This is a genomic window from Agrobacterium tumefaciens (genome assembly GCA_025559845.1).
In the GTDB taxonomy this organism is placed as follows: Bacteria; Pseudomonadota; Alphaproteobacteria; order Rhizobiales; family Rhizobiaceae; genus Agrobacterium.
In genome coordinates this window covers 56,795-114,465 of sequence record CP048472.1, presented here as the reverse complement: position 1 = coordinate 114,465, position 57,671 = coordinate 56,795, and the positions used below count along the sequence as shown (strand labels likewise).

Here is a 57,671-nt window from a genome sequence, read left to right as displayed (position 1 = left end):
TGCTGTCAAGAAATCGATTGCGAAGTCCGTAACAATCATTGTCTAGGCGACTTTGTCAGCGATTGAACGCTTTGTCTCTGCCTCGATCGCGCGGATCATAAACCCGTCGTTCATCGGGCTCGTCGGTAGTATATTCAACCTTAGCGGTCGACGATTGAGCTTCCAAAGGTGACGCGCCAATTAAGCCGGCGGTCCGGTTCAACGCCGCAACGAGTGCCTGCTTTTTCTGCCGTACACCAAGTTGTTTGGCGTCCAGATCCTTCTTTACGTCGTACAGGGCCAAAAACCGCTGATACACTTGACACTCACGCTCGAGAGTTGGCCATTTTCCGGTCAATGCGGTCTCGCGGGCAAGCACAGCTTCCGTTTGCCCACGAGGCCCAAGGTGTAGCAATGGGGGCGCTTGTTCTTTGCTGGGTGGTGAAAGGACCGGATCACGACTCACTGTATAGTTGTAGCTAATTGTCGCAACTTGAATTGGCATGGTAACCCCATCGGGCGTTTCACTTTGGAGACCATGGGTGGCGAGCTGGTGCGCGTAGCCCAGCTGGTTCAACTGGTACCCATTTGAAGCTGTTGCACCTTCCGCGGACGCAACAGGGTCCGACAGGGTTGCCCTTTGATCTGCGCGATAGCTCGCATCATCTGGCCATCCGCGCCCGACCAGTCCAGTCCGTCCTCTTCCTGTCCCTACGTGTTGCCGATGAAGCTCCTTGTATTCGAGGTATGCCGGCATTGGCCTTTCGAGACGACGGCCTTCTTTGGTCGCCCGCAAAGTATCGTGGACGACCTTAAATCCGAAAATGTGCTCCGATTCGTATTTCCCGGTCTCTGTAGCCAGCCGAGCTCGTTCGTTTTTCCGGCTTGCATAGGTACCAATATTATCGGTTCGCGGCCGAGTAGTTTGTTCCGACGGAGAGGGCTCAGCCGCTTGTCCGCAATCTTCGGACAACAGTCCTTGCGCACCGAACTTGCCGCCGTGAATAGTCGCGTTTACTGCCCGGCGGCCTTTGGTGCCTAATCGCTTAATTTTACTGACGCCATCCAAACGATTACATTTGGCGATGCTTTCCGTTGGATTTGCATCCGGTCCAGGCGACCCGAAATTTAATGCACGCCTCGTTTCCAATTGTGAGCATGCCGGTGATTGCAGGTGACTCGCCTCTTGTGCTGCCAGATATGCGAAGGCGGGCCGGCCTGAATCTGATTGATTACCCAAAGCGCGGTTGGACTTGTTGGCGCCACTCGATTGCGAAGTGGGGCTAAGCGCCTCGGCTTCCGCAAACGGATCATGTTCATCGGGAATCCAGGCCAACGGATCAAGATCCGCAAGGCGCGCGTTCACCACAAGATTTTGCCATCGCGGTTGGGCAGGCTGCCTCCACCTTCCATACGCTTGACGTTCCGCATCCCCTAGCGACATTCCCTCGTATAGAAAGACTGGCGAGGATGTCTTTGCAAGTAACGAATTCGAAACCGAAGAGCTTGCTATGGAAGCCTGGCGCGCATCTAGGATGAGGGCTTCCCATGACGGTCGTTCCGGTTTGCTCCAGTTCTCGTATGCAGCATGCTCGGGTTCCCCGAGCTTCATTCCATCATAGATAAATGACGCGGAAGAACTCTTCCGCTGGTCGGTCGAGTCCTTCAGGCTGGCCTGTCTTGCATCGGGCCGAAACTCTAAGTTTTCTTCAAGGGAATTGTGCTCGTCTGTAATCCAAGAAGGATGGTCGAGTTCTGCCATGCGTGCATTAATGACGAGGTCCTCCCACGTGGGCTGAGCGTCCTCTTGCCATTCTTTGTAGGCTTGCCGTTCCCCCTCACCCAGTGGAATTCCCTCATACTCAAAAGTCGAGGAAGACCCTTCTGAAGCAAAGAGCCAGGCGGAGCTGTCAATTGCATCAAGGCGCGCCTTAAGTACCAGGTCTTTCCACGTGGGCGGCTCCGCGTTGCCCCAGTTATCATATGCCTCGCGCTCGGGTTCTCCGAGCCTCATCCCGTCATAGTAAAACGATGTAGGAGAATTCTCGTCCTGGTCGATCGGTTTTTTCCGCTTGCGTTTCGACGCTTCAGACCGAAACTCCTCGCCTTCTTTGAGGGGATTGTGCTCGTCTGCAACGTCAGCACAAGGATCAGGTACCGCCATTCGTGCGTTGACAACGAGGTCTTCCCATGTGGGCTGAGCCTCCTCTTGCCATTCTTTGTAGGCTTGCCGTTCCCCCTCACCCAGCGGAATCCCTTCATATCTGAAGATCAAAGGCGACTCCTCGCCCAAATCGGGGAGCCAAGCGGAACTGTCGATTGCATCAAGGCGCGCCCTGAGTACCAGATCTTTCCATGTAGGCCGGTTCGATGGACACCAGTTCTCGTATGCTTCACGCTCCGCGGCGCCAAGCTTCATGCCATCATAGTCAAATGATGCAGATGGATGCTCGCCGCGATCGGTTTGGCCCTCAAGCGAGTCGTCAGCCGGACGGTTCCTGGGCTCGATTAGATTAAGGACAGGGGTAGCTCCGGCGGGAACTTCGGCAAGCGATGCAGTCGAACCGCTAAGATCGACGTTCGGGTTTCCTGAAGGTCTCATGGCGATATCTGCTTAATCGGCAACCTCGGGGTCTAGCTCCGCATTCGATACAACCGGAATATCTGACGACGCCCCGCATCGAATGATTCCAATGTGAAAGGCAGCTTGAAGTCATTTCACCGAGTGCGAGGACGCGGGTCCATATCGTTGCTGAAGCGCAATGATCTGCTCCAGCAGCTGCTGTTGTGCAATCATAGCTGGAGCCATTTCAGCTGAAACACCGAAATCTGGCACCACGCCACCGGCGTCTTCTTTCACCTCATCGCTTTCAATAAGGCCCTGGGGGACGTCAATTCCAGTTGGGAGGCTGTCCTGCTCGTCATCCATTTCACTGTTTTGCGGTGTAGCGGCTTCCATATTATTAGGTATCGAATCGATGGCACCTAAGCCCTGCGCCTCCGTGACGGCGGCTTGTTGACTGAGGTCTTGCCCATCCCGATGGACACCTTCCGAAAGCATCAAAGATGCGGGCTCAGGGAGGGCGCCAATTTGGCATTCGAAAAGGCGCCTCAGCATACGATCGGAATAATATCGCACCTTTCGTAGTTTGAGAGGCGGATGCCCTTTAATAAGGACGATTTCATTGTTATCGTCAAGCAAGCGCACTTGTTCGGGGCGCAAAAGCGGCGCCCCCTGATCGGAAATCTGGATGTTATGATCGAACATTCGGGCTTGACTGTATGAGGTCGAACGCGCCTTGAACGTATAGTCGCCGATAGCTTTTGAGATATAGGTCGGTGTTTCGTCGTCGGCCGTGGCCATAAATACTTGCACGCCAGTGTTACTGAGAAAGTTTTGTTTGCCCGCGTCATCGTAGGTGCCCGTCAAGGCCGAGAGACTCTGAATAATAAACATGAAGCGGCCTTTGTAACCGGCGATGGTTGTAATCGCGGTCTCGATTGCCTCAAGCTTCCCCAGGTGTTTAAATTCGTCAAGGAGAAACAAAACTTCATGCCGCTCATCTTTACCTGGCAGTGATCGCTGCAGAATTGACACGACCTGCTGAAAAAGGAGGCGCATCAATGGCGCCACGACCTCGAGGTCGTTGGGGCTGACGCAAAGATAGACGCAGGTCCTCTTCCGACGCAGATCATAGACGGAAAAATCTGATCGACTTGTCGCTGCTTTAACCAATGGATCAGCCCACAGGTTAAGTCCGCCGTCGCCGAGCACTGATGTATAAGAAGTCAAAATTTTCGTGTCGTTACCCGCCATATTGTCGAAAATACGCTGAGCCTCTTTATTTCGGCTTTCTTCCGCGAGGTCCGCAAAAAGTTTGTACTTCTCTCCAGGTTGAGCAAATAAGTCGTAGACCGCACCAATTGTTGGCGTACCGCGCTCAATACAGGTAAGGATGCCCGCAACGAAAAGGTCCCGCGCGCCGTCGATAAAGCCTTCCGCTCCCTTGCCTTTGGCCGTGATGAGGTTTGCGGCGAGGCGGCGCGTCTCGGTAAACTGCCGCTCGGGCGGTAAAGCTGCAATATCGAGGACGGGATTGTAACAATGAGTCCGTCGCTCTGGATCCAGAGGTGAGAACTTGAAAACGGCGTCGCCGCCCGCTTTGCGTGCTCTGGAAGTCAGCTCAAAAAGCTCGCCTTTGACGTCGAGGGCTATCACCGAACCCTTGAAGGTTAGGAGCGTCGGAATAACGACGCCAACGCCTTTGCCGGCGCGCGTTGGCGCGACAACAAGACTGTGAGGCTGTTCGCCATTGGTCAGATAGCTGCCGAACCAACGAGGGCCACACGTCTTGCCAAAGATCGGCCCCTTGATACCATTATAGCGCTGCAGGTAACCGGCGTGCCGCATTTCGCCAAATCCCGCCCAACGAGCCGTGCCATGATGCTCGTGATTGCGAAACGATATGATAAGTTGGCTTAACAGCACAACAATAGACGTCGAGACGACAATGGCTAAACCGCAATAGAAGACGGGGGTCGCATGACCCATATAGAGCGGGGTCTCGTACCAAAAGGCGAAGACGCTAAACGTCATCATCGCTTCGCCATTGAAACCATGGCGAAATGTTACATAGAGACTTGCCGCGCAAAAACCGGCTGCCAGCGAACATACGATGCTGACAGCTAAACGCTGGGGCGTGGTCTTGCTCGAATTCATCACTTCACCGAGATTCTTCGATCGATCGCAAATAGGGCTTTTGATTTGGGTGTTGCTGCGAACAACACAGCCTTTACCGCCCGTAACCTTCACGTGAACGCGAATCCAATCCTCTATAAGGGTGTGTCCTGCGATCACGGTCATCCCGTTTCCAAATGTCGTCTATTGCCGAATGTTCTGCCGCATGACTAGCCAGTTGTCGGTCCGCGCTGGGTCTAGACATCACGTCGCGAACGGGCGTTAACGCGCGAGTTCTACCAAGATTGTCATGCCCCAAAGCAGGAGCAGGGTCACCAAGCCTGGCAGCGGTGTTTTCGACGTCATTTCGCGCCCTAGAACTGTCAACGGCCGGCTTCACGTAAGTGTTCTCTACCAATTTGTCACAAGTCTTTTGTGCCTCGTAGAACCACGATGTAATCGGCTGATTGGCATTGGGAACCAACGGGGTAACCGATCGAGGGCTAACCCGGGGTGCAGAAGAGTTGCCCAAATCAAACCGCGTATCGGCTTCGGTCGAGATTTTTTGCTTCCCCTTTTCAACAGCAGTTCTTGCGATCCGCTCCGACTCTTCGATATGGGCCAGATCGGCATCGGTTAGATCGGGGAAATCGTCAAGGCTTGCTTGCGATGTCTTCGGTGAACGTGAACGCTCGCCATTCAGTCTGGTAAGACTCACACTATCGATCGGCATCTTCTCCGCGCGTTCGACAACGCCTTCTTTCCGGAAAACGTTGTCTGCTCCCGCTCCGCGCAAATCTGGTACTATATTTCGCACTGATAAAGATCTGTTGGAGTGAGATTCGACTAGTGCGTCGATTTTTGCCAGTTCGGCCTCGGTGAAATCAGGGAAGTCATCGAGCTCCACTCCTGAGGACCTCAGCGCTTGCGGTGAATGCCCGCCACCGCGACCAAAAGGTACCTCCCAGTTAGTGGGCACCCCGTTCGCCCTGTCGGACACGCCTTCTTTCTGGAAAGCGCCGCCTGGTCCGCGCTCACGAAAGTCCGGTGCGGCGCTCTCCCCGGCCGGGGGCCCCTTGGAGAGAGATTCGAACACCGCATCGACTTTTGCCAGGTCGGCGTCGGTCAGTTCAGGGGAATCGCGGTTTGTTTGTGATAACTTCTGCGCACGCGGTGAAAGGTCATGATGGGATCCAAGGATTGCGGCGCCAAGGGCACCCCTCCCCTGTTCGCTCGAGCGGTCACTGCTGACATCGTCGAGAGTTTCAGTGTGTGCGCTATGAGAACTTGCCTCAGCATTCGAATTAGGCGTTGTTACGGTAACTGAAAGACTCTGAGCTTCGCGCCCAAGATACCGGCTGTCCGCGGAATCGCCGAACTCCTCCAGCCCTCGGAGCGGTGACGAAATGGTGTTGCCTGAATTCCTGGTCGTCTCGCTGCCAGTATCCCTCTCGAACCATTCTGCGAGTGGGCCTGAATAGAGAGCGGAAACAGGAGTGCCATCGGGAAACGTCGAACTTTCCTGCGCAGATTTCTGTGCTCTATCTGCCGATGGCTGAACATTGTACACGCCCGGTTCCGGCGCGCCTTGCCAGTTCGACGAATGCGCGGCCCGGTTCACGGGCGAAGATGCCGAGATAGTATTGATCTCTATGCCTAAGCCGTCTTGCCTCTTTATGGTTAATCCGCTTGCATTGCCGGGATACTCAATTTCGCGCGGTCGCTTTATGCCCCTTGCACTTAAATCTGGCAACGCACTGGCTTCCCTGTCTTGTTTATCAAGATTTTCCCGTTCAAGCTCACGCAGATACTGCATACCGGTGCGGAAAGAACCGCTTTTTTTCCGCAAAATTGCGGATAGGTCCGTGCGGGCTTCGGATATTCCTGGCGGGATTACGGGATCCCGCAGACGGGCCGCTCCCAGTCGTCCGCCACTCGCCGATGTTTCTTGGACGCCGTGCGGCATATCTTCAATTGGCGGTCGCGACAAAGCCGTTGGGACCGAAGTGTCCCGACCGTCTTCTCCAGCAACGATTGATTGTGCCTGGATGGGGATCCGCGCGGTCCCACGCCCTTCATCATTCGAAGCCACAGGAACGGGCCACGCATAGTGTCTGGTGAACTCTTCATTTGCCATCACTCGGTCCTTCTCTATCTCCTATTTCCCCCACGCCCGTCCTTGCTGCGCTCATCTCTCTCGCGTTTGCGTTCACTCGGTTCTCCATCATCATCTTCACGCGGACGCTTTGAAGGGACACCTCTCCGTTGCTGGAGGTGGGCTGTAGCAGACAATGAATCGGTTGCGGTGCTGGCCCGCGTCGTGGCCGTCGGTGGAGATGGCCGAGACGTTCCAGCTTGCCGTACTAAGGGGCCACTACTGCCATCCTGTTCGCCGGCGTTCGCCTGGGGCCCAACCGCGATGCCTTCCAATGTCACACGTTTTGCTCCACTCGGCCCTCCGTCGTCATCATGAGGACGCTTTGCACGCCGCTGCCGGTCGTGTGTCGTGTGCGTGGCAGCTTCAGTTGCTGCGCGAGGAATATCGGGAGTGCGGTTTGCGCTCTCCACACGGCCCTCGGCAACACGCGAAGAGCCGCTCCCTATGTCGTCCGCGAGAATGGTTTCGGAAACGAATGGTTGAGCAAGGCGCTCCGTCTCCAATGCAACCCGCACAAGGACACCGGCTTCGTTGCTGACACCAGCTGGCTCCTGGAGATGAACTTGCGACTCATTCTGCCGATTGTTGGGCCGAGGCATGTCCTCCGGTCCGCCCGCGGATGCTTCAAATGGGGATGTATCGAAAGGTTGGCTGAATTCTGGATGATCTCCTTGCGGCGACGACTGTTCCAAATCCGCGTCTTCGAAACGGATTTGGCGAGCCTGCTCCCGCTCAAGGCGCCGATATTGGGCATAAGTGATCGGCCGCTCGGTGATGCCACGTTCTGCTCGTCGGCTCGCATCGAGGGCAATGCCATGACGAAGTGAAATCTCGGCCATCTTTATGCGCAGGGCGTCGTAATTCAGTTGGGGATGGCGCCGAGATATCTTCAGCCAGCCGTGTCCTAAAAGTTCGCGCCGATTGACGACGACATGCAGATGTGGGTGGTCGCGATCGATGTGGAAGGCCGTAAGATAGTTGTATCGGCCCCCCCCTGCGCCTGACCCGAACATCTCGGCTGCCCACTCCCGGCTCGCCGCATAAGCCGCTACCTGGCTTGTACCCGCGGGGAAGCTTACAATAATATGGGTGGTCAACTCCTGTTGCCTTTCCTCGTCTGGCTGACTTTCGTCATAAGTTCCAGTCTCTTGAACCCAGCTTCGGGCAAGTTCGTGGATTTGATCCGGTGGCAGGGGAATATCGAGATGTCGGGCTGAACGCTGCAGCTCCAGCCTGCCCTTCCGGGATAGATACTCCAACTGATTGATAATTTGTTGAAGGGTCTTGGTGCCACCTCCCGGCACAATGCGAATGATAACTTGAGCTCGATCGGGCATCGAATATGTTCCCCGCCAAGTGCTACGTCAGTGCTACAAGGCGTCTTTCAGCAGCGAGCAACCGTCGATCCGCCGCCGTGATACGGACAAAATGGAACGGAGCAAGCCGTCGAGGTCAGCGAAAGATTTACCGAAGGCGATACGTTCAGCTCGCAAAGCCTCCAAATCCATTGTCGGATTTTCGGCATAGGCAGATAGCAGCGCGGCAATGTTGCTTGAGAGTGTTCCTATGGATTGTAGTATGGCCTCCATCCTATGACGAGTCTCTGCGTCGATTTCAAGAAAGCCACCAATGCGGCGCACCGCAACCCGTATGGCCATGCTGTCGGAGAGGCCCAGCAAGCGTGCCTGATGAGAAAAACTCTCATATTCGGCCGATCTTAATCGGGTACTGACGACCTTGAAGCCTTCAACCTTCACGCATTCGCGCTGGTTGACGGCAATGTCACTTGAGGTGGGCCTACTGCCTTGCGACATAGCTTCCTCCATAGAAGACGGAAAGATCTGAACTTGCCCCGCCGTAGCATTTCCTCGTCGTGGCAGATGGGAATCTAGCCATATACAAAACGAAATCAAGAACACATAAGGGATATTTATTTTTATATTATTACAATTGAAATTATATTACAATAAAATTGAAATATAAAATCAGGTAATTACTACATTACTCATGAATTATCGCAAAATCATACACACAAATAAAAGTACAGACGCACTTCCGCTTCACAAAATCGACAGGATAAGGACATGAAACTTCTGACATTTTGCTCCTTCAAGGGAGGAGCCGGCAAAACCACGGCACTCATGGGTCTTTGCGCCGCCTTTGCAAGTGACGGCAAACGATTGGCTCTCTTCGACGCTGATGAAAACCGACCACTAACGCGATGGAAAGAAAACGCCCTTCGCAGCAATACCTGGGGCTCCTTCTGCGAAGTCTACGCCGCCGAGGAAATGGCACTCCTTGAGGCGGCCTATGAGGACGCCGAACTCCAGGGATTTGATTATGCGCTGGCCGATACGCATGGTGGTTCGAGCGAACTCAACAACACGATCATTGCCAGCTCAAACCTGCTTCTGATCCCGACCATGTTAACTCCGCTCGATATCGATGAAGCATTGTCGACCTACCGCTATGTCATTGAACTGCTGCTGAGCGAGAACTTGGCAATTCCGACAGCCGTATTGCGCCAACGCGTGCCGGTTGGTCGATTGACCACATCGCAGCGCGCGATGTCGGACATGCTCGCAAGCCTTCCAGTTGTACAGTCTCCCATGCACGAGAGAGACGCATTTGCCGCGATGAAGGAACGTGGCATGTTGCATCTCACATTGCTGAATATGAGAACCGATCCGACAATGCGCCTCCTCGAACGGAATCTCAGAATCGCCATGGAGGAACTCGTCACTATCTCCAAATTGGTTAGCGAAGCCTTGGAGGGGTGAAGATGGGAATTCGCAAACCCGCTTTGTCTGTCGGGGAGGCCAGGCGGCTTGCCGCCGCTCGACCCGAAATCGTCCATCCTTCTTTGCCTGTTGCCACCCAAAACTCGACCCTGCCGCAGCCGCCTGAAAATCTCGACGAGGAAGATCGACGACCTGCCCCAGCCACCGCCAAGCGTTGTCACAGCTCTGATCAGCAATCGATGCTGACCGTGGATGCTTTGAGTTCGACGACAGCGCCAGAAAAGATCCAGGTCTTCCTTTCAGCGCGCCCGCCCGCGCCTGAAGTATCGAAGATATATGACAACCTGATCCTGCAATACAGTCCTTCCAAGTCGCTACAAATGATCTTGCGCCGTGCGCTTGGCGATTTTGAAAACATGCTGGCGGATGGATCGTTTCGTGCGGCTCCGAAGAGTTATCCGATCCCTCACACAGCTTTCGAAAAATCAATCATCGTTCAGACCTCCCGCATGTTCCCGGTCTCGCTAATAGAAGCCGCTCGCAATCACTTTGATCCATTGGGATTGGAGACCGCCCGGGCTTTCGGCCACAAGCTGGCTACCGCAGCGCTTGCATGTTTCTTTGCTCGGGAGAAGGCAACGAACAGCTGATCTCTCAAAAGATAGGACCCATCCAATCACTCCGCAGTGCTGAGTTTTTCGGATAGTACCGAGGAAAGGCAGCTTTGCCAAGCCGCATAGCAATCTGCTCACGTTGGGAACAGATTGCTAAAGGCGAAATGCACCTCTACCTCAGGCCGCCATCACACCCCCGTACGAAACATCCACGTCAGCGTCAAAGAAATAGCCAGCACCTCTTGCAGTCTTGATCAACTGAGGGGTCGTCGGATCCCCCTCAAGCTTCCGGCGCAGCCGCAAAATGAGGACATCAATACTTCTGTCATACACCTCCTCCTCGCGTACCCGACTGGCGATCAGAAGCTGCTCCCGGGATAGGACGTCGCGCGGCTTCTCCAGGAAAGCAACCAGGAGATTAAACTCACCTGCCGTGAGTTTCACCTCACTGCCCTCTTCCGAAATCAAGCGGCGTCGCCTGAGATTAAGTGTCCAGTCAGCGAAACTAAATGAGCGTCGATCTTTGGTTCGCGCGACACTGGGCCGCACGCGTAACGCAACACGGATGCGCGCCAGAAATTCCCGCGTCCCAAAAGGCTTGGCAATAAAATCGGTTGCTCCCAACTCGAGCGCAATAACTTTGTCCGCCTCTTCGAGGCGAGCGCCGCTAATAATTATGATTGGAACATCGGACTTCGTGGCCAGACTACGAACAATTTCAAGCCCATCTTCGCGACCCAAATTAAGATCGACGACCACGACATCGACCGTCTCGGAGCAGAGTACACGATTGAACTGCTTGCTGTCGGCTACCGCAGTCACCTTAAAGGCATGGATCGTAAGATACTCGACTATAAGATGCCGCATAGCGACATCGTCATCGATGACAAGAACGTGTTTCAACGGTTCACCTCTCAATCTAGGATCCTGGCCAGCCATTTGCAGCTCAACAGAATTTATACACGTAAAGGTTGTATTTGTTAGACTCCACTCTTTAATTTTCTCTCACTACACGGGCATTTCGGCAAGATTTCGACCAAACCGCGCACGACAGAAATGCAAACTAGATGTCTCCGTTTGATGACAAAGATTGCTGAGCATTGCTACAAACGTAATTCTACAACGCGCCATGCGGCATTTAGAAACATGGATCACAACTACTGCTGGTTAAGAAGATCGCCTATTGTCTCACCGCGCCGGCGCGCATCGGCAGCGAGCCAGATTTCGCCCACCTCGTAAATGTCACCGTGGGCACGGAAGGGTACGATGACATCAACTGCGGTTGCGAGCATGTCAATCAGGGTGCGATCTTCCAAGCTAGCCCCCTGAGCGCTGCTTTTCACGAGCGAAAATAGCTTTTTGAAACCTTGGACGGGATTGGCACCATGTATTGTGGAAATCGATCCCGGATGCCCTGAGACGACTTCACTCAGATAAGCCCACGCGGCATCGTCGCGTATCTCGCCGAGCAGTATTCGGTCCGGTCGCATGCGCAGGCTAGCCTGTAGCAGGTGCTCAGCGGTCACTGCGCCCAGCCCAGCCCCATTCTTAGAATAAAGCAGCCTTACGTGGTTCTCGTGTGGAATGACGAGTTCGAGCGTATCTTCGATGGTAATCAGCCTTTCCTGCGGCGGGATAGCGTTGATCAAGGTCTTGCTCATCGTTGTCTTGCCACTCCCGGTGGGTCCGCAAAGCAGCATCGTCAACCGACCAACGACACATGCGTGCAGAAACGCCTCCAGATCCCCGTTGTCATAGTACCGAAGGATAGCTTCATCATGCTGATCATGCCGTTTTTTTCGTTCCTTCCACTGATTCCACCTCGGAGCATCGTAACGGGACGAGACTTCTTTGAGACTAGAAACACGGGAACTTGGCCGTCGAATCGTCAAGCTGACGGTGCCCGATGGTACCGTCGGCGGCAAACAGATCTGCAGCCGCTCGCCGTCTGGAAGTTCAGTTGCGCAAAGTGGGTTGCGTGGTCCAACGTCCTGTTTTCTCAGCGCGCCTGCTAAAATAGCGATATCTTCGAGATCGTCATAGGAGACAGGCAAAGGGAACTTGAGGAAGGCGCCGGCCTGGCGCACAAATGCCTCCCCAGGTCGATTTATCGCAACTTCTTCGGTCCGCGGGTCATCGAGCCATTCCAAAATCGGCTTGAGAAGGATTCGTAATTGCGGATCCACCTCCATTTGTATCGTATCTCCATCTGTAAGTGATAAGTTGAATTCGTTATGGACGGCGATCCCGCCCCCGCGCCGCGCGACCAGCCATACGAAGCTGGTATATGCCTGAGAAATCGAGATCCCGTGCGACAAAAATGGAGACCGTGTCGCCCTGATTCTTCTTCAGGGTTGGCGGTATGTTGATCGTGGCCTTGAGGGCTGTGTCTGCCGTTTGTTCACCGTTATTCTGGACGCTGTTGAAGCTCGTCCCTCCACCCGAGCTGCCAGCGTAGGTGCTCGCTGCCTGGAAGGCACCTTGGACGACACTCAAGAGCATGGCCCCGCTAAAGCGCTGCCAGAAGTGATTGTCGACGGTGCCCGGCAATCCCGAGCGACCGAGTTCGTCAGCGCTTGGTGACGCAAGCGAAATCATGGCATGGTCGGGTGTCTCCGCCCGATCCCAGAGCACAAAAACACGCGCATCTCCCTGTTGCAAACCGCGCTGGATCTCGCCAACAACGGTGGTGCCGCGATCAAGAAGCACAACGTTGTTCGTTGTTCCACGAACATCCCAGGGTAACACGCATTTTACATAGCCTGCCAGACTGGTGTCGATTGCCGTTTGCAAGATACATGGAATAATCGTCCCCTCCGTCACCATGAAGTCGGGATGAGGCAAGAGCGTAGCCCTGGTGGGCTGCAGCTCGGTGGGCTTCATGCGTATCGAGAGATCATTCTCGGCGGACACTTCGACCTTCGGCAAAGGACTGTCTTCCCCATTGCCTTCGCGTCTTCGGTCCGTTTCGCCTTGTTGAACGCGCTTGCTGGTCCCTTGATCACCACTGGTGTACGCAAAAATCGGTGTTTCTTCCGGCCGCGGCTCATGCCGTTCCGGCTCACTTCGTGCTGGCGGAGGAGCAGTCGGCTGAACAGCTTCCTGGGCAGCCGGAGGATCAAGTGTAACGTCAATCGGAGCCGGATGAAATGGCTTGGTGTTCGTGGCGATCATGGTTGACGGGGGTGCGTCCCCGTTTTCCTTCTTTTCACGCCCGCCAAGCCAAATGAGGCTAAGTGATAGCGCGAGAACTACACCTCCTACGATCAACTTTTGAGCCCCCGAAAGGCGCCGGTGATGTGTGTCGGAGACCAGGGACCCCGACGCATCGACATCATGCGCCGATTGCTGATTGTCGTCGTTCATCCTCTCACCTCCTTTAGGACGCGCTTCACATCGGGCCTCACAGTGCCCGTCTCCGGCCTGCGGCCGACGGGATCGTAGGCGGTATTCCAAATGCATAATACCGTGTGGCCATCCCTCAGACGCCAACCACGGGAAACCGAAGAAATCTCGACATAGCTCCCTTTGACTGAATAGTTAGCGACAGCTTCCTTTCCATCCGGATTTATCGTGTAGATGGAGGGTATGCGTACATTACCTGGGAAGTGAAATACCGTCGTAAATCCATCATCGAAGACTTCGAGCGGCAACAGCGAACGATCGCCCTGAGCGACATAGTGCCAATTCTTGTCCTCGGCACCAACGGTCGTGGCAGGCTGCTCCAATAAACCCTCTGCTCTCTGTTGATATTGCGCTTCCGCACGTATACGGTCTGCAACAGCCTTCTCTTGTGCCGCCTTCTGGCGAGCCGCTGCGTCATCGGCAGGGTAAGCGAATTGTACGCTATAGTAGAGATCGGCCTGCTCTTTATCGAGGTGCGGCAGCGTCTTGGAAGAGATGCTGAAAACGTAGCGTCGCATACCGGCGTCACTCGCAGTTAGCACGACCACTGGCTGGGGTGGGAGAACCTTGCTAGCCTTGAAGAAAAGATAATTTCCGCGTGGAAGGGCCGCGAGATCTTTGCTATTGGAAACGGCAACAGCTGTCACCGTTTCGTTAGCCCCGAAAGTAACAACCAAAGTGGCTCCAACCGCCGTTGAAAGGCGCACCACTTGATCGGGATTGTAAGCGAGATAACGCATGCGCGGATCAAGTCTGCCCGCCGTTGGCGTGTCTTCAGCCCTCGCGCCAATCGCCGCAAAAAGTAAACATGCCAGAGTGAGAAATGCTTTTTTCGTCATGGTTCGCTGTGGCCTGCGTTCGAAACGGTATCTTCCGATGTCTGGTAGGAGGTGACAACCAAGCCTCCCGGGTTGGTCAGTCTCAATCTGCCGGGCAAGCTGGTCACCTTTTCATAACGAACCGTAGCAGTCCAAGTGCTCGCCATCGGCATTTTGCCGTCAACGATGAGGGTTCGCTTATAGCGAATTTGCTGCACACCCGGAGTAACATCATTCGAAGCGATGTGTTCGACCTCTAGCCTGCCGTGTTTGCCGAGGATGACTTGAGGCGAAGTTGGATTGGGATAATTGAAGAATTGCTGATAATTTTGGCGCACCATTGGGGCGCTGAAGTTCGAGACCAGGTCATAGGCGTACTGGGCGGTATCGGCATCATAGCTCTCGCGCAGCCGAACATACTCCCACAGTGAGGCGTTAACGACGGCCTCCTCTTGAGTTGCAGGCAATCGGGAGACGGACACCTCGCTGTCAACGGTGCCATCCGGCCGTATCCAAAGATATACCGGCACAAGCCTGATCAGCGGCACCATGGTGGCAATTGTGAAGGCTTGCGCAACATTCCCCAAAACCGCGATGGTTGCGACAGCTGCAATGACCTTGGAGAGGCGCCGCGCTGATTTCGCACGCGCAGTTTGGAAAGCTTCCACTTCCTTGTAGTGCTCAGCCAGGGTTTCCCGCGCTACTAGCAAGGCGTATTCAGACCCCTTCATGGCGACCACCTACGTTGCTGAGCTGAAGATCTGACGGCGTAGGCTGCCATCGCCCCACATTCAGCGGGAATATTGGGCCTTTGCAGCTCGCCAATTTATCGTTTGTCTGGCAGCCGCCTAAAGCGAGAGCCAGGCACAGCAGGCAATATTTCATAGAGTTCTCCACCGACGTGAATTTTTTTGCGGGACCTAACGACGATCGACCTGAGCGAAGCGACGGTACAAGCTGTTGGCAGATTGGGTCGCGCCGCTCCAATAACTGCCTCCGATGTTGCCGGCGATTGCCGGCAAAGCGACAATGAGTGCGTCACCAGTCAGAAAGAACATGTCGAGTTCGTAAAGACCAATGATCTTGGCCGCGGTCGTACCGGCAAGGGTGATTACACCAAGCATAAGCGTGAGTGCAGTCGCTTCGGTTAGGATGACTATTGTCGCCACGAGGTTTAGCAGGAGAAGTAGGAGACCATACGTGATAAGTTGCCCGATCCACTTTGCCGCGATGTCGCGCGTGCGATCAAAGATATATCCCGTGAGGATCAAAGGGCCGATCGCCAGAAGCACTTTCGTGAGAATTCCGACGGCGTCGTAGATTCCGAAGGCAGACCAGAGCGTGCCGTAAAAGACCCACTGAGCCCCCTGGAAAGCAAGGATATCCTGGTCATTCATCGGGCCGATTTCAGATGCAATTCTCTGAAATGCAGCTTGGGTTAGGGCGAACATTGTATCGAGCTGAGCGGGAATGGTCTGCAGAGGCAGGCCGCTGCCACTAAACTGCTGAATAAAGTTTGGAATCGTCTCTTCAAAGACTGAAACCACATAGTCGTGGTAGTTGGCCTGCCCGACGACAAGGGCAACAACGACGGTGACCGTGATCACCCGAGTGATACCGCCGCGCGTGTCGATTTCGCCACGCATGACCAGAATACCCTGAACGATAATCCAAAGAGTGACGCAGGCGACCAATGGCGCGCTCACCGCCTCTTGGATCGTCCCAAGCATTGTGTCCAGGCTTGTCGTAAAGGCTAGATCGAAGATCGTATGAATGGCCGTAAACGGCGCCGGGATCGTGAAATTCATCGTTTGGACCTGACCTTGACTGGCTTGTCGCAGAATGTCGGATACAATGAACTCGCATCCTGAAATGTGCAGATGGGCGGCACGAATAAGTCGCCCAGTCTCAGGGGACGGCCCCAAAGATGACCGCAGTCTTTTGATGCTCCTTACGTTGAGCGGCCGCCTCTTCCGCCTCATGAAGGCCAGCCTGCGCGGTGGTCATCGTTAACAAGCTGGTCGCCTGTACATTTTGAATCATTGCGTCATGGATCTGCTTGAGAAGCAAACCGTTGGTAACGGTTGCCTGCATGATATTGCGAGAGCGAGAAAGCTGTGTCGAGGTCTCGGCATTCGCTGTTAAGCGTTTGTCCATCGTCTCCAGGTTGTCAGCCGCAATGCCCGCGCTATTTGCGGAACCGGTGATCTGCGATCGCAACAGATCCGCTTCAGCGTCGCCACCAACTACGGCGCGATCTGTATCGGTGGTGATCGCACGTGCCGTGGTCGACATTGGCATTCGCGGCGAAAACATTTCCGTGTCCAAGTCCCTGGTCGAGGGATACTGATTTTTTTGGTTGAGCGAAGTTAGTAGGCCGGTGACGCCATAAGCCGAGGTTAACATCGCCACCATCGTTATGGTCTGTTCGAGATTTGCCGCAGTCTCGAGCGCCGTCGCCAGCGTCTCAGCTTCCGTCGCCGGATCGCTGACAACGAACTGCGCCCGCGCGGGTCCGACCGAAAGAAGGCTGACGGCCATGGCCGCAGCAACAAGTTGCATGATCTTCATAGTTCCCCACCTTTGATCAATCTTTTGCCTCGTGGTAACGAGCCATAAATTCGCTGAGCCAGGCTGATGGGTTGTCCCCCTGTACTTTGCGAAGCTGATCCGCGAAGCGCACCGTGTTGGCGCGCCCCGAAAGTACGGCGACATATTCGCGCATTTCCCGCAGATCGAATTCGCAGACGACGCTTCCGCTTTCTCGTTTAAGCAGAAACTTCCGGCTACCTACTGCCATGTCTTCACGGATCGCCTGAAATTCCTTTTCAGTACATTTCAGTCCATCGATGTAAGCCGATCGATCTGCCGTGGGTGAAGGATAGAAAATCTTCGTCATACATTGCGCGACGAGACTGGCGCCTAGCTGCGATTCCAGGACATGCTCAGGTTGCTGCGTTGCCAGTATCAGCATCCCATTGTTTTTGCGGACAGTAAGCAGGAACTTGTCGACGACCGCCGCAAATTTAGGATTTAGCAAATAGGCGCGAAACTCATCGCAACTCATCACAAACCGACGGCCGTCAACCATGGCTCCAATGCGGTGCAGAAGATATGCTGCGGCGGCAGCGCATACTTCCTCATATTCGAGAAGATGCGTCATGTCGAAACCAGTAATCGAAGGATCCAACTTTACTTCGTCGAGCTCGCCGTCGAACGCCCAGCCTAGTGCATTGCCACGGCACCAGCGTTGGAGTCTCGCTCCCGCCCCTTCGGCGGGTCCATGCAACAAAAATTCGCGTAACCCCGCGATTGAGCGCATGTGGGGATCAAACGAGAGCTGCCGATGGATACCCCGCACCAGACGGCGATTTTCCTCGGGGGATATTCCTCCACGGCCATCGCTCTCAATGAGCGCCACGATCCATTCGCGCAGAAAATCATGTGAAGCCGCTGTATTTTCCAGGCCACGCAATGGCGCCAATCCGCTCGGCGCTCCTCTACGGAGCGCCAAATATGTTCCCCCGGTGGCGCGAACCAGCAGCTCACTGCCGCGGTCCTTGTCGAAGAGGACAACCGCACCCGCGCGGTCGACCATGCTCTGCTCGAGCATCGCGAGGATAAAGGTCATGAGCGTCGTTTTACCCCTCCCGATGGGACCGAATATCGCCGTCATGCCGACATCGTGCTCGTGCGGGATGTAGTCGAAAGGGGTTCCACCATTGGTACGAAAGCGCGCAATCGCGTTGCCCCAGTGACCTGAGCCGGATCCCTCGGGAAAATTCTCGAATGAGACTAAACCAGCGAAGTTGCGCGATGTGATCGCTCCCGGACGCGTGCGCCACTTATAGTTGCCTGGCAGCTGCGACCAATAAGCCGCCTCCATGCCGATGCCCTCTTGGACAACAACAGCTCCCGCATCCGCCAATCGCGTCCGGGCGCGGGCACCTCTATCTGCAAGATTATTGAGATCATTTGCATATATGCAAAGACTCACATGATGCGCCCCCAATACGAATTCGTTGCTCGCTAGTGCGTCCTCCGCCTCGGATAACTTGCTGATTTGGGTGACGGCTTTGTCGCCAGAACTCAACATTTGGCTGGACTTGAGGCTGAGCTTCGAGTGGGCTTGCGAGCGAGTCAGAAACGAGAAGCTCTGCGTCAGAACAAGCGGAAAATCGAGAGACAGTAGCACGTTGAGCATACCCGGTCGCGTCGTTGCGGGGTATTCGCGAAACGAGTAAATAGATCCCACATAACTATCTTTTGGTGTTCGGATCTCGAGTCCCCGCTTGCCGCAAATAACTCGGTCGGTATAGATCGAGGCGCCGAGCGAACCGCTAACGACGGGAACCGGCGTGAATCGACCAGTCATTATCAGCCGCAGAGCTTCTCCAACCTCCGTAAAAAGCACATCTTGCTTCTCACGAATACCAAGACGACGCAGGCCGTACGCTTCGAGAGCGCCAGCGACAAGATGCCAGAGATCTTCCAGGTTCCTGGTTTGAGCTGTGAGATCGTTTTCTTTTTGTCTGTAGCGTTTGGTGAACCTTCTCCTCACTTTGCCAAGCGCGGCCCGGGGAGACACGATCAGCGTAAGGAAGTGGTCATTGCGAAGGAGTTTGCCGGAGAGAACGCGCTCCTCAAAAGCTTCGCTCAGACTGGCGGAAAAAGCGCTGCGGAAATGTCGCGCGGGTGACGGCGGCACATCGTCATGACGTACGAGGTGAGCATATATTGACACATGATCATCAGCGATATTGCGCAAGAGCGTATTAAATGCACGGCAACGTGCATTGCGCATTTCGGCATCTTCGAGTTCGAAGGCCATGCCACTTACGTGCGCCATCGTCATGATCGATCCATCTTCTAGAAGGACAATATGGTCGCTGACGTGCCCGACGTAGGGTAGATAGACCTCGCCAGACCTTTCGGTTGTGCCACTTGCTCCGAGCATTACGCCATTCCTCTCCCTCGCGCGGGAACCTTGATTGGATTTGGGCTAACGCTTGCGCCGCCCCAAATCAGACCATCAACGCTCCTTCCCGCCGTCTGCAAAAAAAGTAGAACGACGCTGGCCGCGTTATAGTCTCGTTCCACCACAAGCCGCGCTCCGAACCACAAGGGCACGAGAACGACTTCGTACAGCGGGTTCTGAACGATGACGATGACAAAGCCGGCAAACATCACGAGTAGCCCCGCCAACGTCAGCGGCACGCCAAGAAACAATGCGGGCCGTGTCGCCGCCAAGTAAAGGGTTGCTTCTTCCAGACGATCATTCATTAGCCACCTCCAGTCAGCGTTTTGCCCAGGAAGCTGGCTCCAAACATGATGACAATGCCGCCGACGACGCCGGCAACGAGACCGAGTGAAGCGCGACCGAACATCCAGGAGATTCCGATGGCCACGATGCCAAGAACAGCGAGTGACTGGCCGAACGGACCAAGGATAAACGTGCATATGTTGTTAACCATTGTGGCTGGGTCAGTGCCGCCACCTGCAGATTGGGCCGCGGCCGGCCCAGAGGAGAAAATGCTCCACCCCATTGCACCGACCACGCTCGGCGCATAGCCGGATACCATGCGCATCACCGCGTTCGAGAGCGAGAGGCGATTCAGATGTACACGGTATCTTTCAAAGCATCGCATTATTGCGGACCTCCTTGATTTAAGTCGAACAAGAGTTGATCGTCGTCTTCGGATTTGCGGTTGTCCTCGTCTGGCGGCGGAGGCGGACCGGATGACCCGCCAGCTCCGCCCTCCGGGGAACGACGCTTATATGCCCCCCAAACATCCCATGTTTCCTCGGATCCCGGCTTCTCACGATCATCTTTTGGACGCGCGGTTAACGGGGGGACGAGCTGTTGAGCGGCCGTTTCAACTTTTCGCACGTAGCCGTTCGCGAAGCCGTGCGTGAAATCACCGGTGTTATAGGCGGAGATTGCCCGACGAAGCGACAATTGCTCGTCGTCAGCCGTGTTGCCGCCAGCGTAGCGGCTCCCAAGCAAGTTTGCGGCGACAGATAATGACGTGCAAGGTTGAAGGGCTTCGTCAGGTGTCAGACCAAGCACGGAAAAATTCCGGGAATTGATCTGCATGAGCCCAACATCCAGCGAATGCCGTGCTTCGAGACGGTCCATCACGACTTGCGTTGCTTGAGCCTGGTTCTGCCAGTGAAGCGTTTCGCCGGTGGTATTGTCATGCACAGCAAGCGGATCAAAGCGACTTTCGACCTGAGCGATCGCTGCAAGCGTAGATGGAGCAACGGATGGAGCGCATTCGCGTGCAAAATTATTGAACTCAGCAAATGAAAGTGGGGCAGCACCGCTCGACGGGCACGTGGAGGCCAGTAAGATAATCGACAGCGGCCCTGTTGCCTTCAACATTCCCCATCTCCCCAAGCTCATAACCAACACAGCCACTTCGGTCGGAAGAAATGCTGTCATCTGATGTTCACGATTATCGGGAGGGTCGGTTACTCTAGGATTTTTGTTTTCTTCTTTTCGATTTCATTTGAAGCGAAAACGGCTTTCCATGCACTTAAGGGTGCGCCGACGAAAGATGGCTCTCTAAGACAACGGCGAGGATCTAGAATGCCGTCGAAGTGAAATTCCAGGGCGGAATGAACGGGGGATGGTTCCAATAAACTGTGGCACTTCGCAGGCTCCGATCAGGGTGTCGATCGCGCCATTTGCGTGGCGAGGGTATCCGCCTATGCCGACTATCCTATGTCCGAGCTCAGCGAACATATGTCTTGTTCTTCGAAGACGGTATCGAAGACCTCCAGCAGATAATCGCCAACCTTCGGGTCTCAGAAGACGCACCGCCACAACCGACTGCCCAAAGCGATTGCGAGAAACCATAGCTATAGGCGCGCCGAACAGACGTGCTGATTACCCTGGTCGAGTCTCCTGAAAAACATCCTCAACTCTAGGCTTTGATCTTGGTACGAATCGCGTAGGCCATCGTCCTGGAGGATATAGGTTTGGGCAGAAAAAGCGCGGACGTCATGTCATCGCTGGAAAGTGACATTTTAAGATCACTTCCTCCAATGATGATGGACGCCGTCTTGAAGGCTGCGTGCAAAGCAGTAGCACTCTGATTCTCGGGAAGAGACGATTGGTCAACTAGAACCAGATCGGCTTGCTTGCCTTTTGATATCCAATTGCAAAGGTCTGCACATGTCTTAAAGCCCACCGGCTCATAGCCCAGAGCGGCGATCTTGTCTTCGTACACCTCCCGCAAGACAGGATCTGGCTCAATCAATGCCACAATTTCTCCGTTGCCACGCGGTGTTTTACAGGGCCCAAAAAACGCGTCCGGGCTGACGGGCTTCTTCGAGGAAGGAGGTAGATAAATGTCGAAGCGCGTCCCTCGCCCTACGGCTGAAGTAACGTCAATATATCCTGCAAGCGCGCTGACATGACCGTGCACGGCAGCAAGACCTAGACCCGTGCCGCCGCTGCAAGAGCGTGTTGTAAAGAAAGGCTCAAAAATGTGGGGGAGCACAGTTTCGGCAATGCCTTCACCGTCGTCGCTGACAGAAAGAAGAACATAGTCGCCAGCTGGCATAACACCATGCGCCAGTACTTTCTGTCGAGATACAAAAATTCGGCTAACGATGATGTCGATTTGACCATCGGCGGTAAACGCCTGGGAAGCGTTCTTGCAAAGATTCATCAGCATCTGCTGAACCTCTAGCGGGCTTCCTTCGACTACGCTCTTCTTGTCGTCAAACTTGAACTTCAGCTCGATGTTGCGCTGCAATGCAACACGCAATAAGGGAGCAATTTCCATTACGAGTTCGGAGACACTGAACGGCTTTGTCACGCGTTCTAGTTTTCGACTTAGAGTCAAGATCTGATCGATAATGAGCCTGGCTCTGTCACCCGACGAAATAATTTGGTCAATGTGTCTTCGGGTGACAGATGACCGACGCAGCATGTTTTGCGCCATTTCAGCGTACCCGAGGATTGCTCCCAAAATGTTGTTGAACTCATGCGCTATTCCACCAGCAAGTGTACCAACTGCCTGAAGACGTTCCGCATGCTCTAATCGCCTCTCCAGAATATCGCATTCGGTCTGCTTACGCCGAACATCGATATAGTGGCAGAGGCAGGCGGTGGCGAGTTCAAGAAGCTGAACTTCGCCTGGACAAGATTTCAGACGATAGCCCTGGTAACCGAGGGAACAAATCGCTATCAGTTGATCCGTAGATTTGTGTGCCAGCAGCATAGAAACGCCCGGAGTCTCCGGAGGAAGGCAGCTGACCTTTCGCGTCGACATGATGCGGAATACTGACGCACGCTCATCCGCTCTGGCAAGAGAAACCATCTCGCGTAGCGCGAGGTCCTCCCAGACGGGCTCAGGCAGCTTCGCAGCGAAACTTTCGACAGCCCACCTGTCACCATGGTCCACCAATGCTAGTGCACACGATTCCGCATTAAAGAAGCGTTGAATAATTCCAAGCGCAGCTTGCGCGGACGAATTGAGGGACGACGCTGTGGCCCCTCCCCCCTCGAAACAAACCCCAATCTCTTTGATTACCTCTTCGTAATCCAAACGCCGCGTTAACCAAGCCGTTTTCCGACGCAGCCTATAGACCAGTGAGATGATGTAGATGCAAAGGCCCACCGAAACGGAACCCAAGAAGATCCGTGCCCGCTGCTCCCTCACGCTTTGCAAGCTATAGGCCTCCAAACACTTGCGCTCCAATCTTTCGGCAATTTCAGCGGTGTCGGAGGTCTGAATCATGTTTACGGCATCGTTCACACGGGGCAAAATCGACAAGATGACGCGACCCTCGCGTGCAAGTATACGGATAGGAACTTCAGCCCCACCGCTAGCTTTTTGGAGCATGTCGAGTTCGTGACTGATCTCCAACGAGAGTGCTGGGCTTGGCTGACGCACAAACTGCAGCATCAGGCTGCCCAATTCGTTCGAATTTTCGACCGTCTGATCCGTCGACGACATTTTGGGAAGAATACTAAGCGCGCGAGTGAAGCTGGCAAGCGAATCTTGCAGGAGCACGTTTTGCGCTCCGAAGGCTGCAACGGCCGCGTCGGTCGTATCCACAGACACCTTTAGCTTGTCGAGCAGTTGAGAGAAATCATTGCCGATCACAAGATGAGATTGTTTAAATAGTCGCTTCAAATTTTCCAGGTTCTTCCGCAAAGCTCCCAACCTGGAGATAATGGGCCGGTAGTTCGCCACCACACCCGCTTCCGCGCGGAGTACATCCCGCTGCAGCGAAGCACTGTCGATGTTAATAGCTCGCAATTGGGTCAGGATCGCCCGATTGGTTTCATTGTCCTGCCAAGACGTAATCGCCATCAAGGCAAAAATCATTGCAGCAACTACCAAGGCCAGGATAGACCAAGGCTTGGCGCCTGTCTTGAAATCTTGCCGAGACGGTGAATACCTTCCATTCATCCGCACTTACGTCCTCGTACCAGCGCTCAGTCCCACCCCGGTGGCCCTTAGGCCGCACAGTAGGGTTTGTAAATGGGTTGAAGCAACAAACGTCGACTCAGTGTGTTTCAAATGAAACACAGCCTCGGCATTCCAATGGATGTTTCCGGTTGCCGAGGTGTTCTTTGACTCCGCGCGGTGGCTGGTAGGATCGATATGGTCGGGATGTCGCCGTTTGCACCGAGAAAAATGAAATCGTCGACATTAACAATATGGCTGATCATGCGTCGACAGGGCAAGTTGCTATGCTATGCGCAGCGAGAACTGCCGTGGCGGCTGCCGCGGACACTAGCGGATATTAGGTCTGTGTTCGTACCACCTTAGAGGCTGTCGGCTTCGAAACGAAGCCAGGACGTCAGCGGCATATGAGACCCAACCGGCTTTTTCGTGTGCATATCCGTTAAATATTCTTCAGCGGCATTTTTCGTTTCAGGTGACCAAGCAAAGCTGCAACACGAACTGTCAGGTGCTGACGGAGCATACCGCGCGGCCGATGTGGCTTCCCTACTCAAATCGCCTATCCGCTTTTCGACGTTGCGTTAACGGGGTCCGCTGCATTCACCATAAGCAGGTGTCGGGGCCAAACTCCTCAATTGTTCAGGAGGACAACGGGATGGAAACTCTCATGGCCGAATGAGCCGGCAACGTCAAAAATGTACGATTACAAATGTAGCGCGATATTAGTTCAGCAGATTGCGTAAAGCTGGTAAAAATCATGCAGTAAAACATCATAATCCGAATTGAAAAATCTGGTTTGGAACAGATGGGATATCCCATTAAATTTATATGAGGCGCACATGATACTCCATCTCATCTACGGACCGACTTGCAGCGGCAAAACGGACATGGCGATCCAAATCGCACAAGAAACCGGGTGGCCGGTGGTTGCCCTTGATCGTGTGCAATGCTGTCCTCAAATCGCGACAGGTAGCGGAAGACCTTTGGAATCGGAATTGCAATCAACGCGGAGAATATATTTGGATTCCCGCCCCCTCACCGAGGGCATCCTTGACGCTGAGAGTGCCCATCGTCGACTCATATTCGAAGTGGATTGGCGGAAGTCCGAAGACGGTCTTATTCTCGAGGGCGGGTCGATTTCGCTTCTCAATTGCATGGCTAAAAGTCCGTTTTGGAGATCGGGTTTTCAATGGCATGTCAAGCGGCTACGTCTTGGGGATTCGGACGCCTTTCTCACCCGAGCCAAGCAACGCGTTGCGGAAATGTTTGCCATCCGGGAAGATCGCCCCTCGTTGTTGGAGGAGTTGGCGGAACTCTGGAACTACCCTGCCGCTCGACCGATTTTGGAAGATATCGACGGATATCGCTGCGCAATTCGTTTTGCGCGCAAACACGATCTCGCAATCAGCCAGTTGCCAAATATTGATGCAGGGCGGCACGTAGAGCTCATAGAGGCCATAGCTAATGAATATCTTGAACATGCGCTCTCGCAGGAGCGCGATTTTCCTCAGTGGCCAGAAGATGGCGCAGGACAGCCTGTTTGCCCGGTCACGCTGACGCGAATTCGGTGATTCGCCGCTTCATCATTTGACCTGCGTGTTGGATGGCCATCGGCGGCGCAGCATCGGTCGGCGTCACCTCCAAGCGCGACATGCGGCGCGCCAAAGCTATTCGCACATCTTATTTGAGTAAGTGATTTCTTTCGAAGCACCTCGGCCGGCGCTCGGTCCTCGAGGGATTTGGCCGCTTCCGAGTTCCAGCAGTTGCAGATTTCGATTAGCCGGCGTCGGTCAGGCTTCAAAGTCGACTTCCATCAAAGTCATTTTGGTTACACGTCGACATTGCATCTCAGCAAGACGAGTGGCTGTGCCGACTGATATCGACCGATTGCCATTACGTACAGCAGGCTTATTCGGTTACATTTGAAACCAATCTTTGGTCTCCTGTAATCATTATACTGCTGATGGACTGCACATATCGTCGGTAAGCTTACATAAGGAGTACGATGACATGGGGCACCAAAAGAAATCAGACAAGCGCCTGGGCTACTCGCATCTGCGATTGGCAACTATCGACGGCGTATCCCTGCCTGATCTACAACTATCGCCCGACCGGCAGCAGCGCCCAACTTCGACGAAGAGGTCCTTTTTCGAGCAACTGCTCTTGGATTTTGCGTTCGGTTGCGAACTATTTTATCCGATCCAGCTATACGAGCATCTTGCAACGCGCGAGGGGGAAGACCAAGAGCGCTGACTCGCAAGTGAGAATAACGATTCGATAGATTTGGGAGAAATCCAACCAGCCGCCGCGCTCCTGGTTTGAAACCCAAGTCCATTGGATTTCCAAGTGCCACGATGAAAATTGTCGCCACGCTGGACGAAAACCAACGTGGTATCTCACTCGTCAACACCTGCAAATTCCAACTATAGGTCGGCGAGTGGACGGAGGATATCATGGACAACATCAATGCGACGCAAGCAAAGAACGGCTCGGGCACCTAGGCTTCAACAGGTGCGAACCTGCGCGGCAGGAACATCAAAAGATGGTGAGAAAGTCAATCGGGAACCTGACCGGTATACGGTGCGCCCAAGGCGCAGGCCAGATCTTGCTGCCGGTATCATATATGCTGACAACGCGCGCTCGCCTCCCAAAATCAACGCAATTTGACCGCAGGGTTCGCCCATCAAATTTGCTCCACAAAGGATTTCATTCTCCGTGTCATTATGCCCTTCGAAATGCTTTCGCATCGCCGCACTTGCAGCGGCCTCCATCGTGCTGGGCACCCAGATCGCAATTGCGCAAGAACCGTCTATAGGGTCTCAGTGGTTGAACACGCCGGCATCTCGAGTGGAAGCGCTTGCGGTTCTCCAGACCTTGAATGCCAATCTCCTGAGTAACGCCAGTGCTACGTTGACCCTTGACCGCTGGTGCGCCGGGCACAAGCTCGCACCGGAAGGTTCCAAGATCCTAGCTCAGCGTGTGCGCGGGCAAGCCAAGCCGGCCGATGATCACATCCGTGAACTACTGACCGTCGGACCCGACGAGCCGATCGCTTATCGCCGCGTTCGCCTGGTCTGCGGCGACCGCGTCTTGTCCGAGGCCGACAATTGGTATGTGCCGGCAAGATTAACGGCCGAGATGAATCAGGCATTGAATACCAGCGATATCGCGTTTGGCAGAGCCGTTCTGGCTCTCAATTTCACACGCACCAATCTATCTGCCAAGTTACTCTGGTCTCCTCTATCAGAAGGCTGGGACATGGACGGCTTGATTGCGTCTGGAAGGGGATCTCCTACCCTGCCGCCATTCCTGCTCGAACATCGTGCTGTGCTGAAACTTCCTGACGGCACGCCGTTTAGTACCTTGGTAGAAAGTTACACAAGCAAAGTATTAGACTTTCCGGTTCCACGCTCGCTTGCTCAGTAGTGTTTTGCGACGGCTACCGGATTCACTGCTCGAAAGAGAACGGATCGATACGAGTCATCCAGATCGCTTTTCAAGCTCAGGAGCTCGCTATAAAGGCGTGCTGCACAGGATCGGTTCGTCGTAACCGTGTTGAACAGCTGGCTGAAAACATCTTTGAGCGGGGCTGGCCATTCTGCCGCGCTCGCCCCTCGCATCATTCATGAACGGGCTGTCTTGGACGGCTGGCACTCATGTTCCCACGATACGTCAATAGGTCCCCAGTCGGATTGCAGAAACTGTTCGCGCCGCTATCGGCCAGCGGCTCCATCTCCTTACAAGAAACGCGAACGCAATTAGCAACGAAGAGGAACCCTATTTTTACAATGGCAGGTTGGTGCATCTGATATTGTTTGATCTAAAGCTAGATGAGGTCGGTTGTGCGTCGCGGACCGGTGCCTTCGCTGAAAGCAGCAAGGTGTGGAACTGGTGCTGCGTGATCTTAGAGCAATAGCGTTACCCGGCATGCAGCGGACGACGCGCTGCGCCTTAACTGCTTGTTTTTCTTCCCGTCCTAGAAATGCGGAGGCAACACGGATAGTTGTGGTTATCGGGAAAAACGATCAGGTTCAAAAACCTTTATGGAATGGGCGATTAATCGGGCCGAGGAGATTGTGTCGGCCAGGGACTGGATTTGCTGCGCTCGACATCCGAAGGTCATCGATGGAGCACCGATTATTGTACCATGCGCCTGACTAGTGCGATTATTGAAGCGCTGATCGAAGCTCGCAATTTTGAGCAGGCGCCGTTCGAAAACGTTCAAAAGAACTGATGGCCAGCCGCCAAGCGCAGCTTGTGCTCTATTTAGCCAAACTAATTGAGGGTCGGGGGATCTATTGAATATTAGCCCTGTCACCAAAGGTTAAGTTGGTGACAGGGCGTATCGCTGACACGGGGTGGCGATAGTGTCAACGACCAGGGCAAAATGCCAATACCCCAAAAGAAGTCCGATGAACATCCGCTCTGATCGCAAGGTTCATGCGAAATATGCGACCTGCTATCCAAGAAACCTTGGCGTCCGGATCATGAGTACAACCTTGGCGACATTTTTTGCGCATTTAAACCGGACGTTCGGTGCTCAAGCGCTTAGCTTCCTCGGTCCGAAGCGCATTGGGCCGGTCAGTACTCACTTGCCTATCCATTTCCAAAGGAGGTTGGCATTGACCCCATGTTCGAGCGCAAGTCTCGATACCGATGCCCCCGGCTCAAGGCAGGCTGCGACAAGCCGCTCCTTCGATACCGGATCAAAACGACGTCGCCCGTTCCGGCCTATAAGCCTCACACGCAGTTTCTGATCATCTTCCATGATTTGGCGTCCACCTCATTTTAGGTGGACACCAAATGCCTCAGCTCATTCAACGGAAAAAGGTGCGGGGTATTGCGCGCTTACCCTAAACCGCACCCGCACTTGGCGACTTGCGAGCTGAAAAATTCGTGAGATTATCTGCCGTTTCCAATGGATTGCCGAATGGCAAGTGCGTCGCGAATTCGGCGAGCAATTCAGGCGGAAAATGAGTTTTTCGTTCGGCATTGCATCCAACGCCGAGAGAGCCTTGTGGGATGCCAGTCTGCTGCTTTTCTCCCTTCGTAGATCAGCCTCCAATATGGCTCCGGCTCTACCACTTGGGCCTGGTCGGCCGAACCGCTTTCACGATACATTTGCGATCGCACCCTCGTCGAGGCAGGGATTCGTTGAAGGATGCGGAAAGAAACCTCATGAATTGAGCTTTCATTGCTATCACCCGCAATTATGCCGCTAAGATGAAGGCCTGCAGCTCATCTTTGCCCCAGGCTCCTCCCTTGGCGATGCCTGCCCGAAGGCCTCGGTCATCGACCAACATGGTCGACTCTCAATCGCGAAATTCCCGAAGGAGACCAACGACTACAGCATGGAGAGCTGGGAAGAGATCGCGCTGCGGCTGGCCGGCCAGGCAGGTATCGCCACTCCTCGGCACGAGTTGATCGACCTCGCCGGCAAGGCCGTCATGTTGTCGCGACGCTTCGATCGCGAGGGGCGATCCGCACCCCGTTCCTGTCGACGATGGCGACGATGGGCGGCGAGCGCGGCAGCTCTCCGGAGATCGTCGATGCCCTTGCTAAACACGGCGCCCAAGGTAAGACGGACGCCCATGTCCTCTATCGGCGTGTCGTCTTCCATGTGCTGATTTCCAATGTCGACGATCACCTGCGCAATCACGGTTTCCTGTGACTGGGAAAGGCGGACTGGTCGCTCTCGCCGGCATACGACCTCAAACCCGTTCCGACCGATCTGAAGGCTCGGGAGCTGACGGCGAACATCCATCTCGACGAGGGCACCTGCTCGCTCGATCTGCTGGAAGCCGCGTCGGAGTTTTTCGCGCTCTCACGCTGCCGCAGGCCCGCGCGATAATCAAAGAGGTCGCGACCATGACCGCAACCTGGCGCGATACCGCCAAGGCGATCGGCGCCCGCTCAGCCAAGATCAATCGCATGGCCAGCGCCTTTATTTTAAAACGAGCGCTTGCGCTATGACGAGTACCTTTTTCATACTCGAACCACCATCTGCAAATTGCCTCGCCGGGCAGATTAAGCCAACTCTGATTGGCGTCACACAGGAGTCAGAGATCACTATGGAGCGAAGAAACTCAACCCGTGACTGATCGCGCACTTGTAGGCCAAGCTGGTACCTTTTCTCTCGTAGCTTGGCATGTTGAATACGACCATAGTCAGTTCGGCGTCACCGTCCAACCGGATTTGGTAGCGAAGAAACTGAAGAATAGGCTTACCGTCACGATCAATCGTAAAGTGCTGATCCGCAAAAGCGAGGGTGCCGTCAGAAGTGATTCTATACCCATCTATGCGAATGCCTCCGCGCGTCTTCGTCGGCGGTGTATCGTCGGTCCCCGGAGTACACAAACTTAAATCGACCATAACGTCCACTGGCTTGCCGGTAGTCAGTGCAAGCGCAATCTCGGGAAAGGTTGCTAGTACATGACTATCATTGGCAGCGTTTGCAGCCGTAGCCAAAAGTATCCCAAACAGGGTGGGTAGCATAAGTTTCATAGGTGATCCCATTTAGATTGACTAAAAGAAGGTAAGCCATTCCGATACTATGGAATTGCTGTTACGTTGAGCTTTGAGATGAGGAGTCAGTCGCCTAGCAAGCCCTGCCTTGCAGTCGCCCCGTCTGCTTGATGAGAAGCAATCTCTCAGCGCGGACGATGATTCCACTAGGATGGCGTTTTCGGCATCTCCATGTTTCTGTTTGGTATGAAGTGTTGAGGGCGGCGGATTCCCCTGAAGCTCCGAGCGCCATGAGGCGATCCACGCGCTCATTCGCACGCGCTCCGGTGCTTCGAGACATTGCAGTTCACGGACAGCAAAACGCAACCCCGGAGGCGGGCCGCGCCGTTGCACTATCGCCACTTTGAGAATTTTCAGGCCCCGTATTCGCCTGTTTATTTCCGCGCATGGACAAGGCTCCGAAACCGTCCTCTTTTCCAAAGGCTGCACTCAGGGAAGATCGGCTCAATTGATATCCCTTTGCATTTTTTAGTTCAGTGCAGTCGACGTTGCATCACCGTGTTGCACCAGATCGCAACCAGAGGGGTGGGGCCGGATAGGTAATGCTTTCCAACCTAGGCGTTTTAGGCCGCAGCGTGAAACCGGAAAAACCGCTGCGTCTACCATCCCTATCACGTCCGGTTGACACGGCCCCTTCAGACGAACGTAGGGTCGGACGTTTTCAGAAGGATTTCAGAAACGCCGGCGAAAGCTTCATTTGAAACAAATGGGGCCGTACATTCGAGACCTGATGTCCCTTCAGAATTTGCGAGGGAAGTGATACGGGATCAAACAGCATTCGCGTCATGGGGCGGTTCAACTAAAGACGTCCCCAAAAGTCCCGTCAGCGGCAAGACGATGCGATGTGTCAACTTACAACAGCGCGGTGGATCCAGGAAATTATCGCGATAGTCCAGAGCGACTTCTGTCACGTGAAGAAGCGTCTAGCTCGGCTCGCGTACGGTTGTAGACCTCATTGATATTTTTCTCAAAGCTTTCGTTCGTCGTTAGGAGTCCCACTGCATTTGGACCGCCTCTTGCTAACGACGCACTATATCTCTCAATTGTCTCAATTACTGTGTCTACAGCTCTGACCTCAGGCCCCGCCGCGTCCCTATATCGTCTAGGATTTGCGTCCATGGTTTTTTGAACCTCGAAATCGGCTATGGCTCGGCCAAACAGGGGAGACAGCCGCGGACGGCTGCTCCTCTCTTGTTGTATGCGAGCCAGTTGATCCGCATTTAGGTACTTTTCGCCTTGGACCAGCACGTCGACCGCAGGGCATTTCTGGCCCATATTCCAGGTCAAAGGGGGTTCTAGCCGCAAAATTTCGATAGAGCGTTCGATAAGTCGCGTCTTGTTTGCTTCACCAAGATCATTCAAGTGTTTTATGACACTAAGAATTGCGTCGCACTGAGCAGATTCAGGCAAATTGAGTATATTGGTGACAAATCTCGATTTTCCCGCTTCAGACTGGAACTTAAGAATTGGGCCAACGGCTCGCGTTCTGGCCGTCGGAGAGGGTCGGTTCGTCTCCCACTCAGGTAATTGATTTCCGGGAATGACCGTATCGAACACGGTTTTGGCGGAGGCGCCAATTCGTTTCATTCGCGCGTGATATTTTCCGACGGGATCACTTGTAACGGCTTCACGACCTGCACGCCCTGTACGTTCCAGGCTTCCAAGATTTCGTGCCGTTTCTATCGGGTCCTGGGTAGGAATATAAGTTGCCACCTTAGCCAAAAGCTCGGGAGGCATATCCCTATTTGTCGATGTAGAATGGACTTCCGTACGGGACGCTTCGGATTCATCACTTAAGCTTCGTTGGTTGGGCTCCATCGTGCATGCTCCTTCTTTCTCTCAATCGGTCGGAACCTACTGTGATAAAGAGAGAGCCTCAATTTTTATTGTATTACTTTTGCAATTAACAACCTGTGATTCAATTGACCTGGTGAAAATGCACGATGTTGAAGTAGTCATTTTCCGAAACCAAAGCTTGAGTAGTGTCTTAGCGCCGTAGATGGTCACCCTCACGTTTAAGCGCCAAGCGATTCCGATTGCCACAGGCGGAATGATATAAGAAAATAGCTTATGGTCGATCTTATAGAGTAATATTAATCAGACTATAGCATGATTTTTCTCCTAACGCACATGCTGCAGGCTGACTGATTATAAAGAGAATCTTTACATTTCGATTCTCGAATAAGATACCGAACCACGTCGAAACGGTCGCATTCCTGGGGGCAGAACAAGATTAGTGCGAAATTGTACGCTCTCATGAGCGATTTAGGTTTTCCGGGCGCATTTAAACTACCCCGTTTTCGCGAGGTCAGTCAATTGATGCAGCCTGTGCACGGTGCTGGAGATGGCGATCCGAACCGATGGTTATCATACTCTCATCCGCGGATTTTCACCGCCTGACCATATTCGATGCGGGCTTGCCTCTCTCTAAGGACGGATATCTATCCCAACGTAAGTCGAGGGTTCCCTGTTCTTTGGCCGTCATCTCCAGCATGCTGCACAGGCAGAAAGGTGCGGTACGTCTCGGGCTATGCTGGGATCGGCACGTGCCGGGCAATATCCCAGATAAAGCCAGCAAGTTCGCGCGCAATAGCGGTCAGAACACGAGGTTGTGGTTTCCCGGTTTTTGAAAGGTCCCGGTACCGCTTGCACAATCGCGTCTGCGCTTTCCAGCCAATATCTTTAATCTCTTGAGGCTGATGCTGACTGCGCTTCAAAAAAGGATGTCTTTCTCGAGGTGGGTGTCGATACGACAACTAGCTTCAACCATCATGGTTCGGGCCAGGGCATTACCTGTCTTTGTAATGCGCCCCCGTCTGACTGTGCTGCCGCTGGAATGCTCACTTGGCACCAGCCCCAACCAGGCCATGAGCTGGCGTGGATTGTCGAAGCGGTTGATGTCGCCGATCTCTGCGGCCAGTGTCGCAGCGATGATCGTGTTGACGCCGTGCAATGATCGCAGGGCATCGACCAGTGCACCAAAACGCCAATCCTTTACAGCATCTTTAATGGCCTGATCCAACGTGGCGATGCGCTCTTCGATCTGGCGGATGGTTCGCTTCAGTTCCTCAAAAGCCAGTTGCTGATGTGGAAAGCGGAATTTGCGCAGCTCATTGACCCAGCGCCAATGGATTTTGGTCCAGTAAGTAGGTCGATTGTAGCGAAGGCCATGCCGCAGCAGAAAGCTCTGGAGCTGCTGTTTTGCAATCTTCAGCGCATCCAGGGACTGTTTGCGGGTTCGGATCAGATCCCGCATAGCTTCCTGTTCTTCATCCGGTGTCCAGACCGGGGTCAATTCGCCTGCTCGCCACAGCCGCGCCAGCATTTCCGCATCGCGTCGATCGGTTTTGATCCGGTCGCCTGCACGACGAGGGATCATGGCCGGAGAGACGACAGCACAATCAAATCCAAGCTTCGTGAGCAAGCGATGCAGACCGTATCCGCATGGGCCTGCTTCATAGCAGAAGATGGGTTGGGTGTTTGCGGCAACAAGCCGCTTGGTGAGACCTAGAACACTATCTGCAGTATTTTCAATCACACCGTGAAATCGGATCTCTCGATTCCGACCGTCGTCAGCAATGGCGACAGCTATCGTGTCAGCATGAACGTCGAGGCCTACATAAACTATTTTCTCCATGGCTTTTCCCTTCGAAACCAATATTGGCTCAGCAAGGAAAACCTAGCGGCTTTACCGCCAAAAATCGCTCATCTGGTCTAACCGAATTCGTGCATATTTCCCGTAGTTTGCGGCCTGTGCTGGATAAGAAGTTTTAGGGTGAAATGCTATTTAAGACTCAGTTTTGGGAACGGATATCCATCTCGATCATCACTTTCCCGGCCAAACGTACGATTTCGCACTAATCTTGTTCTGATCCCTTTCTACGGCTTAATGCCAAGCGACAGTGGTTACGATTATATAAGCGTAACCGGTAGACTAATCGGTCCGCGGAAGCCGAAGCCGCGCCATTGCACCGCGTCCGGGTTAGTCAGCGTCATGTTCGGAAAACGTTCAAACAGCGTAGGCAACATGATCGCCCCGACGGTTTGACGCGAGATTTGCGCACCGGCACAGTGATGCGGCCCCGAGCCGAAGGACTGGTGCGCATTATTCTGGCGGAAGACATTGAAGCGCTCTCCGTCGTCAAAGACATCTTCATCACGATTGGCAGAGGCTTGGATGGTCATCACGGTATCGCCCTTCGGGACAAGAAAACCGCGAATTTCCGTGTCCTCCAGGACGAGGCGCGAACTCGCCTGGATCGGAGCAACCCAGCGCACGCCCTCCTCGAAGACTTGCCCCCAGCACTGCTGCCTCTTAACCTCCTCGAACTGCTCCGGATTGGTCAGCAATCCATAGATGATCGTGCCAAGAGCGTCGCGAGGCTCGTTGATGCCTCCGCCGACGGCGATTTTGATGTTGGCGTAAATCTGGCTCATGGGTATGGGATCAGACGCGGTCACCATGATCGCGAAAGCCGAGGGGTTCGGTTCCGCCCGGTGCTTTTCGACCAAGTTGTCGAAGAGCCGGTTCATCTCCGCATTGGCTTCGTTTGCCCGCTCGAAAGGCTCAGGCCGCCATCCGAAGTTGCCCGCCCCTTCAATTAGCCGCTGCGACCAACGTATCATTTCTGCGTCGGATGCTTCGCTAATTCCAAGGATATGAGCCAGGATACGGGCAGCCACCGGGCCGCAGATCTCCGCGAACAGATCTACTGTGCTGCCGCGGGAAAGGCGATCAAGATACTCGTTTGCAATGTCCCGATAGATCGCCGCCCAATGCTCCGCGGTCGTTTTGGGAGCAAAGGCCTTAGCCATGGCCATTCTTTCGCGGGCGTGTTCCGCGCCGTCCTTGCGCATTAGAGTATGGGCCTGGAAGGCCGGCTTCATTGGCGTGTTGGGGTCATCCGAACTGAAGCGCCTGGGCTGATCCTTCACCATCTTCGTATCGGAGGCCTTGGTCAGAAACGTTCGCATCACTGAGGCGACCCGCACCACCGGGGTCTGCGCGCGCATTCGGCGATAAATCGGATAGGGATCAAGTGTAAGGTCGTCGATTGTGGTTACGCGATCCACTGGTGCCAATTGCATTGGGAGTTCTCCCGGTTCATTTAATCCTGGCTGTGATACTCAACCTCATCTCCGTCAACCGAACGGAACGGTGACCTCACCGATCGACGCCCAGATTGACTGTCATCCCCGTGGCGCGCCGTGCACCCCCGTGACCTATCATCCGTGGCCAGTCGCCTGTCACCCTAAGGCTCGGCGCGCGGCGCAGAAGTGTTCTAAGTCCTTCTTGCAATTCAATCCGCGCCAGAGCTTCGCCGAGGCACCGATGCACACCCGCGCCAAATCCGAGGTGCCTGCGCATTTGTTTGCGTTTTATGTCAAAAAGCTGAGGATGCTCGTAGTGTCTCTCGTCCCGCAGGCCGGACATGATGCTTAGGGCTAGGAAACTTCCCTTTGGCAATACGTACCCATCCAGATCAATATCTTCGAGCGCCAACCGCGGGAAAGACCCAACTGATGGCTCGAAGCGAAGCCCTTCCTCCACTGCGGCCGCGACGCCGGATTGATCGTGGCATAGAGAGGACCAGACAACAGGATTTTGCAGCAAAAGAGTCGGCAGCATCACCATCGCGTTACGAGTTGCATCGCTTCCGGCGAGTATGAGAAACACCAATTGCATGATCTCCTCGATGGGTGAAAGCGTTCCTTCTTCCCGCACCGCTTTCAAGTAGCAAGAGAGGAAGTCATCGCTTATACGTCGGCTGCGATCCGCTACCACTGCCCGGACATAATCCTGGAGCTCGACGGCAGAAGCCTCAATCTCCGGAAAATCGTCTTCTCCCCACGAAGGACTTAAGCAGCGCGAAACGTTGTAAACAAGTCGTGTGAAGAAAGGTGCATCCCCAAATGGCAAACCAAGTACACTGGCAATCGTTAGCGCAGGCAATTTCGACGCGTACATTTCAGCAAAGTCAAAATCGTCAACTCTCGGTACATCGTCCCACAAATGCTCCGTTAACTTCGTGATCTCCGGGCGTAGCGCGTCGATCATCCGGAATGCAAAGGTCTTCGCAAAGGCTGAGCGCCGTTTCACATGGACCTCGCCGTTTGAAAAGAGCATGCTGTAGCGGATTAAGTCGAAAACGGCGCCGCGGGTTACGCCTCGATTTAACATGAGTTCTGTTTCTATTTGCCTCGTACGAGGATCGGTGCCCAGCAGAAAGATATCATCCGCGCGGAGAACCAAAAAGACGCCGTCCTCCCTCCGAAGGAACGGGCGCTTAGGTCGCCATTCAGCAAAAATTTCATGGCCTTCAGAATCAAGCCTGCTTACAGGAACAGCATCAGGATCGAGCTCTTTTGGCTGCGTGGCGTTTTGAAACTGCTGGTCGGTCCCAGAAATGCTGCTCGTGATCATTTTTACATACTTTCATCGAAGTCGATACCAGAATCGACGTAAACCGTATGGGAATTCAAAGCCTTAGCTTCAATAATAAGCCTTCGGTTTAACGTAGCAACAAAAGATATGTCGACAAATTTGAATCTCGTTTCATCTGTAATATGGTCGAAATTATATTTCCGGCTTTGGTGCTTGAGGCGCTCGTCGCACAGGCCGCAGGCTACCGTCGACCAACTTTGTCCGTCGCGGAATTGGTGGAAAGCTGTAGGGATTGCGCCTAAGTTTGCCGCAAAGGCATTGTCCATTTTAAGCACAAAAGTTAGATGTGCGAATTCCACTCTGAACCCGGCCGCCATTCCAATCATTGACCGGCCACCGTTCCGATCTGAAGCCGGCCACCATTCCTATCAATAACCGGTCAGTTTCCGGCACTCAAGTTCCCCTGGGTCAGCAACATTGGCATGTGTCCCCTCGATATCCACGAGGGGAATTTAATGCCTGCAAAAAGAAAGCTGACCATGCGACACATACGACAAATGCTGCGGCTTGCGGGTAGCGGAACGAGTAGCCGCGAGATCGCTGTAATGCTTGGCATTGCTCGCAGCACCGTGCAGGACAACTTGAAGCGGGCTGCGATGGCAGGGCTGAGTTGGGCCCTCGCCAGCGGCCTGACAGACGATGTTCTCGAGGCCAAGCTCTTCGTTCACCCCGGCGTCAAGCGGGGCCAGCGACTGCGCCAAGAGCCCGACTGGGGACCGCTTTCAATCGAGCTGAAGAAGCCAGGCGTGACGCTGCTGATTCTTTGGGAGGAATACCGCAGCGCCCATCCGGATGGGTATGGATATAGCCGTTTTTGCGAGCTGTTCCGCGGCTTTGAGAAGCGCCTGTCACCGACGATGCGCCAGGAACACATCGCCGGCGACAAAGTCTTCGTTGATTATTCCGGCAAGAAGGTGCCGATTGTCGATCGCAAGACCGGTGAGATCCGCGAGGCGGAACTGTTCCTCGGCATGCTCGGCGCGTCGAGCTACTGTACGAGAGGAAGATCGGTGATCTTGGCGAGTTGCTTCGCAAGCGTGGATTTTCCAGCACCTGGGCAACCGACGATCATGACGCGTTTCATTTCCTGTCCCCGTTTGAGGCCCTACCAGCTCCTTTAGTTGGAACAACAGCAATCGGTCAGTTCAACTTGCAACGAGTTCTTGCAGCTTTCGCCAGGCAGAAGCAAAGGTCTGTCCTGTGCCAGGTCGGTGCGGGGTTCGACGCCGAGCGCAAACACTCCAGACTGATAAGCTCTCCAGATAGCAAGCTTGTTCAGTTGGTCGCGAGTGAACGTCAGGCCGACGGATATGTCGAGTTCACGGTTGCTGACAACGATCGGATCCGCTTCCGGAATCTCTAGGCTATCGACCGAGTCGACGTATTCGCCGTAATCGTCACTTGGCCGAGGTGGATCCACGACCAATTTTGCCGCAAGGAGCTCAGGAAGACCCGTGATCTCGAGGTTCTGATCCAGAAACGGATAGCCGTAGTTCAGGTGATAGATTATTGCATGTCCAGACGGGCGAAACCCCCGGTTTGTCACTGTGTCGTCAATCCGCAGCGCCTGACCAAAGACTGGTAAAGTGATCCTCCGTCTCAGCTCCAGGTTTTCGCCGAAGACACTTGCCTGCCTGACGATCCCCTCACAGAAGATCTCACCGGATTCTGGGTCGACGTCATATCCGACCAATCTTGCTTTTTCGGTCGAGATTCGGCCATGCTGAGGCATGCTTTTCGTCTTCAGGTGCGGATGATTATAGTGGGCAATATCAACTTCCAGAGGACGGCTGATGTGGTCGAGCCCGCATGTCACAAGGAAGCCATCGAAGTTGCGCATGAAAGCCCAGCCGCCTTCGGAGCCTGGATCAACCATTGGAAAACGCATCTGAGTCGGCGAGTTCCAACCAATATTGGTCCCCCTAAACGAAAGGCTGGAAATATCGAAGCCGCGATCCAACGCCACTTCGAACGCAATTCCTGTTGCATTTCGAGCGATCAACAGCCGTTGGCCACGCGCCGGACCGTCCTCGAGGGTCGCCAGCCGGATATCTGCTATGGCTCTTAGGTCGGGTGTTTTCTTGAGAAGTTCGATGTCCATGTCGTCCTCAATTGTGTGGGTCACTGCTGTCGCAGCTTAAAAAGCAGTTGTTTGAGCTCCGGCTCGATAACCAATCCAGAAGCTTCCTCCGGAGAAAACCACCTGATCTGGCGTTGTCCTTTCTCGGGGAAATCATCCTTCAGGGTCGATACGGTCAGCAGGTGAACCTGAACCAGACAAGGGATGAATTCGTCATGTGATACCTTCTTGTCATATCGGTAGTGACCATACGGGTTTTTGCAGACTCTTCCCCGCACGCCGGCTTCTTCCCAAGCTTCCTCCCGTGCGACTCGATGAAGCTTTTTCCTGCCCTCCGACCAGCCCTTGGGGATTACCCAGCGGCCAGTTTCGCGGCTGGTGATCAGAAGCGCTTCCATCTCGCTGTTAACAAGGCTTGTCGAGCGTACGCAAATCGCGCCGCATTGGTCCGCGTCGACCAGTGGCGATCTGTGACCGTTATTGTCAGAGGCGCGCCGCATTATGCGGCCAGCGCCACTTTATCGAGCAACGGCTTCACCTTCTCCAGGAAGTCGTGGCTGCCACAAGCAAACCGGAGTTTGGCCGACAAGTCGGTCCTGTCCCAGTCGATCGTATCCGCAACACCCAGATTGCTCAAAATAGGCAACGCTGCCATAACGTCCCACGTCGAGTCTCCCAATGAAACGTAGCCATCTGTCTCGCCCATGGCCACCTCGACCATCGAGAGTGTCGCAGCGCCGCAGAAACGGAAGCTGATATTGAGATCATCCGAGATATAACGGATGACTTCGAGCCTGTCCGCTGTCGAAGCCGAAGGATGGTAGCTGAACCCGGTCGATGCACGCGACATATCGAGCGGCGGAAGTGGCTTGACCGCCATGCCGTTGAGCTTCGTCTCCACCGTTTTCCCTCCAACAAACATCAGGTTTCGGACTGGAGCGAAGATAACCCCGAATGTAGGACGCTTGTTTTCATAGAGACCGATGGAAATTGCCCAGTTCTGACCGCCGCGGACGAAATTGAATGTCCCATCAATCGGATCGATCACCCAGATACGACCTGAACGCCCTTTGATTTCGCCCCCTTCTTCTCCAAATATGCCGTCTGCGGGAAACGCCTCCCGCAACTGCGCGATAAGAAATGTTTCGACCTCCTTGTCCGCCTTCGTCACAAGATCGAGATGTCCCTTGGTCTCGACCGACAGGCTCGATAGGGAGCGGAAATGAGCGAGGGCAAGGTCGCCTGCCTTGCGCGCGATCTCTTCCACAATCGAAGCTGTTTCTCCTGCGTGAGATGTCGATGTGTCCCGATCAGCCATTTGCACGGTCCTTGAGCCTGGCGACCTGTGCGACGTCGTCTCCGAGCAACTGATCCAACTGACCTTCACGAACCCACTGAACGAGCTGCGTTTCCACGTCCACGCCGTACTGCGCGAGTTTTTCATGGTACCCCGTCGGTAGGTAGCAAAAAGCGGCAAATCCCTCGTTGTGGAGTTGGCGGGCTTCACCGCTGGCGAAATGGTAGATCTCGATGTTCATGGCATCGAGATTGGCCTGACGGGCAAGGGCGGCTGGATCGATGAGGCGCGAATGCATCAGGCCAACGGTCGGTACCTCGGGAATTGCTTCCTTGACGGCCTTCAGCTGAACGTAGTCGAAGGAAGAGAACTGGAGGAGATCCGCACAGCCCAATTCATCGATGAGCGTCCTCAACTTTGGGAAGAAGACGTCGTTCGCGTCGTAGATCTTCAGTTCAAGCTGATAGATAATGCCAAGCTCACGGGCGAGCTGAAGCGCGTCCTTAAGTAGCGGCACACGCTCTCCGACAAACTCCGAACTGAACCAACTCCCTGCGTCGAGTTTCGACAACTCCGAATAGGTCATGTCGTGAACGATGCCGTGACCGTCTGTTGTGCGGTCGACGGTCTTGTCGTGAATCAGCACAAGTTCTCCATCGCGGGTAATTCCGAGATCGGTTTCGCATGTGACGTTACGTCCGCCGAATTCAAACGCCTTCCGAAACGCCGCGAGCGTGTTTTCGGGGGCGCCGGCGCTGTGGCCGCGATGGCCGCCCAAGCGGATCGTCTCCGGTGTCATTCTGAGAGGGTTCATTTTCATTCCTTTCGTTTATCGCAGGCGCGCGTCGAAGCGATCGCGCAAGTAGTCGCCGAGCAGGCTGATGGACAGGGTGGTGAGAACAATAACAACGCCGGGCAACGCGATGAGCCACCAGGCAATCGCGATATAGTTTCTGCCGTCTGCGACCATCAGCCCAAGGCTCGTTTCCGGCGGTTGGATCCCAAGCCCAAGGAAGCTCAATCCGCTTTCGAGCAGGATGATATCCGGGAAATTCAGGGTGATTTGAACGATGAGCGGTCCAGCAATGTTTGGAAGGACGTGGCGCACATAGATCCGAAGCGATGGTACGCCGACGATGCGCGCCGCCTCCGCATATCCCTCCTGGTTCGCACTCAAGACGAGGCCACGCGTCAGCCGCGCATAACGCTCGAATGATGCGACACCAACGAGCATAAGAAGTATCAGCGGGCTTGACCCGAGAAACGCCAGGACACCAAGCGCGAAGATTATAAAGGGCACGGAAGCCTTCGCGTCTGCGAAGCCCATAATGAGATTGTCGACCCAGCCACCGAAATGTGCCGCAAGAAATCCGAGGGTCGTCCCGATGAACGCGCAGATGAGAGAACCGACAAGAGCGATCATCAAAGACGTCTGGGTAGCGACCAGAATGTTGCTGAGCACGTCACGACCGAGATAATCAGTTCCCAGCAAATGTCCCGGCGCACCCGGCGGCGCAAATCGCGCCAGAGGTGACTGCTGCAGATAGTCGAACGGTGCCAACCATTGCGCCGTGATGCCCACGAAGACGACAACCGCAATCCAGATCAGGCATAGCCAGATACTGATCGGAATGCGGCGGGCAGATTTCAGGAATTGCCGCTTTGGTAATGAGAGTGTCGTATTAGCCATTTTTTTGAAGCCTGATTTTCGGGTTCAGCACCGCATAGAGAACATCGACGATCAAGTTGATCGTGACCATGAACGCCGTGAAGAGAAGGATCATTGCCTGAACGACATTGAGATCGCTGAGCGTGATTGCTCGAACAAAACCGCTACCAAGCCCGGGCCAGGCGAATACGGTCTCTACGATAGCCGACCCCCCCAGCAAGCCAGCTGCAACGAAACCCAGCATGGTCACCATCGGGATCGCCGCGTTCGGGAGCGCGTGGCGGATAACCACTTCCCACTTGGGAATACCATCGGCGCGAGCCGCTGCGATATAGGGCTGTTCCAGAACTTCGATCAGCGCGGAACGCGCGAAGCGCGCAATCGCAGCCGCATTGACAAGACCGAATGTCGCAACGGGCAGGATCGCATGCTGCCAGGTGGAACTTCCCGAGCTCGGCAGCACACGAAACCAGACGGCAAACACGAAGATGAGCGTCAGTCCGAGCAAGAAATTTGGTACGCTATAGCCGAGAACAGCGCCTGCCATGACGGATTTGTCGGCGGCACTGTCGCGGCGGACTGCTGCGATGATTCCCGCGGGGATACCGACGAGTATGCTTAGCACGAATGCTGAGATCGTCAGCGTCAATGTCTTGGGTATACGTTCGGAGATGACGGTGAATACCTCACGACCGTCGGCTGCCGATACCCCGAAGTCGCCTCTGAGCGCGCTGGCGAGATAGATCAGGAACTGTTCAGGAATGGATCTGTCCAGGCCCCATGCTGTTCGGAATGCTGCCAGCGCCTCTGGCGTCGCGTTCTCGCCCAACATGGCCCGAGCTGGATCTCCACCCAACCTGAGAATGATGAAGACAAACGTCACGGTCAGCATCATGACAATGATCGCTCGAACGAGGCGTGCAAGGATGAAACTAATCATCGCGCCACCTCCATCATCTGCGCCGGATCAGTCTGCGCGACTATAGATCTCGGAAACTCTTCCGCTCTATGGCACGCTGCCAGTTGCCCGCCCGCAGGCCGAAGCAGCGGCGTTTCTTTCGCACATCTTTCGATTGCAAAAGGACAGCGTGACCGGAAGGCACAGCCAGTCATTACCTTGCCAGCGTCGAGTTCCCCCTTGATCGGTGGTTCAATATTGCGGACCGTCGGGTCCATAGTGGGGACGGAGGCAAGCAATGCGCGGGTATAGGGATGGCGTGGCCACGCATAGACAGATTTGATATCGCCGGTTTCGACGACGCGGCCAAGATACATCACGACAATACGATCAACGAGATGGCGAACGATGCGCAGGTCGTGGGTGATGAACACATACGCCAGATCAAGCTCCTGCCAGAGCTGCCGAAGCAACGCAACGACCTGGGCTTGCACAGAGACGTCGAGCGCAGATACCGCCTCATCGAATACGACCAATTTGGGGTCGAGGATCAAAGCTCGGGCAATAACAACTCTTTGTCGCTGCCCTCCCGACATCTGATGTGGATAGCGGTTCATCATCGCGCTCGAGAGGCCGACCCGGTCCAGCATGGTTGCCGCCCGATCACGCGCGCCCGCGCGGTTGGCAACCCGGTGAACCCAGACGGCTTCAGCGATTTGCTCGCCGATCGTCATTTGTGGATTAAGGGCGGACAGCGGGTTTTGCTGAACCAGGGAGGTCTCCTTTCGGAACGTCGACCAGTCTCGCGCGCTACGATCTGTGTGCGCGAGTCCTTCGAACAAGACCTCTCCCTCGGTGGTGGAGGTCAAGCCGAGCAGAAGTCTACCGAGTGTCGATTTCCCGCTTCCAGATTCACCGACGACACCTACCCGCTCACGCGGCGCAAGTTCGAGATCAATTGAATTAACCGCCACATGTACCGATGGCTTTACGAAAAGCCCGGATTTCAGGCGAAAGACCTTGGTGACCCCGCGGGCCTGAAGAAGAGGCGCACTCATGGGCTCACCGGATGGTAACAGGCCGCGTCATGGAACGCGCCGACGTTGACAGGCCCGGGAAAGCTCACGGAACATTGTTCGCTCGCGCGGGGACAGCGTGGGTGATAATAACATCCGGCAGGCAGGTTATCGAGAAGAGGAACAGAACCCGGGATTGGTACTGGCGGCTCCAGGTCGTCCGCATCGATCGTTGGCATGCAGCCGATCAGGGCGCGAGCGTAAGGATGCGCTGCACGCTCCAACAATTCCGCAACCGGCGCCGTTTCGACGATCTTTCCGCAATACATGACCGCCGCACGATCCGCGAGGCGGGCGATCACGCCGAGATCGTGCGACACGATCAAAAGCGCCATGCCTGTTTCAGATCTGAGTTCCTCCAGAAGATGAAGGATCTGCGCCTGCGTCGTGACATCGAGCGCTGTCGTGGGCTCGTCGGCGATCATCAGCTTGGGCTTCGCAGCGAGCGCGTGGGCAATCATGACGCGCTGGTTCATACCGCCCGAGAACTCATGAGGATAGGATCGCAGCCGACTTTTGGCGCGGTCGATACCGACACGTTCGAGAAGACGCATGGCCTCGAGCCGTGCATCGTTGCCCTCCAGACCCTGATGGCGATAAAGGCTGCTCTCGAGATAATAACCGATCGAATGAACCGGATTGAGGCTGCTGGTCGGGTCCTGATAGATCATGGCAATAGCCGGCTTGCCATCAGCCTTTGGTCCACTGTCCAGCTCAATAGTTCCGCCCGTCTGCGAAATCCCTCGCGGCAATGCCTTGGCTATTGCGTAACATGTCATGCTCTTTCCGCAGCCCGACTCCCCGACGAGTCCAAGCGTCTGCCCTGCATCCAGTGAAAAACTGACACCGTTGATGATTGTGATATCGCGCGCCGGCACCTGAACGACCAGGTCGCGAACTGTTAGTAGATTTGACAACTTAGGCTCCTCCAGGGCGACGCGCACATCTCGCGCGCGCCGCCTTCTCGATTAACGAGTTCAGCCGAAGCTGAGATTGTTGCGGAATTCCATCATCTCGAAGCTCACGGGCTTCCAGTGGACATCCTTGCGCGCGGCATAAACGTCATACGGCTGATAGAGAATGACGGCTGGCGCCTCCTCTTCGAAAATGTCCCGCATGCGATTGTAGGCGTCGAAGCGCTCCTTGCCATTCGGCAGAACCGTGACCTTCTGACATAATTCGTTGAACTCGGCCGGCGCCTTCCAACCCCAACGCTTTTGAACCTGACCATTCGGCCCGAATTCGGGGACGATCGTGGCGTAGGCATCGGTCATCCATTGGCCGTTGGACCAGTTTCTCATCCAGGTCTGGTTGTCCGGGGGGAAGCTACCCGGTGCGTAGGTTTTCATGACCACGTTCACACCGATCTGCTTCCACATTTCGATCATCATCATCAACGCAGGCATGGCGTTGGCATAATAGTTGCCCATCGTGTGATAGGTGATCGGCGTTCCATCGTAGCCGCTCTCCTTGACGAGACGCTTGGCCTCCTCGACATTATATTCCATGGCCTTACGCTTTGGATCGAAGGTTTCCCCATAGTTCGGGAAATTGAAGCCGGCCGGGATAGATGCTTGTTTCTTCCAGAGCGCTTCAACCATGATTGGCCGGTTGACAGCCAGAGCAAGAGCGCGCCGAAGCTTCTTATCCTTGAAAACTTCTTGGTTCATATTGAAGGTGAACATGTGGAAGTTTTCGATGAGCGTCCCGCGCGTTTCGAGGTCCGGATAGCTATTTATCAGCTGAATGTCGTCCGGCGTCAGGGTAGTGATGATATCGTATTCACCGCTGATCAGACCCGCGACGCGTGTGGCTGGCTCTGCGACGATCTGGTAGGTGATCTTCGATGCAGTCGGCTTTGGACCCCAGTAGGCGTCGTTGGCTTCCAGCACCACACGGTCGCCGGCAACAAATTCCACGAACTTGTACGGGCCTGTTCCAACGGGCTTGTTACCGAAATCTACTGCTCCCAGTTTCTTGTAGTATTCTTTGGGAACAATGCGGCTCATCCAGGATGCGACGAAGGTCTCGATGAGATAGCTCGGGGTCTTTGTGCGAAGTGTGACTGTGTATTTGTCCTCGACCACGGGCTCATCGAAATCAAGCGAATAGGATTTCCCAAGCGGGATTTTCTTGATCGCTTCGGGACCCCAAAGGCGTTCGGAAGAAAAGGTGTATGCGACATCGTCCGCGGTCAGTTCAACACCATCGTGGAACATGACCTTCTGCCGCAGCTTGAAGCGAACCGATTTCTCATCGATGCGCTCCCAGCTCTCGGCAAGTGCCGGAACGAGGTCGATGGCATTGCCGGGAGCTCCCTTCGCGAAAAAATCGCGCGCTATCAGCGTGTCGAATATCTGGTTGACGATACGCGGGCCGACATTGCTGATTGCATTGACCGGCTCCAGCGAGTTCGGCAATCCGTTCACACCCAGGCGAAGCGCCCGGCGTTCTTGCGCGAAGGTGAACTTCGCACCGGCAGTTGAAGCGACCGCTATCGCCGCGGTGCCCATCATAAAATTCCTGCGATTGGTCTTAAGCATGTGGTTTTCCTCCCAGCTCTGTTGAATGAGGCTTTAATTCGCGCGCGGCCGTCGAACCTAGTTCGCAACAACGAACTTCTTCCGCAGCTTTTCCGGTATTGTCTCAATGATGGTTCGGGTTCCAGAGTCGGTGACGATCACGCCGACATCCTCGATCCTGGCCGTCACCGAGAGGCTCGATTTTGTGAATTTCGAATGATCCGCGACGACGATCACGCGGCTCGAAACTTCGATCATGGCGCGAGCGACACTCGCGTTCACGGGCGACGACGTACAGATCAATCCGCGATCAACATCGATCGACGCCGCGTTGAGAATGAGTTTGTCGACATTGAACTGGCGGATAAACTGCTCCGCCAAAGGGCCGCGGAAGGAGCGGTTCGTTTCGGTATACTCGCCCCCGACCGAATAGATGCTTTTGCCCTCCCCTCTCGTCAATTCCTCGACAATGTCGAGACCATTCGAGATGAAGGTGAGGTTTCTGCGGTCAGCGAGCTTCTTGGCAACTTCCAGCGCAGTTGTACCGGCGTCCAGAAGAACCGTGTCACCCTCGACGATCATACCGGCAACGACTCCGGCTATGGCCGCCTTCTCCGCCCGATTCCAGACGGCGCGGGCAGCGTTCGGCTTGTCCTGTGTAACCTGCGTGACGCTGACCGCACCGCCGTGAGTTCGACGCAAGAGTCCGGCCTCGTGGAGTTCGCTCAAGTCGCGCCTCGCAGTGGCCACCGAAATCTGGAAGTGCTCCGTCAATCTGCCGATAGCCAAAAACTGCTCATCGCGCAAAAGCTCAACGATTTTCGCCTGGCGGTCCTGAGTCGAGTTGAACACCAACGCTTCCCTTCCAACAAGAAATGGTCTATATCGCTCACACTATGAGCGTAATCGTTCTTCGTCAAATGAAAGTTTGGTGACAGTTTTGTTGCAGCGCAACAATACATTACAAGCGATTACGCATTGTTGGGGATCAAGAAGCTTCGGGTAGCTAAGCGGAAGCCTTTGTTAGTGTGATCGAAATCGCTCACTTTCGCACCGCACCAAGATCGTAAGCTTCTAGGAGGAGTGATGACTCATTCGATGTCGAACTGCCGTCAACAAAACCGGCGCGGATCAGCGCTACTCCGCACGACAACAATACGAAACCAGTTGGAATTCATCTTGCCTGCGATACGGCGCGGGCAAGATGCCGGTGGGCAGCCCTCCTCCCTGCTCGCCCACCGGCACCCTCATCAATCGCAAGCTGGACAAGGTCTGCGACGAGAACCGCTTCCCTCTCGAGACAAATCAAGACGGCACCCGTCTGGCCGATCTCTGTTGCGAGCAGCCGCTTGGCTGATCAAGGCTTACTTCCAACAGAATTAGCGAGAGGCGCGACTTGGAATCGACAATCGTTCTCATAAATCTCTGCGGCGCCGTCGCGTTGCTGCTGTTCGGCCTGGCCCAGGTGAAGGACGGAGCCTCCCGTGCGCTTGGGGCCAGATTGCGAACGGGCCTCGCCTCCGGCACGAAAAGCAGCGCCCGGTCGTTTCTATCAGGGTTCGTCGCCACAGTCGCGCTTCAGAGTTCTACAGCGACGGCGCTGATGGTCTCCTCGTTTGTGGAACGAGAGCTTATCAAGCCTCGCATGGCGCAGGTCGTCCTCCTCGGGGCCAATGTCGGAACGGCGGTCACCGCCTGGATCGTCGCAACGGGCATCGAATGGGTGTCCCCTGCCCTACTCTTCGTCGGCATCATTCTCTATCGAGGCGGTTCGACCTCCAGGCAGGGCGCCGGAACAGCGTTGCTCGGTATCGCGCTGATGCTGCTGTCACTACACCTACTCAGCAACGCGACCGAGCCGCTTCGCCGTTCGCCGGCGCTCGCAGCGTTTATCGGCCTGCTTGAAAACGCCTGGCCGGTCGCGATGATCTTTTCCGCGGCCATCGCATTCGCTTCATCTTCAAGCTTGGCCGCGGTCGTTCTGATTTTGTCGTTGACCTCCACCGGAATCCTCTCTGGCGGGCTTGTCGTAGCGCTGGTTCTTGGAGCCAATTTCGGTGGCGCAATACCTCCGGTGATCGCGTCGTTATCAGCATCGGCGGCGGCCAGGCGGGTCACACTAGGCAATCTGATTGTCCGGGCAATCGGCTGTCTGCTGATCCTGCCAGTGGCCGATATTTTGGCCAGCTGGCTTTCGATGTTGCCGGTCCCAGCGTCCAAACTTCCCGTGGACGCGCATCTCGCGTTAAATATCGGCCTGGCTCTCCTGGCCATGCCGTTTTCCCGCCTTCTTGCACGGTGGATGGGGGTCCTCATCCCCGCGTCCGAACAGGCTGACAACACACCGAAATTCCTCGATCCGGATGAGCTATCAACACCAGTCGTAGCACTGACGAGTGCTGCACGCGAAGTGCTTGGCGTTGGAGACCTGATCGAAAGAATGCTCTTGAGAGTGTCGGACGCGTTCCAGCAGAACAACGCCGCGAGATTGAAGGATATTGCGCAGCTTGAGCGCCAGGTCGACCGGTTACAGCAGGAGGTCAAGGTCTACTTATCGAAACTCGGCCGTACTGGACTGTCGGAAGACGAAGGCCGACGCTCGATCGTCATCATCGACTACGCCATCAACCTCGAACATATCGGGGATATTGTCGAGAAAGGTCTGCTGCCCGAGGTCACGAAGAAGATCGCCCACGGTTTGAAATTCTCTGATGACGGCTTCTCCGAACTAACACAACTCTTCCAGCTCACCGTCGATAATCTCCGGATCGCACAAACAATCCTTATCACCCGGGACATCAATCTCGCGCGTCAGCTCATGGAGCGGAAAGTCGAAGTCCGGCACATGGAAAAACAGTCTTCCGAGCGCCACCTGGAACGTCTGCGCGACGGGCGCACCGACAGCCTTCAAACCAGCTCGCTTCACCTCGACATCTTGCGTGATCTCAAGCGGATCAACGCGCATATCGTCTCGGTTGCTCACCCGATCATGGACGAGCAAGGATTACTGGGCGAGAGCCGTCTCATCGCGGGCGGCTCTGCAGACTGAGTGAAAGAAAATCAACTCGTCCTCGTAAGACGACACATACTGGAAATTGAAATGCAAAACAAAGTGCAGTTTATCACCTATGTTGACCGCCTGACCAGAGGTGGTTTCAGGCAATTGAAGGAACTGGTCGATGGCAAGTTCGCTGGCCTGTTCGGCGGCGTCCATGTCTTGCCTTTCTTCAATCCGATCGATGGCGCTGATGCCGGATTCGATCCAACAGATCACACGATCGTCGATCCGCGCCTCGGCGACTGGGAGGATGTGCGGGCTTTGTCGGGATCCGTGGAAATCATGGCCGATCTTATCGTCAACCATGTCTCATCGCAATCCGGCGCATTCACGGACTTCATTGCCAAGGGTTCGGCGTCCGAATTTGCCGACATGTTCATGACGTTCGAAAAGGTATTTCCCGATGGCGCCACCGAAGAAGACCTTCTGAGGATCTATCGACCGCGCCCCGGTTTACCGTTTTCGAAGGTGACCCTGGCTGATGGTACTCAGCGGATGCTCTGGACAACCTTCACACCGGAGCAGATCGACATCGATGTCCACAGCGCCAAAGGCACAACCTATCTCGAAACGATCCTCGATCGCTTTTCGGAGGCGAATGTGACGGCGATCCGCCTCGACGCCGCGGGATACGCGATCAAGAAAGCGGGCAGCAGTTGCTTCATGATCGACGATACCTACGCATTCCTCGAAGAAGTGGCTGGAAAGGCCCGCAACCGCGGCATGGAGGTTCTGGTCGAGATTCATAGTTATCATCGTGACCAAATCGAGATCGCGAAGAAGGTCGACCGGGTCTACGATTTCGCACTACCACCGCTCATCTTGCATGCATTGTTTACGGGAGACGCCACGCCGCTGGCAAAGTGGCTGGCAATAAGCCCCCGTAACGCGATCACCGTTCTCGACACCCATGACGGGATCGGCGTTATAGATGTCGGCGCCCGTAGCGACGGCCGGGCGGGCCTCCTCGAACCCCAGGCGATCGACAATCTTGTGGAAGAGATCCATAGGCGATCGGATGGCCAGAGCCGCCAGGCGACGGGGGCCGCTGCATCGAATCTGGACCTTTATCAGGTAAACTGCACCTACTATGACGCGCTTGGTCGCAACGATAATGATTATCTCATCGCTCGGGCAATTCAGTTTTTTGCTCCAGGAATTCCGCAAGTCTATTATGTCGGTTTATTGGGCGGCGTAAACGATATGGACCTGCTCGCCAAAACGGGCGTGGGGCGTGACATTAACCGGCACTATTACGGCAACGACGAAATCGGTACGGCCCTTGAGACCCCGCTCTTCCATCGCCTTTCAAATCTGATCCGTTTCAGGAACACCCATCCCGCCTTCGGTGGAGCGCTCAAGGCCACCATTGCTGATGCCGGAGCGTTGGTGCTTTCATGGCAACACGGCGATGCTTTTGCTGAATTGAAGATCTCATTTGCCGACCGCAAGGCGAGCATTGCCGCATCTGGTCAGAGCGAGATGCAGATCGTCGAGTGAACTGCACGCAAGTGCCGCTTCCCCGGCTCGATAGCATGTACAGGGGGATAGTACGGATATTCGTGAAGCGTTGGAGCATGTATGCCTCGTGGAAAAATGCTTCGGCTCAGCCTGAGTTGTCTGGGTAAAAGAGGATGAAAGCAGATTCAGCCCGGCGGTCGGCTGCTGGGAGCAAACGTTAGAGTAGGCATCGCACACCAGCATATGGGGGTATGGAATGCAGCACTGGCTGGACAAGTTGACCGATCTTGCCGCAATTCAGGGCGACGAGTGCATCCTGAAAGATGGCCTTGCCGACCTTGCCGAACATTTCGGCTTCACCGGCTACGCCTATCTCCATATCCAGCACAAACACACCATCGCGGTCACCAATTATCATCGTGACTGGCGATCGGCTTATTTCGAGAACAACTTCGACAAGCTCGATCCGGTCGTCAAGCGCGCGAAATCCAGGAAGCAAGTCTTTGCCTGGTCCGGCGAACAGGAACGATCGCGGCTATCGAAGGAAGAGCGTGCCTTCTACGCGCATGCGGCCGATTTCGGCATCCGCTCCGGCATCACCATTCCGATCAAGACCGCCAACGGATCAATGTCGATGTTCACGCTGGCGTCGGAAAGGCCGGCGATCGACCTCGACCGTGAGATCGACGCGGTCGCAGCCGCGGGCGCCGTCGGGCAGCTCCATGCCCGCATCTCTTTCCTTCAGACCACTCCGACAGTGGAAGATGCCGCCTGGCTCGATCCGAAAGAGGCGACCTATCTCAGATGGATCGCCGTCGGCATGACAATGGAGGAAGTCGCAGACGTGGAGGGCGTCAAGTACAACAGCGTCCGTGTCAAGCTCCGCGAGGCCATGAAGCGCTTCGACGTTCGCAGCAAAGCCCATCTCACCGCCCTCGCAATCAGAAGAAAGCTGATCTGAAAACGTGACAGACAAACCAGGGGAGAGGAATGATGTCAGTAACTTCCTATACGTTCTACATCTATTCTCAGGCGACTGCCGATGATCAGGCGCACTGGCTGCACGGGCACACCACCGTTCAGTTTTTCGATAGCCTGGAAGCGGCCCGGCAGGAGATAGTCAAGTTGCACGAAGACCTAAGCCAGGATCTCGACCTCACGTGGCGTCCGCTCTATCTCGAAAAAATCGAGACCCGGGCCGTCACAAAACACCTGCTGCTGTCTTTGCTCAATCGCAACATGGAAGCGCTTATCGAGCGGCACATGATTGTTGATACAATCTCCTCCTTCTCTTCGAGCGCTTTAAGCGGGCATAATTGATGGATGCCAGTTCCATGTTTAAATGAAGATTAAACATCGTATGCAACTATTCGCGCTCTGCCGCGACCTTCGGTCCGGTAAGTATCCTTGGGAGGTCGCCTAGTGAATATTCTCAATCGTGGTGCCAATGCATGCGCGGTACTTGCCGCCCTCTCTAAATCTCAAGCCATGATCGAATTCGATCTGACCGGAAGGATACTCACCGCCAACGACAATTTCTGCCGGGCGCTCGGCTACGAGCTATCCGAAATTATCGGCAAACATCACAGCATGTTCGTTGAACCGGACTTTGTAAAATCGGCGGATTATAAGGCGTTTTGGGCGAAACTCGCCGCCGGCAACTTCGACCAGCAGCAATATAAGCGCATCGGCAAGGGCGGCAAGGAAGTCTGGATCGAGGCGTCCTATAACCCTGTCATGCGCCGTGGCAAGCCGGTCAAGGTTGTCAAGATCGCCACCGACATCACCGCCCAGAAGCTGAAAGTTGCAGAAGATGCCGGCAAGATCGAGGCTTTGTCGCGGGCGCAGGCGATTATCGAGTTCACGCCGACCGGCGACGTCCTGACCGCCAACGAGAATTTCCTGTCCGCCCTCGGATATTCTCTGAGCGAGATCCAGGGCAAACACCATTCGATGTTCTGCGAACCATCCTATACCGCGTCGCCCGACTATCGGAATTTCTGGAAGATGCTTGCAGGCGGGGATTTGATGGCGGACGAGTTCATGCGGCTCGGCAAGGGTGGTCGCAAGGTCTTTATCCAGGCATCCTATAATCCGATCTTCGATATGAACGGCAGAGTTTTCAAGGTCGTGAAATTCGCGACCGACGTGACCACCCGGGTCGAAAACGTCGAACAGCTCGCGGGCTGCCTGAACAGTCTGGCGGACGGTGACCTGGCGCAGCAAATCGAAAAACCGTTCATCCCCTCGCTCGAACGTTTGCGCACCGATTTCAACGCCGCCTCCGACAAGCTGAAGCGCGCGATGGCGACTGTCGCCGACAACGCCAGGGCGATCTCCGCGGGATCCAGCGAGATTCGGACCGCCGCCGACGAGCTGGCGAAACGCACCGAGCAACAAGCCGCCTCGGTCGAGGAGACCGCCGCTGCGCTCGAGGAAATCACCACAACGGTCAAGGATTCCAGTCGTCGGGCGGAGGAGGCTGGCCAACTCGTTGCACGCACCCGCGAACATGCAGAGCATTCCGGGGAGGTGGTGCGCGACGCGATCGGCGCCATGGATCAGATCGAAACGTCCTCTCGCGAGATCTCCAACATCATCGGTGTCATCGATGAGATCGCGTTCCAGACCAACCTCCTGGCGCTGAATGCCGGTGTCGAAGCGGCCCGTGCCGGCGAAGCGGGCAAGGGATTCGCGGTCGTCGCGCAGGAAGTCCGCGAGCTCGCGCAGCGATCGGCCAAGGCCGCCAAGGAAATCAAGACGCTGATCACCGCGTCGGGCAGCCAGGTCCAGAGCGGGGTATCGCTTGTCACGAAAGCCGGTTCCGCGCTGCAGGAAATCGCAACCCAGGTCCACGACATCAACACGAATGTCGTCGCGATTGTCGAAGCGGCACGCGAGCAGTCGAACGCTCTCGGTGAGATCAACAAGGCCGTGAACAGCGTCGATCAGGGAACGCAACAAAACGCCGCGATGGTCGAGGAGCAGACGGCGGCCAGCCACAGCCTTGCTCGCGAGGCCGCCGCGCTATTCGAGCTGCTGGAGCATTTCAGGTTCGATGATACCGGCCGAACGCAAGCGTTTGCTGGCCAGGTTCATCGGCCATCCGTCGCGCCAGTCGCCAAACCGTCGAGCTTCGCTGCGTAGGGTTCCACCGCGGTCGGTATCAAAGAGACCGAACGGAGGAGCTCGTGTCAGGCCGCCTTTCCTCCGATGAAGATTGCGGGTCTGAGTTGCCGCGATAGTTCAGGGTATGACATCATAGCCCGCTATAAAAATTCGCCATGAGACAAACCGAAGCTGGTTCAGTTCACGGAGGCGTTCGGAATATAGCCAAGAATGCTGATCAGCGTGCTGACAGCGCTCATCTGCGCGTGCATCTCGATACTGGCCTCGATGTAACACAGATGCTGTGGGCCTCCGACTTCCTTTCCCGACTTATAGCTTTCCGGCAGGGCCTGGAAAAGTTCGTCGGCCTTTTCGACCAGTCGCCGATGCGCACGGATTGCGTCTATGGTCAGTTTCTCGAGGTCAGCCGGGTGTAGTCCACGAGTTAAGCCGACCAGTGGCCGGAGCTCAACTTTTTTCGTCAATGTTGCATCTTCCGATTCCATTCCTGACCTAACCCTGGTTTTGTCTGCGGTGCGCCCCCGCTGACGTTGAACCCTTTGAACCCTAGCCGGGGGTTAGAATCCGAGATGAATCGGCCCTGAGACCTTTAGCACCGAGGCGCCTGGACATGAGTCACAGGCCCCCGGCCACAAGGTCAGAGGGTTCCTGGCACCGTTTCGGTCAGCGCCAACCGTTCATCTGCGGATTCTAAGCCGCAACACAGCGCGTACTGCGTCATGCCCCTTATAAGAGCCATTCCAAAGAGATGCCAGCGCCGATCGACAGAACGACGGTGCAAATCTTCACATGCCCACCTCGATGGAAGGCACAAAATACCTCAAGGCCTATGCTTTCGAAGAAGAAATCAACGCGACTTGCGACCAGAGATAGAATGCATTGGTAAATCGCGACGACACTTGGTTGTTCTCTGCCGTGCTCTCATTGACTGCGATTCGCCTGGCGCACGGACCGAGCAATTTTTCGCTCCTGGCCCGCGTTCATCGACGCAGACGCGAGGAACTTGTCCTCACTTCCCGCGCGCGCCGATGCCGGAAAGGTCGATCCGAATACCAGCCTTGTTCGGGTCGACCGGTTCCGCTTCGAGTGCATCGACGTTGCCGCCCTTCATCTTGTCACTACCGGCTCCGGACCTTTCCTCTTCCACCCCTGGTTCCGGCTCTGGCAGCTTCACGTCGCCCGGATCGGCTGCCCGGAACACCGCTGTCCCCTCGAAATACCCCGTTTGCCATGCGATGATCGCGTCTTCAAAAACCTGCGGAAGGACCTCGCTTTCGGTAGGGTTACCGTACCATTTGGTGACGATACGATAGACTTTGGCGAACAGGGCCGTGCCCATTTTGATGTTTTCGCAAGGCTCGATCAGGTCCGGCTTCAACTGGCCCGCCTCGACGATACCGAGCCCGGCGGGATACTGCGTCAAGCCGACGCGAACGATATTGCGGCCGAGGTTCTGGCGTATCAATGCGAGCGCTTCGTCCGGCGTTGTCGGCTTCGGCACCAGAACGATGCGGTTGCCGGAGCGGACAGTGACCGCGAGCGGGTCCGGCGCCCCTGCCCGTTCGATGAACTGTTCGACGATCGCGGGTTTCAGGCCGGGATCGCTGCATTCCTTGATGAGGGCGGAATCGACCATCGCGAAAGTCTCCTTATGTGTTGAAAGCCGTGACGACGGGTCGCCCGAAGAGTTTCGCCCAGGCAATCACGCCTGCTTGTTGGATGGCGACGATCGACGTTCCCTCGGTCCACCATCCGTTGCCCGTGGCGACGATGGCGGCGGGGGAAAACAGCATCGAGTGCAGTATGGGCCAGACGATGAGCTGCTCGTAGCAGATCAGCGGCGCGATCCTCGTGCCAGCGAGATCCACGGCCGGGTTGCCGAAGAAATGCGCTTGAGCGCCACCGCCCTGCCCGGTCCATTGCAACCATGGCTGCCACATCGATACCGGGATCGGCATGCGCTCGCGATAGAGGATCCGTGCTTCACCCTCCGAGACCGTCACCATGACGTTGTCGTAGCCGCCCGGATCGATGACGGCCGCGCCGGCGATCACGGTGACGTCCGCCCCTCGCAAGCCCGCCTGCCAAAGCCGTGCGACAGTCGGGGTCCATAAGCCGAGGGCGCTTTCGGGAAGAACGATGACACGGGTTTCCGCTCCTGCCGCCGCGCGCACCGTTGCGATCAGGTCACGGTGATGGTCAAGCGAACCATCACGTCCAAGCGTTTGACCCTGTTCGAGGTCGACGCCTTTCCATCCATCCGGTAGGACAGGTTGCGTCCACGTAGCGGCGGACCAGAGCCAGTAGCCTCCCAGGGCAATGGCGGCAGCCGGCCAGTATCGCGATGTCATCATCGCGAGGCCGGCTGTGGTCGCACCCAGCCCCCACCATCCAAAGCCGGGAAACAGAACGCCCGCTGCGGTCAGTGGATGTGCCCACCCGGTGATGCCGAAGGGCGGCAGCCCCATCAGCACCGCGGCCGCAAGGTAGCGCACCGGCTTTCCCCAACCCAGAGCGCCCCTTCCCGGGAGCCTTGTCCAGAGCGCCGCGTGCAGGCCGACGAAGGAGGCGGACGCGGCCAGCCAGAGCAGGAGGCCGGGCCAGAAATCGGCTGCGTAGAAGTTCGCCACACCCTGCGGCAGGCCGCGCGAGGCGGCGAGGAAGTACCCGGCAGACACCGCGCCCGCAACCAGTCGTGATGGAGATTGCGCCCATAGCAACGGAAAGAGCATGGTTGTCGGAAGAAGGAGAACCTCGCCGCTCCACCCGACCGCTCCGACCACGATCGAAAGCAGGATCAGGAGCGCCACACGCCAGCGGTCACGGGTCAAACGTGAACACCGGCCGCGCCAGACCGAGAAGGCCGGATGCCGGGATCGGCCCAAAATATCGTGAATCATAAGAGCTCGCAAAGGATGAGTGAAGAAAGAGATGGCCGGGTGGCACGACGCCGCCCGGATAGGGATGGATCGCCCTGCCGGCACCATCTGTCGCCCGCACAGCGGATGCGGGTATCGGGCGATCGTCGATGACGACCTCCCCGCTGATCACGACCCGGTCGCCGGGAAGCGCGACAATGGTCTTGATCAGGGGCGCAAAACCGCCCCTGCAAAGCCCGCGGCGGAGATATCCGCGCTCCAGCGCCTCGATGAACGACGCGTTCGACGGCGGGCAGATGAACACCAGATCCCCGACCGCAGGGGAGCGGTTCAATGCCTCGATGCGCCAGAGCCCGAGCGGCTCGCTTGGCGTCAGGTTCAGGCGATAGCCGCCAACCGCGGCGACAACCGATCCGCAGAGAATGACGGTCACTGAGACCCCGATCAGGATGATCGCCCGGCGCGGCGTCATTGCTTGATCACCGGTGTCTGGCGCTGCGACAGCCGCAGGTCCTCGACCTGCTTCAACGTCGCGGCGGTGCGCTCGTGGGCAGCGAGTTGCTGTGCGGTGCGCATCACCGGCCATGCCTCGGCCAGGTGCTCCTTCTCCTGGGGCTGGAGTCCCTTTGCGAGCTGCTCGAACAGCCGCCCGGATGGTTCGCGCGCGGCGTTCGTCAGCAGGCTGCGTTCACCGAAGCGTTCCGATACAGCCTTGTTGAATCCGTCGATTTCGAGCTTGGCCTCCTTGTCGCTGACCGCATATCCGAGTGCTGCGGGAAGGTCGTTGCGGTCGATCGCATCGCGCACCCGT

General features: G+C 55.4%; 48 protein-coding genes and 5 pseudogenes (1 of these 53 cut by a window edge). 13 read left to right on the top strand and 40 right to left on the bottom strand.

The window, feature by feature from the left end; genetic code table 11:
- Positions 1-55: 55 nt before the first annotated feature.
- From FY156_29790 to FY156_29770, 5 genes are all read right to left on the bottom strand, one after another.
- A complete protein-coding gene (locus tag FY156_29790) occupies positions 56-2,581 on the bottom strand; it encodes a virA/G regulated protein (protein ID UXS05740.1) in 2,526 nt (841 codons plus the stop codon).
- A gap of 111 nt (positions 2,582-2,692) precedes the next feature.
- The gene (gene virD4, locus FY156_29785) at positions 2,693-4,699 is read right to left on the bottom strand and encodes a type IV secretion system ATPase VirD4 (GenBank protein UXS05791.1); all 2,007 of its coding nucleotides are present in this window, start codon (positions 4,697-4,699) and stop codon (positions 2,693-2,695) included.
- A gap of 73 nt (positions 4,700-4,772) precedes the next feature.
- Positions 4,773-6,794 (bottom strand): protein virD3, encoded by a 2,022-nt coding sequence (locus tag FY156_29780; GenBank protein UXS05739.1) that lies wholly within the window; start codon positions 6,792-6,794, stop codon positions 4,773-4,775.
- A gap of 14 nt (positions 6,795-6,808) precedes the next feature.
- The gene (locus FY156_29775) at positions 6,809-8,152 is read right to left on the bottom strand and encodes a T-DNA border endonuclease VirD2 (protein ID UXS05738.1); all 1,344 of its coding nucleotides are present in this window, start codon (positions 8,150-8,152) and stop codon (positions 6,809-6,811) included.
- A 33-nt stretch (positions 8,153-8,185) separates the two neighbouring features.
- Entirely contained in the window at positions 8,186-8,629 is a 444-nt protein-coding gene (locus FY156_29770) for a T-DNA border endonuclease VirD1 (GenBank protein UXS05737.1), read from the bottom strand.
- A 270-nt stretch (positions 8,630-8,899) separates the two neighbouring features.
- Here FY156_29770 and FY156_29765 point away from each other — a divergent pair, with 270 nt between their 5' ends.
- Together FY156_29765 and FY156_29760 are read left to right on the top strand one after the other, a co-directional pair.
- The gene (locus tag FY156_29765) at positions 8,900-9,595 is read left to right on the top strand and encodes a conjugal transfer ATPase VirC1 (GenBank protein UXS05736.1); all 696 of its coding nucleotides are present in this window, start codon (positions 8,900-8,902) and stop codon (positions 9,593-9,595) included.
- Between the two features lie 2 nt (positions 9,596-9,597).
- Positions 9,598-10,206: a conjugal transfer protein VirC2 gene (locus FY156_29760; protein UXS05735.1), complete on the top strand. Its 609-nt coding sequence runs from the start codon at positions 9,598-9,600 to the stop codon at positions 10,204-10,206.
- 141 nt (positions 10,207-10,347) lie between these two features.
- Here FY156_29760 and virG read toward each other — a convergent pair whose 3' ends face one another.
- The 13 genes from virG to virA all read right to left on the bottom strand — a co-directional run bounded on the left by virG (position 10,348) and on the right by virA (position 23,824).
- Entirely contained in the window at positions 10,348-11,109 is a 762-nt protein-coding gene (virG, locus tag FY156_29755) for a two-component system response regulator VirG (GenBank protein UXS05734.1), read from the bottom strand.
- A gap of 218 nt (positions 11,110-11,327) precedes the next feature.
- Positions 11,328-12,368, bottom strand: coding sequence for a P-type DNA transfer ATPase VirB11 (gene virB11 / locus FY156_29750; protein UXS05790.1), 1,041 nt, complete (start codon positions 12,366-12,368; stop codon positions 11,328-11,330).
- A gap of 34 nt (positions 12,369-12,402) precedes the next feature.
- The gene (gene virB10, locus FY156_29745; GenBank protein UXS05733.1) at positions 12,403-13,536 is read right to left on the bottom strand and encodes a type IV secretion system protein VirB10; all 1,134 of its coding nucleotides are present in this window, start codon (positions 13,534-13,536) and stop codon (positions 12,403-12,405) included.
- Positions 13,533-14,414: a P-type conjugative transfer protein VirB9 gene (gene virB9 / locus FY156_29740; protein ID UXS05732.1), complete on the bottom strand. Its 882-nt coding sequence runs from the start codon at positions 14,412-14,414 to the stop codon at positions 13,533-13,535. The genes virB10 and virB9 overlap by 4 nt, the downstream gene beginning before the upstream one ends.
- Entirely contained in the window at positions 14,411-15,124 is a 714-nt protein-coding gene (locus tag FY156_29735; GenBank protein ID UXS05731.1) for a type IV secretion system protein VirB8, read from the bottom strand. Before FY156_29735 ends, virB9 begins: the two co-directional genes overlap by 4 nt.
- Positions 15,111-15,278: a type IV secretion system lipoprotein VirB7 gene (locus tag FY156_29730; protein UXS05730.1), complete on the bottom strand. Its 168-nt coding sequence runs from the start codon at positions 15,276-15,278 to the stop codon at positions 15,111-15,113. Before FY156_29730 ends, FY156_29735 begins: the two co-directional genes overlap by 14 nt.
- A gap of 35 nt (positions 15,279-15,313) precedes the next feature.
- A complete protein-coding gene (locus tag FY156_29725; protein UXS05729.1) occupies positions 15,314-16,201 on the bottom strand; it encodes a type IV secretion system protein in 888 nt (295 codons plus the stop codon).
- Positions 16,202-16,301: 100 nt separating this feature from the next.
- Positions 16,302-16,964, bottom strand: coding sequence for a pilin minor subunit VirB5 (locus FY156_29720; protein ID UXS05728.1), 663 nt, complete (start codon positions 16,962-16,964; stop codon positions 16,302-16,304).
- A 16-nt stretch (positions 16,965-16,980) separates the two neighbouring features.
- Positions 16,981-19,350 carry a type IV secretion/conjugal transfer ATPase VirB4 gene (gene virB4, locus FY156_29715; GenBank protein UXS05727.1) on the bottom strand — a complete coding sequence of 790 codons (2,370 nt, stop codon included), beginning with the start codon at positions 19,348-19,350 and terminating at the stop codon, positions 16,981-16,983.
- Positions 19,350-19,676 carry a type IV secretion system protein VirB3 gene (locus tag FY156_29710; GenBank protein UXS05726.1) on the bottom strand — a complete coding sequence of 109 codons (327 nt, stop codon included), beginning with the start codon at positions 19,674-19,676 and terminating at the stop codon, positions 19,350-19,352. Before FY156_29710 ends, virB4 begins: the two co-directional genes overlap by 1 nt.
- A complete protein-coding gene (locus FY156_29705; protein ID UXS05725.1) occupies positions 19,676-20,041 on the bottom strand; it encodes a pilin major subunit VirB2 in 366 nt (121 codons plus the stop codon). Before FY156_29705 ends, FY156_29710 begins: the two co-directional genes overlap by 1 nt.
- Positions 20,041-20,778 carry a type IV secretion system lytic transglycosylase VirB1 gene (locus FY156_29700; GenBank protein ID UXS05724.1) on the bottom strand — a complete coding sequence of 246 codons (738 nt, stop codon included), beginning with the start codon at positions 20,776-20,778 and terminating at the stop codon, positions 20,041-20,043. The genes FY156_29705 and FY156_29700 overlap by 1 nt, the downstream gene beginning before the upstream one ends.
- 544 nt (positions 20,779-21,322) lie before the next feature.
- On the bottom strand, positions 21,323-23,824 hold the full coding sequence (gene virA / locus FY156_29695; protein UXS05723.1) for a two-component system sensor kinase VirA: 2,502 nt from the start codon (positions 23,822-23,824) through the stop codon (positions 21,323-21,325).
- Positions 23,825-24,660: 836 nt separating this feature from the next.
- Between virA and FY156_29690 the strand changes: the two genes are divergently transcribed.
- From FY156_29690 to FY156_29680, 3 genes are all read left to right on the top strand, one after another.
- On the top strand, positions 24,661-25,392 hold the full coding sequence (locus tag FY156_29690) for a (dimethylallyl)adenosine tRNA methylthiotransferase (protein ID UXS05722.1): 732 nt from the start codon (positions 24,661-24,663) through the stop codon (positions 25,390-25,392).
- 439 nt (positions 25,393-25,831) lie between these two features.
- On the top strand, positions 25,832-26,074 hold the full coding sequence (locus FY156_29685; GenBank protein ID UXS05721.1) for a hypothetical protein: 243 nt from the start codon (positions 25,832-25,834) through the stop codon (positions 26,072-26,074).
- Positions 26,075-26,536: 462 nt separating this feature from the next.
- Positions 26,537-27,247: a hypothetical protein gene (locus FY156_29680; protein ID UXS05720.1), complete on the top strand. Its 711-nt coding sequence runs from the start codon at positions 26,537-26,539 to the stop codon at positions 27,245-27,247.
- Positions 27,248-28,418: 1,171 nt separating this feature from the next.
- Here FY156_29680 and FY156_29675 read toward each other — a convergent pair.
- Positions 28,419-28,592, bottom strand: a pseudogene (locus FY156_29675) (transposase).
- A 580-nt stretch (positions 28,593-29,172) separates the two neighbouring features.
- Between FY156_29675 and FY156_29670 the strand changes: the two are divergent.
- Both FY156_29670 and FY156_29665 read left to right on the top strand, forming a co-directional pair.
- Positions 29,173-29,492, top strand: a pseudogene (locus tag FY156_29670) (HipA domain-containing protein).
- Positions 29,493-29,794, top strand: a pseudogene (locus FY156_29665) (HipA domain-containing protein). It begins immediately after the preceding pseudogene.
- A 96-nt stretch (positions 29,795-29,890) separates the two neighbouring features.
- Here FY156_29665 and FY156_29660 read toward each other — a convergent pair.
- The 6 genes and pseudogenes from FY156_29660 to FY156_29635 form a co-directional block, all read right to left on the bottom strand.
- Entirely contained in the window at positions 29,891-30,325 is a 435-nt protein-coding gene (locus FY156_29660) for a hypothetical protein (GenBank protein ID UXS05719.1), read from the bottom strand.
- A gap of 900 nt (positions 30,326-31,225) precedes the next feature.
- Positions 31,226-32,164, bottom strand: coding sequence for a hypothetical protein (locus tag FY156_29655; protein UXS05718.1), 939 nt, complete (start codon positions 32,162-32,164; stop codon positions 31,226-31,228).
- 710 nt (positions 32,165-32,874) lie between these two features.
- Positions 32,875-33,983 (bottom strand): annotated as a pseudogene (locus FY156_29650) (IS110 family transposase).
- Between the two features lie 275 nt (positions 33,984-34,258).
- Positions 34,259-35,434 carry a cytochrome P450 gene (locus tag FY156_29645; protein UXS05717.1) on the bottom strand — a complete coding sequence of 392 codons (1,176 nt, stop codon included), beginning with the start codon at positions 35,432-35,434 and terminating at the stop codon, positions 34,259-34,261.
- A 76-nt stretch (positions 35,435-35,510) separates the two neighbouring features.
- Positions 35,511-36,770: a cytochrome P450 gene (locus tag FY156_29640; protein UXS05716.1), complete on the bottom strand. Its 1,260-nt coding sequence runs from the start codon at positions 36,768-36,770 to the stop codon at positions 35,511-35,513.
- A gap of 2 nt (positions 36,771-36,772) precedes the next feature.
- Entirely contained in the window at positions 36,773-37,117 is a 345-nt protein-coding gene (locus tag FY156_29635; GenBank protein ID UXS05715.1) for a hypothetical protein, read from the bottom strand.
- Positions 37,118-37,270: 153 nt separating this feature from the next.
- Here FY156_29635 and FY156_29630 point away from each other — a divergent pair.
- A pseudogene (locus FY156_29630) lies at positions 37,271-37,783 on the top strand (IS21 family transposase).
- A 125-nt stretch (positions 37,784-37,908) separates the two neighbouring features.
- Here the strand turns inward: FY156_29630 and FY156_29625 are convergent.
- The 10 genes from FY156_29625 to FY156_29580 are packed head-to-tail and all read right to left on the bottom strand — an operon-like array spanning position 37,909 to position 47,188.
- Positions 37,909-38,892: an aldose 1-epimerase family protein gene (locus FY156_29625; GenBank protein ID UXS05714.1), complete on the bottom strand. Its 984-nt coding sequence runs from the start codon at positions 38,890-38,892 to the stop codon at positions 37,909-37,911.
- Positions 38,893-38,912: 20 nt separating this feature from the next.
- Complete coding sequence (locus FY156_29620; GenBank protein UXS05713.1) at positions 38,913-39,371, bottom strand: NUDIX hydrolase; 459 nt, start codon at positions 39,369-39,371, stop codon at positions 38,913-38,915.
- A complete protein-coding gene (locus FY156_29615) occupies positions 39,371-40,189 on the bottom strand; it encodes an inositol monophosphatase (GenBank protein ID UXS05712.1) in 819 nt (272 codons plus the stop codon). The genes FY156_29620 and FY156_29615 overlap by 1 nt, the downstream gene beginning before the upstream one ends.
- Positions 40,182-40,982 carry a phosphodiesterase gene (locus FY156_29610; protein UXS05711.1) on the bottom strand — a complete coding sequence of 267 codons (801 nt, stop codon included), beginning with the start codon at positions 40,980-40,982 and terminating at the stop codon, positions 40,182-40,184. The genes FY156_29615 and FY156_29610 overlap by 8 nt, the downstream gene beginning before the upstream one ends.
- Before the next feature lie 15 nt (positions 40,983-40,997).
- Positions 40,998-41,858, bottom strand: coding sequence for an ABC transporter permease (locus FY156_29605; protein UXS05710.1), 861 nt, complete (start codon positions 41,856-41,858; stop codon positions 40,998-41,000).
- On the bottom strand, positions 41,851-42,777 hold the full coding sequence (locus tag FY156_29600; GenBank protein UXS05709.1) for an ABC transporter permease: 927 nt from the start codon (positions 42,775-42,777) through the stop codon (positions 41,851-41,853). Before FY156_29600 ends, FY156_29605 begins: the two co-directional genes overlap by 8 nt.
- Positions 42,774-43,793 (bottom strand): ATP-binding cassette domain-containing protein, encoded by a 1,020-nt coding sequence (locus FY156_29595; GenBank protein UXS05708.1) that lies wholly within the window; start codon positions 43,791-43,793, stop codon positions 42,774-42,776. The genes FY156_29600 and FY156_29595 overlap by 4 nt, the downstream gene beginning before the upstream one ends.
- A complete protein-coding gene (locus tag FY156_29590; GenBank protein UXS05707.1) occupies positions 43,790-44,728 on the bottom strand; it encodes an ABC transporter ATP-binding protein in 939 nt (312 codons plus the stop codon). Before FY156_29590 ends, FY156_29595 begins: the two co-directional genes overlap by 4 nt.
- A 60-nt stretch (positions 44,729-44,788) precedes the next feature.
- Positions 44,789-46,354, bottom strand: a complete 1,566-nt coding sequence (locus tag FY156_29585) for an ABC transporter substrate-binding protein (GenBank protein ID UXS05706.1) — start codon at positions 46,352-46,354, stop codon at positions 44,789-44,791.
- 57 nt (positions 46,355-46,411) lie between these two features.
- Entirely contained in the window at positions 46,412-47,188 is a 777-nt protein-coding gene (locus FY156_29580) for a DeoR/GlpR transcriptional regulator (protein ID UXS05705.1), read from the bottom strand.
- A 541-nt stretch (positions 47,189-47,729) separates the two neighbouring features.
- On the opposite strand from FY156_29580, the gene FY156_29575 reads away from it, so the two are divergent.
- The 5 genes from FY156_29575 to FY156_29555 all read left to right on the top strand — a co-directional run bounded on the left by FY156_29575 (position 47,730) and on the right by FY156_29555 (position 53,999).
- The gene (locus tag FY156_29575; GenBank protein ID UXS05704.1) at positions 47,730-49,382 is read left to right on the top strand and encodes a Na/Pi cotransporter family protein; all 1,653 of its coding nucleotides are present in this window, start codon (positions 47,730-47,732) and stop codon (positions 49,380-49,382) included.
- 51 nt (positions 49,383-49,433) lie between these two features.
- A complete protein-coding gene (locus tag FY156_29570) occupies positions 49,434-50,891 on the top strand; it encodes a sucrose phosphorylase (GenBank protein UXS05703.1) in 1,458 nt (485 codons plus the stop codon).
- Positions 50,892-51,108: 217 nt separating this feature from the next.
- Positions 51,109-51,813 (top strand): transcriptional regulator TraR, encoded by a 705-nt coding sequence (traR, locus tag FY156_29565; GenBank protein ID UXS05702.1) that lies wholly within the window; start codon positions 51,109-51,111, stop codon positions 51,811-51,813.
- A 29-nt stretch (positions 51,814-51,842) separates the two neighbouring features.
- Positions 51,843-52,172: a hypothetical protein gene (locus tag FY156_29560; protein ID UXS05701.1), complete on the top strand. Its 330-nt coding sequence runs from the start codon at positions 51,843-51,845 to the stop codon at positions 52,170-52,172.
- Positions 52,173-52,274: 102 nt separating this feature from the next.
- Positions 52,275-53,999, top strand: coding sequence for a PAS domain S-box protein (locus FY156_29555; GenBank protein UXS05700.1), 1,725 nt, complete (start codon positions 52,275-52,277; stop codon positions 53,997-53,999).
- Positions 54,000-54,157: 158 nt separating this feature from the next.
- On the opposite strand, the gene FY156_29550 is transcribed toward FY156_29555, so the two are convergent.
- The 5 genes from FY156_29550 to traA form a co-directional block, all read right to left on the bottom strand.
- Positions 54,158-54,466 carry a transcriptional regulator gene (locus tag FY156_29550; GenBank protein ID UXS05699.1) on the bottom strand — a complete coding sequence of 103 codons (309 nt, stop codon included), beginning with the start codon at positions 54,464-54,466 and terminating at the stop codon, positions 54,158-54,160.
- Between the two features lie 524 nt (positions 54,467-54,990).
- On the bottom strand, positions 54,991-55,617 hold the full coding sequence (locus tag FY156_29545; GenBank protein UXS05698.1) for a conjugal transfer protein TraH: 627 nt from the start codon (positions 55,615-55,617) through the stop codon (positions 54,991-54,993).
- A gap of 13 nt (positions 55,618-55,630) precedes the next feature.
- Positions 55,631-56,812 (bottom strand): conjugal transfer protein TraB, encoded by a 1,182-nt coding sequence (locus FY156_29540; protein UXS05697.1) that lies wholly within the window; start codon positions 56,810-56,812, stop codon positions 55,631-55,633.
- Complete coding sequence (gene traF, locus FY156_29535; protein ID UXS05696.1) at positions 56,802-57,332, bottom strand: conjugative transfer signal peptidase TraF; 531 nt, start codon at positions 57,330-57,332, stop codon at positions 56,802-56,804. The genes FY156_29540 and traF overlap by 11 nt, the downstream gene beginning before the upstream one ends.
- A protein-coding gene (gene traA, locus FY156_29530) for a Ti-type conjugative transfer relaxase TraA (protein UXS05789.1) crosses the window boundary here: on the bottom strand, positions 57,329-57,671 show its end. 3,242 nt of this gene lie beyond the right edge of the window; the window shows 343 of its 3,585 coding nt (coding positions 3,243-3,585); its start codon lies off the right edge, out of view; the stop codon is at positions 57,329-57,331. Before traA ends, traF begins: the two co-directional genes overlap by 4 nt.

Coding starts and splice junctions, on each gene's coding strand:
- FY156_29790 (UXS05740.1), bottom strand. CDS start 2,581: ATGAGACCTTCAGGAAACCCGAACGTCGATCTTAGCGGTTCGACTGCA.
- virD4 (UXS05791.1), bottom strand. CDS start 4,699: ATGAATTCGAGCAAGACCACGCCCCAGCGTTTAGCTGTCAGCATCGTA.
- FY156_29780 (UXS05739.1), bottom strand. CDS start 6,794: ATGGCAAATGAAGAGTTCACCAGACACTATGCGTGGCCCGTTCCTGTG.
- FY156_29775 (UXS05738.1), bottom strand. CDS start 8,152: ATGCCCGATCGAGCTCAAGTTATCATTCGCATTGTGCCGGGAGGTGGC.
- FY156_29770 (UXS05737.1), bottom strand. CDS start 8,629: ATGTCGCAAGGCAGTAGGCCCACCTCAAGTGACATTGCCGTCAACCAG.
- FY156_29765 (UXS05736.1), top strand. CDS start 8,900: ATGAAACTTCTGACATTTTGCTCCTTCAAGGGAGGAGCCGGCAAAACC.
- FY156_29760 (UXS05735.1), top strand. CDS start 9,598: ATGGGAATTCGCAAACCCGCTTTGTCTGTCGGGGAGGCCAGGCGGCTT.
- virG (UXS05734.1), bottom strand. CDS start 11,109: ATGGCTGGCCAGGATCCTAGATTGAGAGGTGAACCGTTGAAACACGTT.
- virB10 (UXS05733.1), bottom strand. CDS start 13,536: ATGAACGACGACAATCAGCAATCGGCGCATGATGTCGATGCGTCGGGG.
- virB9 (UXS05732.1), bottom strand. CDS start 14,414: ATGACGAAAAAAGCATTTCTCACTCTGGCATGTTTACTTTTTGCGGCG.
- FY156_29735 (UXS05731.1), bottom strand. CDS start 15,124: ATGAAGGGGTCTGAATACGCCTTGCTAGTAGCGCGGGAAACCCTGGCT.
- FY156_29730 (UXS05730.1), bottom strand. CDS start 15,278: ATGAAATATTGCCTGCTGTGCCTGGCTCTCGCTTTAGGCGGCTGCCAG.
- FY156_29725 (UXS05729.1), bottom strand. CDS start 16,201: ATGAATTTCACGATCCCGGCGCCGTTTACGGCCATTCATACGATCTTC.
- FY156_29720 (UXS05728.1), bottom strand. CDS start 16,964: ATGAAGATCATGCAACTTGTTGCTGCGGCCATGGCCGTCAGCCTTCTT.
- virB4 (UXS05727.1), bottom strand. CDS start 19,350: ATGCTCGGAGCAAGTGGCACAACCGAAAGGTCTGGCGAGGTCTATCTA.
- FY156_29710 (UXS05726.1), bottom strand. CDS start 19,676: ATGAATGATCGTCTGGAAGAAGCAACCCTTTACTTGGCGGCGACACGG.
- FY156_29705 (UXS05725.1), bottom strand. CDS start 20,041: ATGCGATGCTTTGAAAGATACCGTGTACATCTGAATCGCCTCTCGCTC.
- FY156_29700 (UXS05724.1), bottom strand. CDS start 20,778: ATGTTGAAGGCAACAGGGCCGCTGTCGATTATCTTACTGGCCTCCACG.
- virA (UXS05723.1), bottom strand. CDS start 23,824: ATGAATGGAAGGTATTCACCGTCTCGGCAAGATTTCAAGACAGGCGCC.
- FY156_29690 (UXS05722.1), top strand. CDS start 24,661: ATGATACTCCATCTCATCTACGGACCGACTTGCAGCGGCAAAACGGAC.
- FY156_29685 (UXS05721.1), top strand. CDS start 25,832: ATGGGGCACCAAAAGAAATCAGACAAGCGCCTGGGCTACTCGCATCTG.
- FY156_29660 (UXS05719.1), bottom strand. CDS start 30,325: ATGAAACTTATGCTACCCACCCTGTTTGGGATACTTTTGGCTACGGCT.
- FY156_29655 (UXS05718.1), bottom strand. CDS start 32,164: ATGGAGCCCAACCAACGAAGCTTAAGTGATGAATCCGAAGCGTCCCGT.
- FY156_29645 (UXS05717.1), bottom strand. CDS start 35,434: ATGCAATTGGCACCAGTGGATCGCGTAACCACAATCGACGACCTTACA.
- FY156_29640 (UXS05716.1), bottom strand. CDS start 36,770: ATGATCACGAGCAGCATTTCTGGGACCGACCAGCAGTTTCAAAACGCC.
- FY156_29635 (UXS05715.1), bottom strand. CDS start 37,117: ATGATTGGAATGGCGGCCGGGTTCAGAGTGGAATTCGCACATCTAACT.
- FY156_29625 (UXS05714.1), bottom strand. CDS start 38,892: ATGGACATCGAACTTCTCAAGAAAACACCCGACCTAAGAGCCATAGCA.
- FY156_29620 (UXS05713.1), bottom strand. CDS start 39,371: ATGCGGCGCGCCTCTGACAATAACGGTCACAGATCGCCACTGGTCGAC.
- FY156_29615 (UXS05712.1), bottom strand. CDS start 40,189: ATGGCTGATCGGGACACATCGACATCTCACGCAGGAGAAACAGCTTCG.
- FY156_29610 (UXS05711.1), bottom strand. CDS start 40,982: ATGAACCCTCTCAGAATGACACCGGAGACGATCCGCTTGGGCGGCCAT.
- FY156_29605 (UXS05710.1), bottom strand. CDS start 41,858: ATGGCTAATACGACACTCTCATTACCAAAGCGGCAATTCCTGAAATCT.
- FY156_29600 (UXS05709.1), bottom strand. CDS start 42,777: ATGATTAGTTTCATCCTTGCACGCCTCGTTCGAGCGATCATTGTCATG.
- FY156_29595 (UXS05708.1), bottom strand. CDS start 43,793: ATGAGTGCGCCTCTTCTTCAGGCCCGCGGGGTCACCAAGGTCTTTCGC.
- FY156_29585 (UXS05706.1), bottom strand. CDS start 46,354: ATGCTTAAGACCAATCGCAGGAATTTTATGATGGGCACCGCGGCGATA.
- FY156_29570 (UXS05703.1), top strand. CDS start 49,434: ATGCAAAACAAAGTGCAGTTTATCACCTATGTTGACCGCCTGACCAGA.
- traR (UXS05702.1), top strand. CDS start 51,109: ATGCAGCACTGGCTGGACAAGTTGACCGATCTTGCCGCAATTCAGGGC.
- FY156_29560 (UXS05701.1), top strand. CDS start 51,843: ATGATGTCAGTAACTTCCTATACGTTCTACATCTATTCTCAGGCGACT.
- FY156_29550 (UXS05699.1), bottom strand. CDS start 54,466: ATGGAATCGGAAGATGCAACATTGACGAAAAAAGTTGAGCTCCGGCCA.
- FY156_29545 (UXS05698.1), bottom strand. CDS start 55,617: ATGGTCGATTCCGCCCTCATCAAGGAATGCAGCGATCCCGGCCTGAAA.
- traF (UXS05696.1), bottom strand. CDS start 57,332: ATGACGCCGCGCCGGGCGATCATCCTGATCGGGGTCTCAGTGACCGTC.